This window comes from Paludisphaera sp., from assembly GCF_037189885.1.
Classification (GTDB): Bacteria; Planctomycetota; Planctomycetia; order Isosphaerales; family Isosphaeraceae; genus Paludisphaera.
Window position 1 is genome coordinate 1 of the sequence record NZ_JBBCIR010000054.1, and the last position, 57,671, is coordinate 57,671.

Consider the following 57,671-nt stretch of genomic DNA (forward strand, 5'->3'; position numbering starts at 1 on the left):
CCCCCGCCCCACGCGCGGCCGCAACCCCACGTAGCGCAACACGGCGGCCCGCGAGCCGCGCCGCGGCGACCGGCCCGCGGCCGGGGCCCCGGGCCAGGGGCCGGGCCAGGCCGGCGCCGAGGGCGCCCCCGCCGGCTGGACCGCGGCCACGGCCCGCGAGGCCCGCGCGGCGCGGAACAAGGCGCGCCGCGAGGCCGCCGCCCGCGGCGAGGGGGGCGCCGCCAAGGCCGTCAACCGCAACGCCAAGCGGCTGCTGGTCTACGTCCTGGACGTCGCGGCCAGCCTGGCGCACAACCAGATCGTCATCGACCTGGCCCGCCGCCAGCGCAAGCCGACCGGCGAGTGGGGCCCGCTGCGCCCCTGGTGGTACGCCCCGAAGGCGGTCCACGTCAAGTACGACCCCGAGGACCGCCTGCTGCTGGCCCTGCTGGACGAGGCCCACCACGGCGTCCCCACCCTCACCGCGGGCGTCGCCGCCGAGACCGGCGAGGCCCCCGCGGCGGCCAACGGCCGCCCCCCCGACCTCGCCCCGCGCGCCCGGCCGGGGCGCCAGCGCGGCTCCGGCTCGGAGCTCCGCGGCACCCGCCGCTTCATCCTGCGCAAGGACCACGCCGCGCTGGTCGAGCGCCTCGCCCGCGCCGGCCGCCTCCGCCTCCGCCGCGCCGACGGCGAGGAAGACCCGCCGACCATGCGCTGGGACGACGGCCAGCCCTGGCGGTTCTCGCTGGACATCCGCGCCGAGTCCGGCGGCAAGCGCTGGTCCTGGCGCGGCGGCCTCCGCCGCGGCGACGTCCGCATGGACCTCGCCGAGCCCCTGATCCTCGTCCCCGGCCTGCTCGTCCTGGGCGTCGGCCGCGCCGCGCGGTTCGACGACCTCGGCGTCATGGATTGGATCGAGCGGCTCCGGAAGGAGAAGGAGATCAGCTTCGTCGAGCCCGAGCAGGACCTGAAGCTCGGCCGGATCCTCGCCCAGGCCCGCGTGCCGGCCGCCGAGCTGGTCGACACGCTCCCCCTGGACGAGATCGTCGTCAAGCCCCGGCCGTCCCTCACCCTGCGCTCGCCGCGGCAGAACTGGGGGCTCGCCGCCGACAAGCTCCTGGCCGACCTGGAGTTCGACTACGACGGCGCCCTGATCCCCGCCGGCCGCACCACCCCCCTGGCCGTCTCCACGGAGCTGGGCCTGGTGATCCGCCGCGACCCCAAGACCGAGAGCGCCGCCGACATCAAGCTGTTCGAGCTGGGCTTCCGCCTCGCCAAGGATCCCCGGCTGGATCCCAACACGCTGGAGATCCCCGTCAAGGTGATGGACGCCGTCACCAAGGAGCTGGTCGAGGCCGGCTGGCGCGTCGAGGCCGAGGGGAAGCTGATCCGCCCCGCCGGCGAGTTCAAGCTGGCCCTGTCCACCGGCATCGACTGGTTCGACCTCGACGGCGGCATGGACTACGGCGGCCAGAACGTCAGCCTGCCGGACCTCCTCTCCGCCGCCCGCCGCGGCGAGACCATGATCGAGCTGGGCGACGGCTCCATGGGCATGCTCCCGGACGACTGGCTCAAGAGGTACGGCCTGCTCGCCGACCTCGGGTCGGCCGAGAACGGCGGCCTGCGGTTCAACGCCTCCCAGGCCGGGCTCCTCGACGCGCTCCTGGAGAACCAGCCCGAGATCCAGATCGACGAGGCATTCGCCAAGGTCCGCCAGAACCTCCGCCAGTTCCAGGGCGTCGTCCCGCTCGACGCCCCGCCCGGCTTCCACGGCGAGCTGCGCCCCTACCAGCGCGAGGGGCTCGGCTGGCTGGACTACCTCCAGCGCTTCGGGTTCGGCGGCGTCCTCGCCGACGACATGGGCCTGGGCAAGACGATCCAGGTCCTCGCCCTGCTCCAGCGCCGGCGGTTCCGACGCCAGGCCAAGGGGCCCAGCCTGGCCGTCGTCCCCCGCTCCCTGGTCTTCAACTGGCTCTCCGAGGCCGAGAAGTTCACCCCCCGGCTCCGCGTGCTGGACTACACCGGCCCCGGCCGCCACCCCCTCCGCGCCGACTTCGACCGGTACGACCTCATCGTCACCACCTACGGCACCCTCCGCACCGACATCGCCGAGCTGGTGGACATGGAGTTCGACTACGTCATCCTCGACGAGGCCCAGGCGATCAAGAACGCCGAGAGCCAGTCGTCCAAGGCCGTCCGCCTGCTCAAGAGCGGCCACCGGCTGGCCATCAGCGGCACGCCGATCGAGAACCACATCGGCGAGCTGTGGTCGCTGCTGGAGTTCCTCAACCCCGGCATGCTCGGCACCGACACCGTCTTCAAGCGCTACGCCTCCGCCTCCAACGCCGAGGGCGAGGACCGCGGCATGCTCGCCAAGGCCCTCAAGCCGTTCATCCTCCGCCGCACCAAGTCCGAGGTCGTCAAGGACCTCCCCGACAAGACCGAGGCCACCCTCTACTGCGACATGGAGTCCGAGCAGCGGCGCGCCTACGAGGAGCTGCGGGCCCACTACCGCGACGCGCTCCTGAAGAAGGACCCCACCGAGCTGAACCGCTCCAAGATCGAGGTGCTGGAGGCCCTGCTCCGGCTCCGCCAGGCCGCCTGCCACCCCGGCCTGGTCAACCCCGAGCTGTCCGACAGCCCCAGCGCCAAGCTCGACATGCTCCTCCCCTCGCTGGCCGAGGTCGTCGCCGAGGGGCACAAGGTCCTGGTCTTCTCCCAGTTCACGACGTTCCTGGGGATCGTCCGCGACCGGCTCGACCAGGAGAAGCTGACCTACGAGTACCTCGACGGCCGCACCCGCAACCGCGCCGCCAAGGTCGACCGCTTCCAGAACGATCCCGACTGCCCGATCTTCCTCATCAGCCTGAAGGCCGGCGGCCTGGGCCTCAACCTGACCGCCGCCGAGTACGTCTACCTGCTGGACCCCTGGTGGAACCCGGCCGTCGAGGCCCAGGCCATCGACCGCTCGCACCGCATCGGACAGACCCAGCACGTCTTCGCCTACCGCCTCATCTGCCGCGACACCGTCGAGGAGAAGATCCTCGACCTCCAGCAGAAGAAGCGCGACCTGGCCGACGCCATCCTCAACGCCGACAACCGCGTGATCTCCACCCTCACCCGCGAGGACCTGGAGTTCCTCCTCTCCTGACCCCCTGACACTTTTCCGGATGCCGACGTCGAGGAGGGGGCGGTCCCGACTGGCGCGGGTCTCCGACGGTCTTCCCCCCCGGTGGGGGAAGACAGACCGCGAAGCGGTCAGATGAGGGGGAGCCTGCCCGCGGAGCCTCGGTGTTCGGATCAAGGCCCAGGCCGTCGGATGGGAAACCCCCTCGGACTCCAGGGGCCGTCTCGCTCGTCCCCCCCTCATCCGGCCCTCCGGGCCACCTTCCCCCTCCAGGGGGGAAGGCCGTTAGGATGGCCGCTCGGGCAATCATCGGGGAGGCCCCGGGGCGGACGCCGCGGGGACCGTGCCCACCTGCGGTTCGATAAGTGTCGGGTCGTCGGCCTGACGACCCGGGGGCGCGGGCCCCTGGCGTGTTGCGATGCCGCGCGGGCCGGGTTAACCTGACCGTCCCACGAATGTGCGAAGCCGCAACACCGCAGGGAGCCCCGCCATGTCGTCGCCCCGACGCCCCGCCCCCACAGCCCTCCTCCTCATGCTCGCCCTCGCCCTGGCCTTCAACGCCCCGGCCTTCGCCCAGGAAGCCAAGACGGAGGAGCCCGCGCCGGCCCCCGCCGACGCCCCGGCCGACGAGATGGCCCAGCTCAAGGAGCGGTTCGCCGCCCTGCAGAAGGAGGCCGGCGAGCTGAAGGGCAAGATCGCCGAGCTGGAGAAGGCCCGCGACGGCGAGGCCGAGCCCAAGGCCGAGGAGCCCAAGACGGAGGAGGCCAAGGCCGAGGAGCCCAAGGCCGAGGAGGCCAAGCCCGCCGAGGCCCCCCCCGCCCCGGCCGACGACCCGGCCAAGCTCAAGGAGCAGATCGCCGCGCTCGAGAAGGAGATCGGCGAGTCGAAGGGCAAGATCCTCGCCCTGGAACTGGGCGCGCGCGGGCTCTCGCTGACGATCGACAAGGGGAAGGACGGCGCGGAGGTCGCGACGGTCAACATCCTCAAGGGGTGGCCCGGCGACAAGGAGTCCCTGGACCTGCTGAAGACGGTGCCGAACCTCCAGGTCGTCTACATCGACAACCCGAAGTTCGACGACGCCGCCCTGCCCGTCCTGAAGGAGATCCCCGGGCTCACCGCCCTGACCCTGATGAGCCCCGCCGTCACCGACGCCGGGCTGGAGCAGGTGAAGGAGCTGAAGGGCCTGACGATGCTGTTCCTGACCGGCAGCAAGGTCGGCGACAAGGGCCTCGAACACCTGAAGGGGCTGGCCAACCTCCAGGTCCTCGCCCTCAGCCGCACCGACGTCACCGACGCCGGCCTCGACGCCCTCAAGGACATGAAGACGCTCAAATCCGTCTACGTGATCGGCGCCAAGGTCTCCCCCGAGGGCGTCGAGAAGCTCAAGGAAGCCGTCCCGGGCGTCTCCGTCTACAAGTAAGGCGCGGCGGCGGGGGCCCGGCCCGGATCGCCCGGCCCCTCTCCCACGGCGGCCCTCCATGATCTCGCCCGGCGCGGGATCCGGGACCATGATCGCTCACGAGGTCGAACATGCGGATCGCGTCGTTCACGAGACGAGCGGGCCTGGGCATGATCGGGCTGTCCTTCATCATCGCGCTCTTCGAGCGGCCGAGCCCCGGACAGACGGCGACGCCTCGGCCGGTCGAGGCCTTCACCGCGGAGGACCTCGGGCGGAAGCCGCTGAACGACTACGGGTCGCTGGAGGGACCCATCCGGGCGATGCGGGCGCATCGCCCGCTCGACCTCAACGCCGAGGCCTGGCGCAAGGCCAATCCCGGCGGCGACTACAAGGAATGGGCCGAGCAGGCGCGGGAATGCCTCCGTCTCGGCCTCAACTACGACCTGCCCCCCGTCGACCTGAAGGCCGCGACGCTCGCGCGCGAGGAGACCGACGACTTCGTCCGCGAGACGATCGAGTTCAACACGACCCCGTGGTTCCGGGTGCCCGGCTACTTCTACACCCCCAAGAACGTCCCCCTCCCCGCCCCCGCGCTGCTCGTCCTGCACGAGTGGGGCGGCCCGATGCTCTTCGGGGCGGATCGCGTCAGCGGCGAGCCCGCGCATCCGGCGATCGCCAGGCACCGCGAAGAGTACTCGGGCGGGAGGGCGCTGGCCGACTGGTACGCCTCCAAGGGGTACGCGGTCATCGTCATCGACGCCTACCACTTCGGCCGGCGAGCCCCGCGAGGGCTCGGGGGCCTGCCCGCCGGCTACGACCCGGCCAGGCTCGATGAAGCGACCCTCGCCAAGTACGACGACCTCGCCCGGCAGTCCCTCTTCCTGGGCGTCCGCGAGCTGAACTGGGCGGGCGTCACCTGGGCGGGCGTCAACTTCGGCGACGACAGCCGCTGCGTCGACTACCTGCTGTCCCGCGAGGAAGTCGACCCGGCCCGGATCGGCTGCACGGGCCTCTCCGGGGGGGGCTGGCGGACGAACATGATCGCCGCGCTGGAGCCGCGCGTGAAGGCGGTCGTCTCCGTCGGATGGATGACGACCGGCGATACGCAGCAGGCCTACAACGTCGGCGGCGCGATCGGCACCTTCAACCTGCTCCCCGGGGTCTGGAATCGTCTGGACGTGCCCGACCTCATCGCGATGGCCGCGCCCAGGGCCTGCATGGTCGTCGGCGGGACCGAGGACATCCTCTTCCCCCCCCTCGGCCAGAGGGAGGCCGCGCGCCAGATCGCCGAGGCGTTCGACTGGGCCGGGTCGCCGGACCTGTTCCGCCACCACGCCCCGGCCAAGCCCCACTGCTACGACCGGGACATCCAGGAGGAAGCCCTGGCCTGGTTCGACAGGCACCTGAAGGCCGCGAAGGACTGACCCGCCGCGACCGTTAGTTACCGCGAATCCGCCAGCGCCTTCGCGACGGCCTCCCTGATCCCCTCCCCGCGCATCCCGCGGGCGAGGATCTTGCCGTCCGGGCCGATGAGGAACAGCGCCGGGATGGAGCGCAATTCGTAGGCCGCGTTGGGGACCGAGCGGACTCCGCCCTCCAGCCGGCCGATGGTCCAGGGGAGCTTGCGCTCGGCCTGAAACCTGCGGAGGGCGTCGATCGAATCGTCGAGGCTCAGGCCGACGATCGCCAGGCGGTCGTCCTCGCCGAATTCGTCGTGGACGGCCCGGATGTGGGGCATCTCCTTGACGCAGGGGCCGCACCACGTCGCCCAGAAGTCCAGCAGGACGTACTTGCCGGCGAAGTCCCCCAGCGCCAGCGGCTTCTCGTCCAGCGTCGTCGCCTCGAACGCCGGGGCGACGGCCCCGACGGCCGGCGCGACGTCGCCGAATACGGAGGCTTCCTCGTCCCGGCCGGCCCCGACCCGCAGCGTCCCCAGCTCGACCGCGCCGGGCCGCTCGGGGCGGACGAAGCCGGCCGACGGGAATCGGTTTTCGCGCCGCACGCCGATGTCGTACTTCTGGCCGACGACCAGCGACGGCAGCGTGAATCGGCCGTCGTCGTCGGTGACGACCTCGGGCGCGAAGGCGCTGTAGTGGGGGCCGTCCGGGTCGTCGTTGCACGGGATGCGACGCCCCCAATGGAGCTTCTCGCGCCGCGCCGGCTCTCCCTTTTCGTCGAGCAGGCGTCCGGCGGCCGTCGCCGTGGGGGCCAGGACCAGGGCGAGTTCGGCGTCGTCGGGGTCGATCTCCACCAGCGCCCCCTGCCCCCCATCGGGGCTCATGGCGCGGACGAACGTCCGGACTAGCCGCCGTTCGGTGGCGAACTGGCCGTCGGCGTCGGTCGTCGCCGAGACGCGAACGCCGTCGATAGCGACCGGCGCGAACTCCACCGAGGCGTCCGCGACCGGCTTGCCGGCCGGGTCGACGACGCGGCCGGCGACCGGCCCCAGATTCGGTCGGGGCAGGTGGAAGTCGCGGACCAACTCGGGCTCGTCCGCGACCTCGATCTCCACCCGTTCCCTGTAGCTCGGCGAGAGCAGCGTGTACTTCCCGGGCGCCAGGCGCGCCTCGTATCGGCCCAGGTGATCGGTCATGGCGAAGATCGACCAACTGACCTCGCGGGCGGCCCAATCGCCCAGCCCGCGATGTTCATCCGGGTCGAGTCGTCCCGCCTGCTCGACCCGGACGTTGACCCCATCCGCCGGGTGATGGTCCGGGCCGATGGTCACCCGGCCCTTCACCAGCGTCCCTCCCATGAGGCGGAAGTCGACGTCGCCGACGGGCCGGCCCGGCCGGACGACGACGTCCATCCTCGCCGTCGCGGCCCGGCCTGGAGCCTCGACATGCACGGCGTAGACCTCGTCCGGAGGCACGGCCATCTCGTAGCGGCCGTCCGCGGCCGTGACGGCCGACCCCCGGCCGTGGTCCATGGCGCCCGAGCCGTCCGCCTCGACCTTCACCCCCCCGGCGGGCGAGCCGTCGGGCAGGGTAACCCGGCCCCGGATGGGAACGTTCCGGATCAGCCGGGCGACGGCCTCGGCCTGGCCCGGCTCGACGCTCACCCGGCGATGGGCGATGCCGTCGCCATTCGGCCAGAAGGTCAGCGTGCCCTTCGACCGGCCGGGGAGCCAGTCGAACACGGCGACCCCGTCCGGACCCGTCCGCCCCTCATGGAGCCGACTCCAGTAGTTGACTTCACCCCGCCTCCCGTCCTTCTTGAGCAGCCAGAGGTAGAAGGGGAAGTCCGCGACCGGCGCGCCCTCCTCGTCCACGGCACGGATCTTCACGGTCCGGGGCTCGCCGAGCGTGAGGGCGACGAACGGCGGCAACGCGGCGGGCCGGACGCCCTCGCTCCGATCGGGGTACTTGTCGAAGTTGCCGAACTCCGCGTAGTCGCAGCCGACGGCCGACTTCCTCGCCACGATCCACTGGACGCGGCGATCGGCCGGGACGGCGATCCGGGCTTCTCCGGCGGCGTCGCTCGTCGCGCTCGCCAGGGCGTAATGGTCGCCCGCCGCCTCGACCATCGCGCCCGCGACGGGCTTGCCGGCCGCGTCGGCCACGCGGACGAGGACCTCCCTCGCGGGCCCCACGACGATCCGGATCGGGGCCTCGGCCTCGGCCGGGCTCAGTTTGTAGCCGTAGGTGAAGGTCCCGAGTCGTCGGCCGTCGCCAGCTCGGGCGAGGATCATCCGGCCCTCGACGTCCGGGCCCGGCGCCGTCATCGCATAGGAGCCGTCCGCGCCGGTCGTCGTGAGGACCTCCCGCGGGGTGAAGGGATCGAGCCGCACCTCCGCGCCCGCGAGCGGCCGGCCGTCCTCGTCGACCACCACGCCGCGAATCCGCGGGTCGCCCGGCTTCGCCCCGGCTTCGGGCCTTTCGGCCCGCGCGGCGGCATCCGGGTCGTGCGCGCTCCCGGTCAGGCCCCGGGCGAGGCCGGCGGTGAGGACCAGCAGCCCGAGCGCGGCGGCGGTGGTGGCGAGGGCTTGGAACTTGGCGGCGGCGAGCATGGCGAGGACTCCTTCGGCGACGGCCGCGGCCGCCGAGGCCGTCTCGGGCGCGCCGGGCGGGGATGGTGAAGCGATCGCGAGCCGGATGGCGGCGTCGGCCAGCGCGGCGGCCCCGGAGGCCGGGGGCGCGAGCGCGGCGCCGAGGGCCCCCACGGCCAGGCCGCGACGCGCCAGGCGCTCGCGCAGCAGCGACCTCCCGCGGGCGAGGCGGCTGGAGAGCGTCCCCTCGGCCAGGCCCAGGCGCTCGGCGGCGTCGCGGCGCGAGGCGCCCTCCAGCTCGCACAGCAGGATCGGCTCGCGATACCGCGTCGGCAACCGCTCCAGCTCCTCGTCGATCGCCGCGCGGAGGTCGAACAGGTCGGCGTCGGCCCCGGGCGCGGGGAGGTCGTCGAGCGTCCCCCCTTCCCGGGCGTGGATCCGCGCGGCGCGGCGGCGGGCCTCCTTGCCGGCCTTCACCGCGACGCCGTAGAGCCAGGGCCGCAGGTCGTCGGGCCGCCGCAGCGAGCCGGCCTTGCGGGCGAGGACCAGGAACACGGCCTGGAAGGCGTCGTCGGCCGTCGCGCGGTCGCCCCCCAGCATGCGCCGGCAGGTCGACAGGACCATCGGCCCGTGCCGGCGCGCCAGGACCGCGAAGGCGTCCTCGCGTTCGAGCCCCTCGCCCGTCGCGAACCGCCTCAGCAGCTCCGAGTCCCCCAGCGCCCCCAGCGGACCCGTCGCGTATAGCGCCCGGATCCGCCGATGCGTCGCGTCCGTCGGCCTCCCGCCCATCCCCGACCCCCGCCGGCCTCGATCTCGTCCCCTCCACAATCTACCGGTCGCGAACCGCCCGGCGCGTCCGGAAATCTCACCGGCGGGCGCGGGTTTCCGGCCGGGCGCGGCGCTTCACATCCGCCGGCCCGGCGGGCATGATGGGGGGCGGATCGGAGTCGGAGGAGGATGGCATGAGACGAAGTCTGGGGATGCTGCTCGTCGCCGCGACGGTGCTCGTCGCGCGAGCCGGCGCGGAGGAAGTCGGCGATTTCTACAACGTCGTCGCCCCGAACGGGGCCGACCCGTGGGTCCACAGGCACTCCGACGGCTGGTACTACGCCGTCTACACCACCGGCGGCGACGTGACGCTGCGGCGGTCGCGGACGATCTCGGCGCTGGGGGGGGGCGAGGCGATCGTCGCCTGGCGGCCCCTGGCCGGCACGCCGTTCAGCCGCAACCTCTGGGCGCCGGAACTCCACTTCCTGAAGGGCAAGTGGTACATCCACGTCGCGGCCGACGACGGCGACAACGCCAGGCATCGCATGTACGTCCTGGAGAACCCCTCCCCCGACCCGTTCGAGGGCAAGTTCCTCCTGAAAGGGAAGGTCGCCGATCGCGAGGCCGACCGCTGGGCCATCGACGGCACCGTCCTCGTCATGGGCGAGGGGGACGACGAACGCCTCTACTACGTCTGGTCGGGCTGGGAAGGCTTCGAGAACGTCGACCAGCGGATCTACATCGCGCCGATGAGCGACCCGCGGACGATCTCCGGCCCGCGCGTGGAGCTGTCGCGGCCGACGCTCGACTGGGAGAAGGCCGCCGGCCCGCCGACCATCAACGAGGGCCCCCAGGCGCTCCAGCGCGACGGCAAGACGTTCCTGGTCTACTCCGCCGCCGGGAGCTGGAGCGACTTCTATTGCCTGGGCCTGCTGTCGCTGGAGCCCGGCGCGGACCCGCTGGACCCGAAGTCGTGGACGAAGTCCCCCCGCCCGGTGTTCGAGAGCGGCGACGGCGTCGTCGCGCCGGGGCATTGTTCGTTCACGAAGTCGCCCGACGGCTCGCAGGATTGGATCGTCTTCCACGCGGCCAAGAAGCCCGGCTCGGGCTGGTCGCGGTCGATCCGCGCGCAGCCGTTCTCCTGGGGCGAGGACGGCGCCCCCGCGTTCGGGCGGCCGATCCCGCCCGACCGGCCCATCCCCCTCCCCGCCGGCGAGCCCGGGCGGCTGCGGCTGGAGGCCGAGGCGGCGGGGCTCGAAGGCCGCGCGCGCGGGTTCGACGATCCCGCCTGCTCGGGCGGCTTCAAGGTGAACCTGCCCGACTCGAAGGCCGTCGTCAGCTTCCAGGTCGAGGTCGACGATCCCGGCGTGTACGTCGCCTCGATCCGGTACCACGCCGACCCCGCCCCGGGCGGGGGGCCGCGGCTGAGCGTGACGGTCGACGGCCGCCCCGCCGCGCCTGTCTCCCTGCCCGACTCGGGCGAGCGATGGTCCAACGCCTTCGCCCGCCTACCCCTCAAGGCCGGGTCGAACGTCGTCTCCCTCGCCGCGGAGGTCGGCCTCGCCGACGTGGATTGCCTCGACATCGTCCTCGACCCGCTGGAAAGGCGCCGACCCCGGCGGTGACGCGACACGCGCGTTCCACGCTCGATTCGGATGGCGCGCCGGTCATGAGCCGTCGCGATCCCCCAACTCCGAGGGCCGTCCCCCGGCCGCGGACGCGCGCCACGCCCGACGCGCGGGCCGCCGCGTTGAGAGATCGCCGCGCGCCTGCGCCCGCCCGATCGCCGGCCTAAGGTTTCTTCAGGAACATCCGCGAGCTGATCCGCCGACGACGACGGGTTCGCGGAGCCATCGACGCCCATCGGGGGCGTCACCATGTCCGAGGGAACCAAACATGCCTTCCGGATCGATCGGGAAGTCCGCGCTCGCGGCCGCGCTCGCCTGCCTCCTCATCCCCTCGACGGCCAGGGCCGGGCCCCTGGGGGCCGCCGGGGGGTATGGCGAGTTCGTATTCGGGAATCTGACGCGCAACAACGCCAGCTCGAACGGCGCGATCGCCGCCGGCGGATCCGCGACCATCAACAACATGTCGATCCGGGGCTCCGACGCGGCGGGCCTGGTGGTCGGCGGCGACCTCTCCTGGCATGGCGGGAGCCTGGGGAGCGGGACGGCCTACGTCGGCGGCAAGGCCTCGACCAGGAACGTCTGGGCGCCGGGCGGGGTCAAGGGGGACGTGGACGTCCTGCCGGTCGACTTCACGTCGGCCCAGGCTTACCTTGAGGGCTTCTCCCTGGCGCAGTACGGCGACGCCAACGCGAAGGCGTCCTACGACGGCTACTACTGGTACAGCCTCGGCGCGACGGACGGCAAGGGTCTCCAGGTCGTGGACGTCGACGCGTCGGCCCTGCGCGGCAAGGGGGTGCGGGTCGCCGGCCAGTCCGGCTCGACGGTGATCGTCAACGTGCTGGGCGATTCGGCGTCGTTCAGCAACATGCAGGTGCAGCTCGCCGGCGGGATCACGGCGTCGAACGTCCTGTGGAACTTCGTCGACGCGACCTCGCTGAAGCTCGCCAACGTGGGCTGGGCGGGCACGATCCTGGCGCCCCACGCGGCCGTCGCCTTCGACAACGGCCAGCTCAGCGGCGCCCTGATCGCGGCCGCCCTGAAGGGGACCGGGACGATCGACATCGGCGCCGGGGGCGCGTCCCTGTTCGCCGGCGACGCCCGCGCGTTCGCCCCGGCCAGCCCGACGCCCGAGCCGGCCGGGATCGTGATGCTGGGCGTCGCGGCGGCGGCCGGCCTGGCGGCGTCCGTCGCGCGACGCCGGTGGGTCAGGGGGAGACGGGCCGGCCGTTGAAGGTGACGGCCTGGCCGGCCGTCTCCGGGTTGCGGGCGAAGGTGAGCGCCACCCCCTCGGGGGCCGTCGCCTCGATCGCCAGCGTCCCGTCCTCGTCCACCTTCCACGACACGGAGACCTTCCCCTTCGGCGTGACGACCGCCCCCCGCGCCCAGGTCAGGCCGGACGGGCGGGGGTTGATCTCGAAGGCCGACGACCCCGCGGCCGTCGGCCGGATCCCCAGGATGATCCGCGGCAGGTAGAGGTTGGGGGCGGACGACCAGGCGTGCGCGTGGCTGCGGGTCGGGAAGCCCCCGCCGCCGGTCGTCCCGCTGGCGAAGCTCTCCCAGACCGTCGTGGCCCCGGCCTCCAGCATGGGGAGGTAGTTCTTGTAGATCTCCGCGATGATCGCGTCGTCGCGGCCCAGGGCCTCCATCGCCCCGTAGTGGTAGAGCGCCGCGAACGGCGAGCCGACGTGCACCATCCCCTCCGGCGGCGTCAGGACGTTCCGCGCCGCAGCCTCCCGGTTCGCCGGGTCGATCGCGTCGAAGAGGATCGCCAGGAAGCTGGTGTGCTGGCTGGTCGAGTCGCTGACCTTGCCGTCGTCATGCACCGAGTCCGGGTAGGCGCCCTTCCGTTGGTCCCACAGGGCGTTCACCCCCTTCACCAGCCGGGCGCGGGTCGCCTTCAGCCAGTCGTCGCGCGAATGGTCGCCCAGCGCCTCGGCCGACTTCAACGCCGCGTCGATCGCGCCGATGAAGAACAGGCTGTTGTGGACGACCGTCCGGCGGTTCTGGTCGATGCCCGACCAGTCGAAGAAGTTCCAGAACGGGGCGCTCATCAGGCCGTCGGCGTTGATGAACTTCTCGGCCCCCTCCAGGTTCCTGATCGCGGCCGGGTGGAACTCGCGGAGGGCCTCCAGGTCGCCGGTGTACCAGTAGTAGTCCCAGATGGAGAGCCCCCACAGGAAGCTCCACGCGGGGATCAGCGCGTCCCAAGACGACGGCGTCTGGCTGCCGACGATCGGGTACCGCCCCAGCGACTCCGCCGAGATCCGGATGCAGCGCCGGGCCAGATCCGCCGCGCCGAAGACCTGGAAGGCCAGGAGCGACTCGTTGCGCGCGTCGCCGACCCAGTGCGTCTGCTCGTACAGCGGGCAGTCGGTGAACGTGTCCTCCATGCAGAGCTTGAGCGTCCGCGTGGAGATGAACCAGATGCGGTCCAGCCGCGAGTCGCTGCACGCGAAGCTCCCCCCCTGATCCACCGGGTAGGTCGACTCGATCAGCCGGAAGTTGCGGATGGCCGCCGGCGTCTTCTGGTTGCGCAGGGTGATGAAGATGTATCGGCCCGACCGCCGCTTCAGCGAGGTGAACCGGTTCACGCCCCGCTTGGTGATGTAGCGCATGCCGTTGCGGTTGCCGCCGGGGAACTGGACCCGGCCGTCGGGCGCGATGTACTCCACGCCGTGGACGTCCACGACCACCCCGGCGTCGGCCGTCAGCTCGAAGTCGTAGTAGCCGACGTTCTGCAGGCCGAGGTCGTACAGCAGTTCCACGTCGCCGTCGGGGCTGGGGCGGACGACGGTCGCCTCGGGGGACTCGTGGGTCAGGGCGAACGGCCGGACGATCAATTCCTCGGGCGCCTTGGCGACGACCTTCCGGCCGGTGAACTGCCAGTACGAGTCCTGCACGAACATCTCGTCGAACGGCAGTCGCCTGATCCGGTCGCCGAACTCGGCCTTCAGGTCGTCGGCCGACTTGATCGCGGCGAGCAGCCGGGCCCGGTCGGCGTCGTAGCCCTTCCTGGCCTTCGCGGCGTCGGGACGCAGCTCCAGGTCGGGCCAGACCAGGTCGTCCTGGACGATGTCATATTCGGGGAAGGCGAGGTAGCAGAACGGGTTCGACGGGTCGTCGCCGGCCGGGTTCGCCAGCCGGAAGCCCTTCGGTCCGAGGAACCGGACGGCCTTCTCCTTCTCGTGGCCGTAGATGTCGCGGACCAGGCCCAGCAGCAGGTGCTCGCCGGCCGCCAGCTTGAAGACGCCGTCGGCCGCGCGGGCGCCGTCGATCGCCACGTCGACCCCCTCGTCCTGGACGCGGACCTCGCACGGGGCGTCGTTGACGATCAGGGTCGCCACGCCCCCCGCCATGCTCACGACGCGGTTGGCCTCGATCAGCCCGGGGTGGGCCAGCCGCGCGGCGGGGAAGCAGAAGTTCCAGCCGTCGGCCCGGACGACGTTCGCCCCCAGGAAGGTGCGGAAGGCGAACGGCTGGCGGGTCATCAGCGCCACGTCTCGGGGGTTCAGCCCCTTCCACGGGCCGCCGTCGACGGCCGCGATCACCTTCGCCGGCGCGTACCTGGGCTCGGCCTCCTGGGTGGCGTCGTACCACTCGGCCGGCTCCATCTGGATGCTGACCTTGGGCGTGTTGCGGATCCAGCCCTCGGCCGGGGCGACCCGCCACGTCTCGTCGCTCGCGACGGTCACCGTCCGCTCGTCGGCCTGGCGCAGGTCGAGCTGGACGAGCAGCCCCGGGCGCTTCGGCACCAGGTGGAAGTCCCCCACGCCGTAGTAGCGGGCGACGACGGAGATCTCGTTGACGCCGTCGCGCAGGTAGGCGGTGACGTCGAAGTCGTCGTACTGGAAGTGTTCCGGCCAGGCCCGGCCGGGGCCGTCGTTGACCCAACGGCCGTTGATGGAGAGCCGGTAGAAGCTGTCGGCGGTGACGCGGATGCGCCCGCGCATCGGCAGGTCGGCGGTGAACTCCTTCCTCGCCAGGATCGTCTGGTTGTAGGGGTTCTCGGCCTCCTGGTCGAGCCAGATCCAGCTCGCCGTCAGGGGCCGATCCGGCGCGGTCCAGTCGCCGCCCTTCGCCCCGACCACCCCGGCCGAGGCGACCAGCCCCAGCCACAACGCCGCTCGCCAAGTTCTCATCGCGACACCTTCCGCGTCCGGTTCCTCCCGAGGCGACTCCCGCGCCCCTCGCCGTGGCGATGATACACGCTCGGCCGGGCCGATCCCAGGCGTCGTCGGGCCGCGCCGGCGTCAGTCGGCCCGCGTCTCCTCCCGCCTCCGCCATTCGTCGAAGTTGATGCCGGGGTCGGAGATCAGCCAGTACGCGTAGTCCGAGCGCTGTTCGGGAGGTTTGGCCAGGAAGCCGGCCCACCATTCATCCCAGGTGCCGGCGAACCCCCGGGTTTCCCAGACCATGAGAGCTTCGACGACGTTGCGAGCGTGGTCGACGCCGCGTTCGTCGGCCCGACCTTCGCGAGGCCTCGCGGCGGCGAGGCCCTCGAACAGCCGCTTGGCTTCGAGCGGATCCTCGAAGTGTTGATAGACCCGCATCTGGCTGCGTGACGGCAGCGTATGGATCGGATGACCGAAACCGCAGCCGAATCCCATCCGCCCGCCGAGCAGGTTCATTACCCGCTCGCATGGCCATCGTGCCCAGGCGTGCGCGTGCGACGGTTCGACGTGCTCCGCGTACCATCGGCTGCATTCGGTCGGGTGGTAGGCGGATCGGGTGAAGTAGGAGAGCTTCGAATCCACCCGGTTCAGGCGACAGATGACGCAACTATGGCCGAGTTCGCTTCGAACCGGGAGATTCAACGCCGCCAGCAGCGCGAGGAAGCCCGCGACCGACCAACCGCCGATCTTCGACCATGTCGGCATCGCGGCCTCCCGGCCCCGAGTGGGGCGGTCGACGCGGAGGAAACGCATCACGGGGGCCCCCGCCGGCCGCGCCCCCAGGGACGTGGCGACAGGATGCCCCCCGACGGTATTTTCCAGGTCGCGTCGGCCCGCGTCAAACGCCGGGCGGATCAGCCGCGGGCCCGACGGCGGCCGTACAGCCCGGCGGCGGCCAGGCCGATCAGCGACAGCGCGATCGACGACGGCTCCGGAACGGCCGAGACCGCCACGTTGTCGATGGCCCAGAACTCGTCGCCCACGCCCTGGAGGTTCAGGCCCTGGAACGTCAGCGTCTCGGTCGCGCCCGACGCGATGAAGGTCAGGTAGGGATTGCCCGCCCCGTGGCCGAAATAATAGATGGAGTAATTTTCGAAGATGGTGTTGGGGGAGAAATAGTCGACGTCCGCGCCGGTCCTGCCGGGATAGGCGGCGGCGTACGCGGGGCCGCCGAGCGGGGTCGCGTCGGAATAGCTCTGCAGCAAGAGCGGGTCGCCGGGGGCCGGGCTGTGGCCGAAGGTCGCGTCGACCAGGGGGGTGGCCCCGGCCGTCAGCCTGAAGACGTCGGGGCCGCCCCAGCCCGGGTAGTTGCCGTCCCAGGTCGCCCCGATGAACAGGTCGAACCGGACCTCGTAGGCCCGCCCGGCCGTCAGCCCGGACAGGCTCAGCGTGGCGGTGTCGTTGCCGAACCGGCCGAGGAACGTCGACAGCGGCGTCGCGGGGTTGCCGGTGGACGGCAGGGCGAACGTCTCGGTCCTGTCGAACCCGTTCGTGTTGGTCTCGAAGTCGTTGCTATAGACGACCCCCGCCGCGCGGGCCGCCCCGCCGGCCATCACGACACCCATCAACAAAATCGCCGGACCACGAATCATGACGTCCTTGAGGCGCATATCCAAGGTCTCCTGTCAATGTTGACGGAGCCTGGCCCCGCGCGACCGCCGGGACCGCGAATCCGCCCGCCGAGTGCCGGGTGTGGAATATACATGAATCCTTGTGGTCAATGTTGAACGTTGAGTATTTGCAACGCCGCGCCGCCCGGACGTCACAAGAAGGGCGACGGTGTCTCTCCGGATCACCCTCCGCGGGTGCCGCCGGCTCCGGAGGTGGGGCGATGGGCGCGCGACGACGCCGGGGCCGAACCGCGAACTTGGCGGATCGGCCCCGGCGGGGGGCTTGGTCGCGAGAGTATCGGGGCCGCTCGGATCAGCCGCGGGCGCGGCGGCGGCCGTAGAGGCCGGCGGCGGCCAGGCCGATCAGCGACAGCGCGATCGACGACGGCTCGGGGACGGCGGTGACCGACACGTTGTCGATGGCCCAGAACTCGTCGCTCGAGCTCTGGAGGCTCAGCCCCGAGAACGTCAGCGTCTCGGTCGCGCCGTTCGCGATGAAGGTCAGGATGGGATTGCCCGCGCCGTGGCCGAAATAGTAGATGGAGTAATTGTCGCGCAGGGTGCTGGAGAAATAATTGACGTCCGCGCCCGTCCGCCCGTAAAACGCGGCGGTGTACGGATCGCCGTTGACCGGGGTCTCGTCCGAGTAGCTCTGCCGCAGGGGCTGCACGCCGTTGATCTCGCTCGTCGCGTAGCCGAACGACGCGTCGACCAGGGTGTTGCTCCCGGCCGTCAGCCTGAAGACGTCGGGGCCGGCGCTGTTGCCGAAGGAGCCGTCCCAGGTCGCCCCGAGGAACAGGTCGAAACGGACCGCGTACATCTGCCCGGCCGTCAGCCCGGTCAGGCCCAGCGTGACGTTGCCGGTGCCGAACCGTCCGAGGTATCGCGACGTCGGCGCCGTGGGGTCGGCCGTGGTCGGGAGGGTCGTCCGGCTCGAGCTGCTGAAGCCCGCGGTGTTGGTCTGGAAATCGTTGCTATAGACGACGGCGCCCGCGCGGGCCGACCCGCCGGCCATCGCGACACCCATCAACAAAAGCGCCGAACCACGAATCACGACGTCCTTGAAACGCATTCTATTGTCCTCTATTGCCATTGACGGGGACCGGATCCGCGCGACTGTCGGAGCCGCGACCCCCGCCGCCATTGAGCGAGCGTGCAAGATACATGAATTCTCGATGCTGACCGTGGATGATGCATAAATGCGACATCGCGCGCCCCGGACGCCACGGCAAGGCGGGCCGGAGGTGGCCCAGCGGATACCTTGGGCCTATCCATCCATCGTTAGGTCGTGGCAATCGTGGGCGGGCCGGGTTAGGATCGGCGTGATCGAGAACCTTGACGCCGACCTCTCCCCGGATGCGAGCGATGCCAACCCTGGCCGCGGACGAGCTTGATCGGCTGGCCCTCCCTCCCACGGGGGCCGCGCGGGCGGTGTTCGTCGGCGACGGCCCCGGCGTCGTGCTCGCGGCGCTGGAGGAGCGGGCCACGGCCGAGAACTTCCGGGTCGTGTCGATCCGGTACGATCGCCTGCCGCGGCTGACCTCGCTGATCGACGACGTGCTGGGGAGGCTCGCCGAGCTGGCCCTGGCGACGTGGCCGGACTGGCCCGACGACGACGGGGCGGCCTCGGCCTGGCGGAAGTCGGCCGCGGCGCTCTGCGAGCGGGGTCGGCCCCCCCTGCCCCGCGGCTGGACGGCCTCGGATTCCGCGCGACGCCTGGCGCGGGCGATCGACGCCGCGCCGCTGGCCGTGGCCCTGGCCGCCGACGACGCCGCGCCGCCCTCCGGCGCGCTCCTGGGCCTGGCGAGGGCCGCGGAGTGGCTCGCCCGCGAGGCCCCGGCGCGGGTGCTGGTCGTGGCCCCCGACTCGCTGGCGGGCTCGGCCGAGCTGGACGCCGTCGCCTTCGACGCGACCTATGTTCGAACGGCGGCGCCCGCGAAGGCCGAGGAGCCCCCGGCCCCGCGCCCGGGCGCCCGGATCTCGCCGCTGATCGGCCGGCCGAACCCGATGAGCGGCGGCGAGAAGCTGCTGGCCGAGCGCCTGGGGCGCGACGCCGACCTCGCCGGGCTGTTCCGATACAACGTCCGCGTCGAGACCGCGAGGAGGACGCGTCCGCTCGTCGACCTCGTCTGGGAGGAGGGGAAGGTGGTCGTCGAGGTCGACGGCTACTACTTCCACCGCGACGAGCGGGCCTTCTCCGGCGACCGCAACCGCGACTACGAATTGACGATCAGCGGCTACCTGGTGCTCCGCCTGCCCGAGGACGAGGTCGTCGCCGACGTCGGCCTCGCCGTCGAGAAGATCCGCGACGTGGTCGCGGTGCGACGGGCCGCCCCCCCGCGATGAGGACGCGACGATGACGACCATCACGCTCACCCCGTCCGAGACCCTGGCCCTCTGGCGACTCGCGGTCGACGGCGGCGAGGCCTGGAGCAAGGACGTCAGGCCGGAACTCAAGCGCGATTCCCGCGACCGCCTGGCCGCCGCCGGGCTGATCGAGGCATCCAAGCGCAGGAATCCGGAGGGTAGAGGCGCGCCGATCCACCTGACGCTGGCCGACGCCGGCTGGGCCTGGATCGCGGCGAACCTGGACGCCGACCTGACCTCGCGCTCCCCCGCCGCCGCCGGGATCCTCGCCCGCCTCCTCCGCGCCCTGAAGCGCTACATGGACCGCGCCGACGTCCCGCTCGCCGACCTCCTCGCCCCCGCCCCCAGGTCGGCCCCCGCGCCGGCCGCCGCCGCCGACTCCGCCCCCTCGTCCGACGGCGACATCGCCGCCCGCGTCGCCTCCGCCTACTTCGCCATCTCCGGCGGCCAGCCCAACGTCCGCGTCCGCCTCGCCGACCTCCGCCGCCGCCTTGAGGACGTCCCCCGCGAGGCGCTCGACCGCGAGCTCATGGACATCCAGGTCCGGGGCGAGGCGGCGCTTTATCGCCTGAACGATCCCCGCGAGATCAACGACGAGGATCGAGAGGCGGTCTTCCGCACCCCCACGGGCGAGGAGCGGTACATCATCTACATGGGAGGTCGCGGGTCGTGAACGAACTCGAGGCGCTGCGGAAAGCCGACTTCGACTGGATCCATGGGCTCGACGACGTCTGGACCGAGCCGGCGTCCGATGTTGCCGATCTCCACGCCGAGATCCGGTCGGAGTTCGCCCGGAAGCTCGACGACATGGAGCGATCCAGGGGGGGGCGGTCTCCCCTGGGCTGGGTCGTTGTGGGCGACGGAGGCACGGGGAAGACACACCTCCTCGGTGCGTTTCGGCGCGAGGCCGCGCGCCGGAAGCACCCTTTCATCATGGTCGACCTGACCGACGCGCGGAACTTCTGGGCGAACGTCCTGCAAGGCTATGTCCACTCCCTCCAGCAGGAGATCCGGGGCGACACGCCGCAGTATCGGTGGATCCTCGGCAACATCATCGAGAGGTTCGGCCCGAGCAAGCCGGTGGCCGACGTCCTCAGGATGCTCGCCGAGCGCAAGAGCACCGACCTGCTGGGCGACATCAACAAGATACTCGCGGCCATGAAGAAGGCGTGGCCGGACAAGACGATGAAGTATCAGAACGTCATCCGATCCATCATCTGCATGAACTCGGACGACTTCTCGACGTCGAACCAGGGCCAGACCTGGCTCCAGGGTCAGGCGCTGGAGCCGGAGGAGAAGAGGGTCTACGGATTCACCACGGAGAAGGAGACGCCGAAATCGATCGTCGAGGCTCTCTCCTGGTTCCTGAGCCTCAGCGGGCCCGCCGTCCTGGCCTTCGACCAGCTCGACCCGATCGTCGCCGAATTGAACTCCAAGCGGCAGGGCGGCCCCTTGGCGGAAGAGACGGCCACGGCCGAGGGGATCATCGCCGAGATCGGCGGCGGCCTCGGCGCGCTCCGCGACGTCACGACCTCGACGCTCACGATCATCTCCTGCTACGAACCGACCTGGAGGATCCTCGGCTGCAATTTCCTGCGGTCGTCCCTCGATCGGTTCGAGGAGCCTCGTCGGTTGAACGTCCTGAGGACGCCCCAGATCGCCGGTGCCATGGCGGCCGGGCGGCTCGTCCCCGCATTTGGCTCGGCGGGCATCCCCCATCCGTTCCCGACCTATCCCTTCCGGCCCGATGCCTTCCAGTCGCTGGTGACCAACAGCCCTCGCGAATTGTTGATGGCTTGCGATCGGCATGTGAAAAGATGCATCAAGTCGGGCAGGATCGCGGTCCTCGAGGACTTCGGAACCCCCGCCGGACCTGAAGAGGCGCCGACTTCGGCTCAGCCGGCGTTGGATCGGCTGGACCGCGAGTTCGCATCGCTCCGCGGCCAGGCGGATCCGGCGTGGATCCTGGATGAAGAGCACGACGATGACCGGCTGGCGCCGCTGCTGCGGTCGGGGCTGGCCTGCCTGGCTCATGAATCGGGCGAGTCGGACGACGTGGACGCCACCGTCGACGCGCGGTTCACCGGGGGGGCGAAGACGGCGCCGCTGCACGCCCGGTTGCGGCGGATCTTCCGCAAGGAGAACGATCGCGAGGACCATTATTGCGTCCGCGGCATCCAGCACTCGAACGCCAAGGCCTATCAGAATCGCCTGACCGCAGCGCTGACGACCTCGGGCATCGACCGTCGCCTGAAGTTCCGGCGGCTGGCGATCGTGCGGTCGATCCCCGCCCCGGGCGGGGCGAAGACGGCCGAGCTGACGACGCAATTCGAGTCGCTCGGCGGCGTCTTCGTGGAACCGGCCGCGGACGACCTGCGCGCGCTGCATGCCCTGAACGTGCTGCGCGGTCGCAACGACCCCGACTTCCTCCCCTGGCTCCGCGCCCGGAGGCCCGCGTCCGGCCTGCCGCTGATCCGCGGGATCGTCGGGCCGGATTTCACGGCCGCCGCCCCCACGTCCACGCCGGAGCCGAAGGCCCCACCCTCCCCCGTCCCGACGCCCTCGACGAATGGGAACATGCTCGTCACGCCGCCCCCGCCCGCGCCCCCGGAGGCGGGGGTCGAGCCCGTCGTCCCGCTCGGCCGTCGGTTGACGGGCGGGACGGCGCATGGGCCGGTGACACTGCCGGTCCGGTTCTTGAAGAGGCATACGTTGGTGATGGCGGGGGCCGGGTCGGGCAAGACGATGTTCCTGCGGCGGCTGGTGGAGGAGGCCGCGCTGGTGGGGGTGCCGTCGATCGTGGTCGATTGCGCCAACGACCTGGCGACGCTGGGCGATCGCTGGGAGTCGCCGCCGGACAGGTGGGGGGACGGCGACGCGGAGAAGGCCGATCGCTACCACGTCCCGGGCCGCGTCGTCGTCTGGACCCCCAACCGCGCCGAGGGCAACCCGCTCTGGTTCGAGCCGTTGCCGGACCTCGCCGCGCTGGTCGGCGACCGCGAGGAACTGGATGCCGCGGTCGACGCCGCCTGCGAGGCCCTCGCCCCGATCGTCGTGAAGTCGAAGGGGCAGGCCGCGGACATGAAGCGCGCGATCCTCTCGGGGACGCTCCGCTACATGGCCTCGCGCGGCGGCCGGGGGATGGACGACCTGATCGAGGTCCTGGGCGACCTCCCCCCGGAGGCGAGTCTGGGGGTGACGAAGGCGGCGAAGTACGCCGAGGATATGGCCAACCTCCTACGCGCGGCGCGCGAGATCGATCCGCTGCTGAGGTCGCGCGGCACGCCGTTCGACCCCGCCCTGCTATTCGGCCCGTCGTCGCCCGACCTTCCGGCGCGGGTGTCGGTGATCAGCCTGGTCGGCCTGGGGTCGCTGGACGCGCAACGGGCGTTCCTGAACCAGCTCGCGATGACGCTGTTCTCCTGGATCAAGAAGAACCCCGACCCCGGCGGCCGGCCGCTGCGGGGCCTCCTGGTGATCGACGAGGCCAAGGACTTCATCCCCTCCCAGCAGGCCTCGACATGCCGCGAGAGCCTCCTGCGCCTCGGCGCGCAGGCGAGGAAGTACCACCTGGGCCTGGTCTTCGCCACCCAGAACCCCAAGGACGTCGACCACCGGCTGGCGAGCAACTGCTCCACGCACGTCTACGGCAAGATGAACTCCCCCAGCGCCATCGAGACGGTGAAGAACATGATCCGCCTGAAAGGGGGATCGGGCGAGGACGTCGCCAGGCTCCGGACCGGCCAATTCTACTTCCACAACGCCGACGCCGGCATGGGTGCCCCGATCCGCGTCGAGGCCGCGTATAGCCTCTCCCAGCATCCCGCCAACCCCCTCGACGAGCCCGGCGTGATCGCCCGCGCGGGGGCCTTCCGGCCGGGGTGATCGGGGCTCGCGGCTTTTTCTTTCGAAAGTCGCCCGGATTCCTGAAATCCCCCGCCCCGCTCCGGTGACCATGCCAGTGATCGTATCGTTCTTTGACAAGTCGCGAGGATCGAGGAAGCCGATCGAAGGCCGGTCGGATTGGGAGGAGACCCCCCAACACGCGTGACCCGTGGCGTCCGCGCGCTTGCTCATCGAGCGTGAAACGCGCGTCCCCTCTCCCGCCGGGAGAGGGTGGCCCGAAGGGCCGGGTGAGGGCCGCTGGATTTCGGGGATCGCGCCGGTGCATGGTCCACGCGGCCGGCGAGATTCTCGAAGCGCGCCGGCCCTCACCCGCCGCTGGCGCGGCGGGCCCTCCCTGACGGGAGAGGTGACGTCTTTCCGCCTCCCAGTTTCAGTCCGGGGCGGATAACCACATCGATTTCGACGAACGAAGCCAAGACTGTTCGGCTTAAAACGTTAATCACGAATGAGATGTGTCATATGTTCCGGCCGAGGCGCGCGCGAACGAAGCCAACTCGGGGGTTGTCGCTCGGCGACGTCATCGCCGGGAATCATCGGTGGGATGGGAGGGAATCTGTCAAGGATAGGGGTTCGTCCGCCGATGGTGATTGGGACAGGCTTGGGCGCGGATTTGCCGATGGAGTCGGTCGGAAGGGTCGCGACGTCGGCCCGACGGGGTTCGCGCCCGGGGACGCTGGGAGCCGAGAGGGCGAGGAAGTCATGTCGCACGAAGAACTTGCGGGCGGCCACGCCCGCAAAGCCAAGCGTCGCAAGGTCGAGTTCCTGACGTCCCTGGAAGACCTGGAGGGTCGGCTCCTGCTGTCGACGGCCCGGGCGTTCCGGCCCAGGCAGGCGGTCCCGCTGGTCCGCCAGCAGGGCCCGGGGATGGCGGAACGCTTCGAGGCGCAGGCCCAGCGCCGCGCCGCCATGATGGCCGCCCGCCAGGAGCAGGCCGCCGCGCGGCTCGCCTCCATGGGCGCCATGCGCATGCGCGGCGGGTTCCGGGTGAACATCAACCCCGTCATCAACGTCACCCCGACCTTCAACGTCGGCGGCCCGGCCTCCCACTCCAACAGCAACCCGACCGTCACCGTCCCGGCGGCCAACCCGCCGGCCGCGCAGGCGCCCCCGCAGTCGACCGCGCCGACGACGCCGCCCCAGGCGTCGACGCCCCCCGCCGCGGCCAACCCCACGCCCGCCAACCCGGCGACGCCGAACCAGCCCGCCACCCCGGCCCAGCCGACGAAGCCGACCCAACCCGGCCGGCCCAACAACCCCGGCCAGTGGACCGACATCACCCGCCCCGGCGGCCCCACCCCCCAGACGCCGAAGCCCGGCGCGCCGACGAAGCCCACGACGCCGACCACGCCGTCGAAGCCCACGACGCCGACCCCGACCACGCCTTCGAAGCCGACCACGCCGGCCGAGCCTTCGAAGCCCACGACGCCGGCCGAGCCGACGAAGCCCACGACGCCGTCGAAGCCCGCCCCGACGTTCCCGGACGGGACCGTGCTGCGGGACGAGCAGACGGGCGAGCTGGGGTATTACAGCCAGGGCAAGCGCGGGCTGATCTCGCCGCCGGTCGCCGAGAAGATGGGGCTGACGGTCGAGAAGACCAAGGCCGTGTCGACCGACGACTTCCAGGCCGTGCCGAAGGGGCCGGACTACTACCCCGAGGGGATCTTCGTCCGCAGCGACCAGACGGGGGAGATCAGCCGGTTCTCCGCCGGCAAGTTCCACGTCGTCTCGACTCCCGTGTCGACGTACCTGGGGATCGGCGTGGACGCCGTGGCCACCATCCCGGCGGCGCAGTACGGCAACACCCCCAAGGGAGACGACTACTTCCCCGAGAACCTGCTGATCCAGAACCAGCGGACCGGCGAGATCAACATCTATCAGGCGGGCGAAAGGCACTGGATCTCCGTGCCGGTCGCCGCCCGGATGAAGCTCCAGCCGAGCCAGATCGTCGTCATCAGCCCGTCCCAGTTCGACGGCGTGGCCCGGGGGAAGGACTACTTCCCGGAGGGGGTCTACCTCCAGGACCAGGAATCGGGCGAGATGGCCCGCTATGAGGGGAGCAAGCTCCGCGTCGTGTCGTCGCCGGTCGCCGCCCGGCTCGGCATCTCGGCGGAGGACCTGATCGCCGTCTCCTCGGCGCAGTACAAGGCCGTCGAGAAGGGGGCCGACTACTTCGTGGACGGGATGTTCCTGAAGAACAACCAGACCGGCGAGCTGGCCCACTACGCCGGCGGCCAGCGGCACTGGGTGTCGTCGCCCGTCGCCGCCGAGATCAACCTGGTCGACGCCATGATCACGATCATCGGCGCCGACCAGTTCAACGCCATCCCCCGCGGCGGCGACTACGCCCCGCCCCCGCCGGTCACCGGCGGCCCGACCCCGCCCGCCCAGGCGTGATCGACCGGAGCGAGCCCCGGCGGGCGGACCTCAGCGAAGGCCGAGGACCGCCCGCCGCAGGAGCCTGGACTTCGCGATCAACGGCTCCACGAGGATCGGCATCCCGACCCCCGCCGCGACCCCGACGACGAAGATGATCGGGTGGTAATCGATCCCGGCCCGGTACAGCGCGATCCGCGAGCCCGCCGTGAAGAAGACGTGGAGCAGGTAGGCGGTGTAGGCGTGGGCGCCCACGAAGGCCAGCGCCGGGACGACCGGGAAGTAGCGGAACAGCAGCAGGTTCCCCGTCAGCCCCACGAGCGCGGGGACCATCCAGGCCCGGATCTCGGAGACCGACAGCCAGGAGAACCACGCCGCCTGCTGGGCGGCGATCCCGACCGCCAGGCACGCGGCGGCGAAGGCCAGCGTCGCCGGGTGGAACAGCTTCTCGGGGAATCGCTTGACCCCGCAGCCCAGGAGGAAGAACGGCAGCAGCCAGACCGCCCCGTTCAGCGAGAACACGTGCGGCACGGGGATCGGCAGGCGATACAACGCCAGCGAGAACAGCAGGGCCGCCGCCCACCGGGGGAACGTCCGGAGCCCCCCCACGCAGTCCAGCGCCCCGACCACCAGGAAGATCGCGAAGATCGACTGGAGGAACCAGAACTGGTCGATCCCGTAGAGGTAGGCCGCCGGCAGGTCGGACAGCGAGGGCCGCATGTTCACGCCAGGCGTCGCCATCCTCATCAGGAACTGGGCCGTCAGCACCGTCGCGAACGGCAGGAGGATCCGCCGCGCCTTGCCGACGACGAAGCGGCCCGCCGCGTCCCGCGACGCCGGCGCCAGCGAGTACACGAACCCCGAGATCGCCGTGAACAGCGGCATCCGCAGGTAGGACAGCGAGAAGTAGAAGTAGCGGTAGCCCGAGTCGTCGGCCACCTTCATCCCCGACTCGGGCGAGTCCCCGATCACGTGCCCCGCGACCATCAGGATCAGCGCCAGGCCCCTGAGGCTCTCGATCCTCATGTCCTTGGGACGCGCCGGCCGGCTCGCCGCCTTCGCGGCGGTCGAGGGGCGAGGATCGGCGACGGGGGTGACATCCATACGGACGAATCTCCACATCAAGGTGCGTTGGGGCCGCGCGGCGATTCGAGGGAGGTTAGCGAATCCGGCCGAAACAAGTCAACACGTCCGAAGCGTAGGCCCATCCTCAACGGCGCGAGAGCCCGTGGCGGATCCGCAGGAGGAGGCGGTCGACCGGGTCCAGGCGGGCGACCTCGTCGAGGCGGGCGCGGACTCCGGGGACGTCGTCGGTGATGATGTCGGCCACGCCGTCGTCCACCAGCGGGCCGACGCGGTCGATGTCGTTGACGGTCCAGGCGTGGACCTCCTTGCCGCGCGACCGGGCGCGGTCGACGAACGAGCCGACGGCCAGCCGCGCCTCCATCATCAGGAAGTCCACGTCCAGCCGGGTCGGGTCGCCGATCACCGCGCCGGAGATGAAGCCGATCTCCAGCCCGGGCGCCAGCCGGCGGACCTCGGCCAGCCCCTTGAACGACTGGCCGCAGACGCGCGCCCGGCCCGTCGCCCCGGCCTCCCGGATCGCCGCGACCGTCCGCCCCGCCAGCGCCACGGCCCCGGCGTCGTCCTTCGCCTTCAACTCCACGTTCAGGCCGATCCGCAGCCCCCCGGCGAGCGCCAGGAACTCCTCCAGCGTGGCGATCCGCTCGCCGGCGAACTCGGGACCGGACGGCGCGCCGAGGTCCACCTCGCGCAGTTGTTCGAGGGTCGACCCGGCGACCCTGAGCGGCGACCCGGCCACGCGCAGGAGGTCGTCGTCGTGGAACACGACGAGCCGGCCGTCGGCCGTGAGTTGCACGTCGATCTCGGCCCAGTCGGCCCCGTCGGCGGCGGCGACCCGCAGTGCGGCGAGCGTGTTCTCCGGCCCTCGGAAGGCCCCGGCGCGGTGGGCCGTGACCTCGACGTGCTCGGCGACGCGGGCGTCGGAGATGATGCCGCGGACGGCCAGCGCCGCCAGCGCGACCGACCCGACGGAGATCAGCACGGCCGCCGTGGTCCACCACCGGGCCCTCGGCTCGGGGACGGCGTCCTCGCGGATCGCGCCGCCGGCCCGCTTGTACGCCACCATGACCAGCGCCGCGAAGGCCGCCGCCGACGCCGCCGAGAACGCCGCCAGCGCCGCGGCGTCGAGCGCCAGCAGCGCGGCCGTCGCCGCCACGGCGACCCGGGGCCGATGGCCCACCTGGTCGAGGTCGAGGATGTAGGCGTTGATCGCCCCCAGCGCCCAGGTCAGCGCGGACGACGCCGCCAGGAAGGCCAGCCCCGCCCCGACGACCGGCGCGGCCAGTCGGAGCAGCCGGCCCCGGGCCCGCTCCTCGCTGACGCGCAGGGCCGTGAAGGGGTTGCGGACCCCCTCGAACAGCACCGCCGGGACCGCGAACAGCCACCGCAGGTACATCCGCCCGGCGTCGATCCCGTAGAGGACCGCCAGCGCCCCGACGGCCGCCGCCCCTTGCCAGAACTCGGCCGGCCGGTCGACCACCAGCCGGTTCAGGTCGTGCGGCCCCCAGAGCTTGATGTAGGCGACCGACCCGATCGCCAGGTACGGCGCGGCGCGGAGGAGGTAGCGGACGGCCTGGAGGAGGTCGACCTTCAGGAGCGTCGGCAGCCGCTTGACGACGTCGAAGGCGTGCCAGACGCCGGGGCCCTCGCCGGCCAGCACGCCCATCACGCCGGCCAGCCGGAGGTGGAACGTGGTGAGCTGGATCGCCGCCAGGACCGCGAGCCCGGCGATCCCCTGGGGGGACAGGAAGAAGGCGGCGATCTCGAAGTTGCCGACCGAGCAACGCCCCCACGACTCGAGCGCCAGCCGCAGCACCCCGGCCGCCGCCGGCGCCAGCGCCGCGGCCTCCAGCAGCGAGAACGCCGCGGAGAACGTCAGCAGCGGCCCCCACCGCCGCCGGATCCGCCCGAGCATCCTCCGGGTGACGTCGTCATCGATCGGCTCGCTCACGGCGACCTTCATCGCGTCGCTCATGGGGGAATACCTCGTCCACAGCCCAGATCCGCTTCAACAGGGATACCGGCGCGGGGGTCGCGGCCTCGGACCCCGCGGCTCGGATCGTCGCGCTGCCACCGCCGAGTAGGTACCGCAGCGAGGAAGGCCCCTGGACGTCTTCCGGCGCCAGGCGCCACGTCACCCATTCTCCCGTCTCGCGGCGGGCGAGGATCCCATACCAGTCGCCTGAGACCCACTGGACGTTGCCCCTCCGTTCGCCGGTCGGGGAATTCCAGGACCACTCTCCGCCCATCGGAACGTCGGTGAATACGAAGAGCTTGGCGTGATACACGTTCAAAGGGTAAGGCTCGACGCCCTCGCCTCGGAGGACGACGATACGGTCCAGGTCGTCTGGAACTTCCATCACGCGGAGTTCGACCCAGTCGTGCGGGCTGACGCACTCGCGGATCGGGATCAGGACCGCGATCGCGACGGCGGCGAGGAGCAAGCGCTGGATCCAGCGACGGCGGGTCATCGGCGTGGGCTCCTCGCGTGGTGGGGCGGCCGGCCTCCCGCCCGGCGTCGGGCGAGTGGAGGCCGGCCGTATGCCTCAGCCCTTCCTCAGCAGGTCTTGCAGCGCGTAGACCTCGATGTCGCTCTCCCGCAGCCGCTCCATCGCCGCGACGGCGGCGCGGGCGCCGGCCAGGGTGGTGATGCACGGGACGCCGTGGCTGACGGCGCTGGCGCGGATGCGGCCCTCGTCGGTGCGGGCGCCCTTGCCGCTGGGGGTGTTGACGACCAGGGCGATGTCGCCGTTGGTCAGGTGGTCCAGCAGGTTCGGCCGCCCCTCCTGGATCTTGCGGACGGTCTCCACCTCGATGCCGTCGGCCGCCAGCGCCGCCGCGGTGCCCGAGGTGCACATGAGCTTGAAGCCCAGGTCGGCCAGCCTGCGGGCGATCGGCACGATCCCCTGGCGGTCGCGCTGGGCGACGCTCACGAAGATCGTCCCCCCCGAGGGGAGCCGGGAGCTGGCGCCGAGCTGGCTCTTGGCGAAGGCCATCGGGAAGTCCGGGGCGATCCCCATCACCTCGCCAGTCGACCGCATCTCCGGGCCCAGCACGATGTCCACGCCCGGGAACTTGGCGAACGGGAAGACCGACTCCTTCACCGACGTGTACGCCGGCACCGGCTCCTCCGTCACCCCCTGCTCCGCCAGCGTCCGCCCCGCCATCACCCGCGCGGCGACCTGGGCCAGGTTCAGGCCCGTCGCCTTGGAGACGAACGGCACGGTCCGCGACGCCCGCGGGTTGACCTCCAGGACGTAGATCTCCCCCCCCTTGACGGCGAACTGGATGTTCATCAGGCCGCGCACGCCCAGCGCCTCGGCCAGCGCGTAGGTCTGCTTCTTCAGCTCGGCCACGATCTCGTCGGGCAGCGAGTACGGCGGGATGACGCAGGCCGAGTCCCCCGAGTGGACCCCCGCCTCCTCGATGTGCTGCATCACGCCGCCGACGATCGTCCGCTCGCCGTCGCAGACCGCGTCCACGTCGACCTCGACGGCGTCCTCCAGGAACTTGTCGATGAGGATCGGCCGGTCCGGGCTGGCGTCGACGGCCTCGGCCATGTAGCGCACCAGGCTGGGCTCGTCGTAGACGATCTCCATCGCCCGGCCGCCCAGGACGAAGCTCGGCCGCACGACCACCGGGTAGCCGATCCGGTCGGCGATCCGACGCGCCTCGTCGAACCGCGTGGCCGAGGCGTTCGGCGGCTGCCGCAGCCCCAGCCGCTCGATCACCAGGCGGAACCGCTCGCGGTCCTCGGCGACGTCGATGTTCTCCGGGCTCGTCCCGATGATCGGCACGCCGGCCGCCTCCAGGGCCTTCGCCAGGTTCAGCGGCGTCTGGCCGCCGAACTGGACGATCACCCCCGTCGGCTTCACGCGGTCGCAGATGTCCAGCACGTCCTCGACCGTCAACGGCTCGAAGAACAGCCGGTCGGAGGTGTCGTAGTCGGTGCTGACGGTCTCCGGGTTCGAGTTGACCATGACGACCTCGTAGCCGTCGGCCCGCAGCGCGAACGCCGCCTGGCAGCAGCAGTAGTCGAACTCGATCCCCTGCCCGATCCGGTTCGGCCCGCCCCCCAGGATCATGATCCGCGGCCGGTCGCCCACCCGGGCCTCGTCCTCCTGCTCGTACGACGAGTAGTAGTACGGCGTCGCCGCCTCGAACTCGGCGGCGCAGGTGTCCACCAGCTTGTAGACCGGGCCGATCCCGCGGCGGTGCCGCTCGCGGCGGATCTCCCCCTCGTTGGTGCCCCACAGGTGCGCCAGCTGGCGGTCGGAGAACCCGGCCCGCTTGGCCTCGCGGATCAGGTCGTCCGACGCCTCCGCCGGCGCGCCGACCTCGCGCAGGCGGCCCTCGACCTCGCAAAGCTCCTGGATGTTCGCCAGGAACCAAGGGTCGATGCCCGTCAGCTCGTGGATCCGCTCGATGCTCATGCCGGCCAGCAGCGCGTAGCGCACGTGCCACAGCCGGTCGACGTTCGGCGTGGCCAGCTTGGCGATGATCTCGTCCTCGGTCGGCTGCTGGGGCGTCCCCCAGAGGTCCTTGGCGTCGCAGCCGATGCCGAACCGCCCCACCTCCAGCCCCCGCAGGGCCTTCTGGAGCGACTCCTTGAACGTCCGGCCGATCGCCATCACCTCGCCCACCGACTTCATCTGGGTGGTCAGGACCGCGTTGGCGTCGGGGAACTTCTCGAACGCCCAGCGCGGGACCTTGGTGACGACGTAGTCGATCGCCGGCTCGAAGCAGGCGGGCGTCTCGCGGGTGATGTCGTTGCGCAGCTCGTCCAGCCGGTAGCCCACCGCGAGCTTGGCGGCGATCTTGGCGATCGGGAACCCCGTCGCCTTGCTCGCCAGGGCGCTGGAGCGGCTGACCCGCGGGTTCATCTCGATCACGATCAGCCGGCCGTCGCGCGGGTTGATCGCGAACTGCACGTTCGACCCGCCGGTCTCCACGCCGATCTTGCGGAGGATCGCCAGCGAGGCGTCCCGCAGCCGCTGGTACTCCTTGTCGGTCAGCGTCTGCGCCGGGGCGATGGTGATGCTGTCCCCGGTGTGGACCCCCATCGGGTCGAAGTTCTCGATGGAGCAGATGATGACGGCGTTGTCGGCGCCGTCCCGCATCACCTCCATCTCCAGCTCCTTCCAGCCGATCAGGCTCTCCTCGATCAGGCAGGAGTGGGTCGGGCTGATCTCCAGCGCGTAGTTGACCATGCGGTCGAACTCTTCGCGGTTGTACGCGATCCCGCCGCCGGAGCCCCCGAGGGTGAAGCTGGGCCGCAGCACGCACGGCAGGCCGACGACCTCGTCGCGGATCCGGCGGGCCTCCTCGAGGCTCTCGGCCATGCCGGACCGGGCGCTCTCCAGGCCGATCTCCTCCATGGCCTTCTTGAACAGGTCGCGGTCCTCGGCCGTGCGGATCGCCGGGGCGGTGATGCCGATCAGGGTGCAGCCGTACTTCGCCAGCACCCCGGACTCCGCCAGCGCCATGCCGACGTTCAGCCCGGTCTGGCCGCCGAGCGTCGGCAGCACCGCGTCGGGCCGCTCGGCGGCGATGATCCGCTCGACGATCTCCGGGATCACCGGCTCGATGTAGGTCCGGTCGGCCATCTCCGGGGCGGTCATGATGGTCGCCGGGTTCGAGTTGACCAGGACGACCTCGTAGCCTTCCTCCCGCAGCGCCTTGCACGCCTGGGTGCCCGAGTAGTCGAACTCGCAGGCCTGGCCGATGACGATCGGCCCGGCGCCGAGGATCAGGATCTTCTTGATGTCGGTTCGCTTGGGCACTGTAGGTCGCTCTCGCGTCGTTCCGGGGGTGTGGGCGGGCTCGGTCGGTCTACTGTCGCGCTGTCCGTCGGGTCGAACGGGCCTCGCGTCGCGCGCAACTTCTCCCGGGAGCCGCCGCGCGGCCCCGGGTGACTCGCGAAACGCGCCTCGGGCCCCGCCCGTTTCGTGAGAGATCCGACGGCGGCGCGACCCGGAAAATTTCCCGATTTTAGCAATCCCCGACGCTCGTCGACAAGGGCGACGACGGATCCGGGGGTCCAATCTTCGCCCCGACGACCCCTCGAACTATCCCTCGGGGCTCGCGACGCGCGATGGACCGTCTCCCGTCGACGGCCGCTCACCCGACGATCCGCGCCTCCTCGAAGTCGTCCGGGTTGACGCCGTGGGTCCGCCGCAGGTCCTCCCGATCGGTCGCGGCCCCGACGCCGATGTAAGTGTTGTCGCGCTTGTTGACGAAGTACCGCTCGTGATGGATGTCGACCTGGTGGGTCCGGCCCTCGGAATCCATCACGGTATGCTCCTCGCGGATCGCGTTGATCCGCGACCGTTGCACGGCGTCGCCCGCGGCCTGGCCGTCCATCCAGGCGCGGTGGGAGCCTTCGTTCGCGGCCTGGGCGGCCATCCACGATTGATGGGCGGCGTCGTGGCCGGCCATCCTCTGCTCGTGCATCCGCGTGTTGGCCGCCCCGAAGTCCTGGATGTCCCGCATGCGCTGATGATGGGCCTGGGTCTGCAGGTCGGTCATGGCGTTGATGTGCTGGACCTGCCGACGGCCCATCGCCAGGCGTTGCTCGTGGAGCCGCTGGTTGGCCGCGACCCAGGCGGGGTTGGAGGTCCGGGAGGTCATGATCCGCAGCGCCAGGGAGTCGAGGGCGTCCACGTCCTCGACGGTGCTCGCGACGATCAGCTCCACGATCCACATCCAGCCGACGCGAACGGTCGAGCCGTGGACGCGGCAGGTCATCGGCCTCCCCGCGCCGGAGTGCTCGAACGTGACGGCCGCCGCGGTGACGTCGGCCGACGGGTCGTGCCGACGGACCTCGGTCGCGAGCCGGAGGAACCCCGGGCTGGGGGCGGCGCCCAGGAGCCGGAAGCCGGGCGCCGCGCCGAAGAAGCGATGGGCGTAGTCGACGAGGAATTGGTCGGCCGGCGTGTACGGCTGGACCCGGATGTGCGGCGAGAACGCCAGGACTTGCGGGGCGATGTGAGGCCCCGGGGCCATGAACAGCGGCAGCCTCGGGTCGCCGACGTGGAACATCGCCCCGCCGTCCGGCCGGATCGACGAGACGATCGCGCGGTTCAGGTCGTGCTCGCGTTGCAGGTGGACGCCGTGGGTCCAGCCCTCGGGGAGCAGGATCGTGAACGCCGCTTCCGTCGGCTCCGAGACGAGGACCAGCCCGCCCGTGCCCAGGGGGGTCGGCTTGAGTGGATCGGTCGTCATGGAATCGGCCCCGCTCGCCGCGGCTGGAAGGTGAGACGTCATGAGGTGTATCGGCGTCGGCGGGCCTCGGCCGCTAGCCGATCGCCCCGCGTCCCCGCCCAACTGGGGTTGAGGCTCCTCGCCGATTCCCGCATAAGGGACGCGTGTCCCGTCCCCGCACCCGGAGTCTCGGCGACCTCTCGCCGAAAGCCCAGGGAGATCGGTTTGAGGTACGCGCTTTCATCGTCGCTGATCGTCTGGTTGGCCCTCGCCGCGGCTTCGTCGTGCCCGGGGGGATCTCAGCCCCTCCCGGTCGCGGAGCCCCTCGCGACCCCCGCGCCGGGGCCGGAGGGGGAGTCCGTCGCCGAGCAGATCACGCGCCTCCAGCGCATGATCGCGGAGGACGAGGACCGCCTCGCCCACCTGAAGGCCGAGCGCGACGACCCCGAGGGGGAGTACGCCAAGGCCGAGGCCACGTTCGCCGAGGTCGACCGGTCCCTCAAGACGGCCAGGGAGGCCCTGGAGCAGCTCCCCCCGGGGGACGGCCCGGAGCGGGCGGACGCCGAGGCCCGCGTCGCGCGGCTGACCAGGGCCCGCGAACTCACGAAGGAACGCTTCGACCTCGCCATCGAGGGTCGCAAGACCACCGGCGAGCAGATCGCCAACCTCACCCAGAAGATCGAGCGTGGGCGCCAGGCCCTGAAGAGGCTCGAGGGGAACGGCCCCGAGGAGCCCGCCCCCGCCGACCCCGCGCCAAAGGCGGCCGACACGCCCACGGCGGACGGCCCCGCGACCGCCGCCCCGGCCACCGCCCCCTCCGCCCCGGCCATCGCCCCCCCCGCCCCTGCCATCGCGCACCCCGCCCAGGCCCTATCGGGGGCGCTCGCGGGGGGCGAGTCGACGCCTCCCGCGTCGGCGCCGGCGCCGGCGTCGGGCACCGAAGCCGGCGCGGGCGAGCCCGCCGACGAGGGTCTCGCGAAGGCGCATCGGGACGCCCAGGCCAAGGCCGAGGCGTCCCGCGAGGCCGAGGCCGAGGCCCGCTCGGCCACCGACCGGCTGGAGAGCGTCGACAAGGACATCGCCCTGGAGCAGAGGCTCCTCGCCACCGCCAACAGGCGCCGCGACAACGCCTCGGAGAGCCGGGCGGCCCTGACCGCCGCCTTCCGCGAGCGCTCGCTCGCCGGCGCGCCCCGCGAGGAGCTCGACCGGCTGCTCGCCCGGGTGAACGAGGTCGAGGAGCGGCTCAGGGCGGCGAACCTCGACGTCCGCGAGTGTAGCGACCGCCTCCAGGGCCTGCACGTCGCCCGCGCCGAACTCCAGGCCGAGCAGATCGACTCGCTCAAGAAGGCCCAGGCCGCCAAGGACCAGGTGGAGGTCGCGGAGAAGGAGATCCGCCGCCTGGAGAACCCCTTCAGCGCGCACAACGTCCTGTCCTGGCTCGTCGACCACGGCCCGAGGATCCTCGCCATCCTCGCGGCGATGGCACTCGTCCACGTCCTCTCCCGCTTCTTCACCGAGCGCGTCATCCGCCTGGTCGCCCACGACGGGGCGCGCGGATCCAGCGTCGAGCGCGAGGCGCGCGCCCGGACGTTGGTCGGCGTCTTCCAGAACGCCGTGACGGTGGCCGTCTTCATCGGCGGCGGCATGATGGTCCTGCAGGAGGCCGGCATCCCCATCGCCCCCCTGCTCGGCGGCGCCGCGGTCTTCGGCCTGGCCGTCGCCTTCGGCGCCCAGAACCTCATCCGCGACTACTTCTACGGCTTCGTGATCCTGCTGGAGAACCAGTACAAGATCAACGACGTCGTCGAGATCGGCGGGCTCTCCGGCCAGGTCGAGAAGATCACCCTGCGGATGACCGTGCTCCGCGACCTGGAGGGGCGCGTCCACTTCCTCCCCAACGGCCAGGTGACGGCCGTCACCAACTTCACCCACGGCTGGTCCCGGGCCCTGTTCGAGATCCGGGTCGACTATCGCGAGGACGTCGACCGCGCCATCGCCGTGATCACGGGCCTCTGCCAGCAGATGCGCGACGACCCGACCTACAGCCTCATGATCCTCGAGGACGTGACGATGCTCGGCGTCGACGCGCTCGACGAGTGGTGCGTGGTCATCAAGTTCTTCATCAAGACCCGGCCGATCCAGCAGTGGAACGTCAAGCGCGAGCTGCTCCGCCGGATCAAGAACCGCTTCGACGAGCTGGGCATCCGCATCCCCGTGCCCCAGCAGGCCGTCCGCTACCACGCCGAGGAGGGCGGCCGGGCACCCTTCGCCGAGGCGCCCGACGGCCAGCCTCGCATCCTGCAAGCGTAGCGGCCGAGGGCCGCGCGGGGGGCGGCGCGACGGCCGCCCCCCGGCGCCTTCAGGAGGACTCGGCCACCTTCCGCTCGTAGACGTTCGCCCACGCCAGGAAGTCGTAGAACGACAGCAGCGCGCAGAAGACCAGGCCGGGCTTGCCGTCGAGGAAGCCGCGGCGGAGGACGTAGGAGTAGAGGAACCGGACGGCCGGTCGCATCGGCAGGCGCAGATAAATCTTCTTGAGCATCCGCTTGAACCGCTTGCCGCGGCCGATGCCCTTCGGGATCGGCTCCTTGAGGAAGCGCTCGTACTGGGCGGCCTCCCAGACGGCGTAGCGGTTGTGCTTCTCCACCCAGGCGGCGATCGTCGGGTACGCGTGGTGGTCCAGCTCGCGGGTCAGCCGGCCGACGCGGCCTTGCAGCTCGACGTGCTCGTGCGCCTCGTTGTCGCCCGAGCGCCCGCCGGAATGGTCGGGCATGCGCTCGTAGCGGCCGAGCTTGTGCTTGAACAGGCGCAGGTTCCAGCACTCGGAATATCCGCAGTGCTTGATGCGTCGTCCGAGGAAGTAGTACTTGCTGTTCAGGTAGTAGCCGTCGGCCTCGTCGGCCTCGATCCGGGCGCGGATCTCCGCGGCCAGCTCGGGGACGACCACCTCGTCGGCGTCGACGATCAGGACCCATTCGTTGCGGAACGGGAGGTTGTCCAGCGACCAGTTCTTCTTCTTCGGGTAGACGCCGTTGAACGCGAACTGGACGACGCTCGCGCCGTGCTCGACGGCCACGTCGCAGGTGTCGTCCGTGCTCTGGCTGTCGATCACGAAAATCTCGTCGGCCCAGTCGAGCGCCGGCAGGCAGCGGCGGAGGTTCTCGGCCTCGTTCTTGACCGGGACGATCACGCTCACCCGCGCCTTCGCGACGTTGGCGAGCGGCGCGGCGGGGCGCGGTGGGGCGTCGATCCGGGGTTCATCCAGGGCGGGCATGGGTATCGGCTCCTCGATACGATCAGGGGATGACGCATTCGGGCGGGGCGCCGCCGCCGGACAGCCACTCGTAGACGGAGGCCAGCCGCGCGGCCTGCTGGTCCCAGGTATAGTCGGACTCGACCAGCCGGCGGCCGTTGGCGCCGAGCGCCCGGCGCTCCTCGGGCGAGCGTTCCATCAGCTCGCGGAGGGCCTTCGTGAGCGGCTCGACCCGGGGCTCGACGACGACGGCGGCGTCGGCCGCGGCGGCCTCGGGGAAGTGGCAGGCGGTGGTGAAGACGGCCGGCAGGCGGTTCGCCATGGCCTCCAGGATCGCCATGCTGAAGCCTTCGCTGTAGCTGGGGAGCGTGAAGGCGTCGGCCGCCGCCCAGACCCGCCGGGCCCCCTCGCCCGAGACGTGGCCGACGTACGTCGCGCGCCGGGACAGCCCCAGCTCGGCGACCCGCGCCTCGAACGGCGCCAGCGCCCCGTCGTCCTTGCCGGCGATCAGCAGGTGGAGCCGGGGGAACTCCGCGGCCAGCGCGCCCATCGCCTCGGCCAGCAGGTCCAGGCCCTTCTTGGCGTGGACCCGGCCGAAGAACAGCAGGACGAACTTGCCCTTCAGCTCGGGATGCTCGGCCTCCAGCGCGGCGCGCGGGGGCATGTCGTCGAACGCGGCGAGGTCGACGCCGTTGGGGACGAAGCAGACCGGCGCCCACGGCGCGAGGTCGCGCAGGTGGCCGATCTCCGGCCGCGACAGCGCGTGCAGGCACGACGCCCGCCGCAGGTTCCTGGACTCCACGAGCGCCAGGTACAGCCGCTTCTTCCAGCGCTTGTGGCGGAGGGCCCAGGGCTCGGCCATGCCGTGCGCGGCCATGACGTAGGGGACCTTCGCCGCGCGGGCGACGGCCGCCCCGCGTCGCGAGTGGTATTGCCAGAGGCCGTGCATGTGGACGACCTCGGCGGAGCGGACGGCCGCGTCGAGGTCGACGTCGGGCCCGTCGATCGCCAGCCCCGCCGGGAGGGCCAACTGGTCCAGCCGCGAGGCGGTGGGCGTGACGATCCGCACGTCCCCCCCGGCCCGCTTCATCGCGCCGGTCATCCCCAGGATGCTCGGGACCATGCCGCCGTCGCGGACGGGGTCCAGCCCGTTGCACAGGTGCAGCCAGCGCGCGGAGGCCGCGCGCGGCGTGCGCGACGCCCTCGTCTCGGTCGCGGTCGTCATGATGTCACCTCCGTGTTGTCCGTTCGTGCGTCCTGGTTCATGCTCGCCGGTTATGATCCGCGCCGCCCCGGCGGCCATCGCGGATATCCCTTCTCCCCCTGGTGGGAGAAGGTGGCCGAAGGCCGGATGAGGGGGGATTCGCCGGCCGTCGGTCGCGCGCCCCTCATCCGCCCCTCCGGGGCACCTTCTCCCACCAGGGGAGAAGGGAGGGATTTATGCTCGCCCTCCGATGTATTCGGCGAGGCGTCGCGAATTTCGCCGCCGCCCCGCCATCTCCCACGCCTCGATCGCCCCGCGGGCGAAGCGGTCCGGCCCCCACTCGGCGGCGACCGCGCGGGCGCGGCGGCCGATGGCCAGGCGGTCGGCCTCGGGGAGCGAGGCGATCCAGCCGAGCATGAGGGCCATGTCGCTGGGGTCGAGCGGGTCGAACTGGGCGCCGGTCGCGCCTCGCGGCTTGGGGACGAGCGTCCCGGCGCAGCCGCACCGCGAGGAGAGCAGCAGCGGCAGAGCCGCGGCGGCGGCCTCGTTCGCGACCAGGCCCCATGGCTCCGACGCGCTGGCGAGCACGAACGCGCCGGCGTGGGCGTACCACCGCGACAGGGCGTCGGCCTGGAGGAAGCCCGGCCGGTGGACCGCCGCGTCGCATCCCGACCGCGCGATCGCCCCGGCGACCTCGATCGCCTGCGGGCCGTCGCCGCAGAGGACCAGATCCCACGTCCCCCCCGCGGCGCGGTAGCGCGCGAACGCCTCCACCAGCCGGATCAGGTTCTTCTCGGGCGCGAACCGGCAGACGGATAGGAAGAACGGCCCCGCCGGCATCCCCTCGCGCGAGCCGGGCCGATCGCGCCAGGCGTCGGCCGAGGCGGCGTAGAAATCGTGGTCGACGGCGTTGTACCCCAGCGCGATCCGGTCGGCCGGGAGCCCCAGCTCGACGAGGTAGTCGCGGTGCGACTCCCCGCCGCAGAGCGCCGCGTCGAACCGCCGGACCCGACGACTCTTGACGACCTCCTTGTACCACGAGCGCGGCCGGTCGACGGCCTGGCTCTCGGACATCAGGATCGTCGGCACGCGGTTCCGCCGGCCCCACTTCAGGATCGCCAGCGACTCCGGCCGGACGTAGCCGACGGCCGCCACGGCGTCCGGGCGATCGCGTTCCAGCGCCTCGGCCATCGCCTCGGCGCACGCGCCGGCGGTGAGATCCTCCAGCGCGCGGCCCTGGAACAGGACGACGCGATCGAACGGCTCGTCGACCTCCGTCCGCTCCCACGGGTAGAGCCGCTCGCCGTCGGCGACCTCGTAGGCGATGAGGCGGTCGCCCCGCGCGGCCAGCCGCGTCGCCAGGGCGCGCAGGCGGGCCAGGTGGTAGGGGCCGAAGTTGGTGAAGCAGACGGCGTATTTCATGGGGTCCCTTCCGTGGTGTGGGCCGTCCTGATCAGCGCGAGGCGCCGAGCGTGGCGGTCGTCGGCGCGGCGGCGGGTCGGCTCGGATCCCTCAAGCGTCGGAGCATCCCGGCCCGCCAGGCCATCAGCGGGCGCTCGGCGACGAAGCCCAGGACCACGCCCGAGCCGATCCCCGCGGCGCTCAAGATCAGCCAGGTCGCGCGCCAGTCGGCGGGCAGGATCCCGGCGCGGGCCATCGTGGAGGCCAGCCAGACGATCAGCGGGCCGTGGAACAGGTACGTCGGGTAGCTCGCGAGGCCGAGGCCCCGGATCGCCGCGCCGAGCCGACCGCGGTCGGGAGTCGCCGCCGCGCCGGGGACGTCGGTCGCCACGAACCGCGCCAGCATCATCGTGAACGCGACCCCCAGCAGGAGGTACAAGACCTGGAGGTGGACCGCGCGGGTGTACCACAGGCCGATCGCCAGCGCCAGCGCCAGGGGCCAGGCCGCGGAGATCCCCCGCGCCGACCGGCTCTCCCGGATGGCGTCGCGATGCACGGCCACCAGCGCCCCCTGGAACCAGATGGTCCCCAGGCCGAACAGCAGGCCCAGGCCCCTCGCCAGCGGGTCGCGGCGGAACCAGGCGAAGTAGGCGACCTCCAGCGCGACGGCCAGCGTCGCGCAGACGACCATGCCGAGCGTCGCCGGCCGGATGCCGCGCCGCGTCGCGACCCAGGCCAGCAGGCCGAAGAAGACGTAGTAGAACATCTCGTTGGTGATGCTCCACGACGGCGCGAACGAGCCGAACGTCTGCGCGAAGTTCTGCGCGACGAACAGCTGCGCGATCAGCGTCGATCGGTCGAGCCCGTTGGGCCAGACCGACGGCCGATGGTCCCCCATCAGCCATTCGAAGACAACCGCCGACGCTAGCGCGGTGTAATAGAGCGGCAGGATTCGGGACAGCCTCGCCGTCAGGTAGCTCCCCAGGGGGAACCGCCCGGACCGGGCCAGGCGCTCCGCGGAGAGCTGGATGCAGTAGCCGCTGATCGCGAAGAACCCGATCACCCAGAACACCCCCGCCGCCACGATGTACAGCCAGGCGTCATGCGGCGCCGGCGACATCGCCGACGGCGCCGACGGGTGGACCGCCCAGGCGACGTCCACCGCGTGCGCGGAGACCACCAGGAAGGCGAACAGGCCGCGGCAGATGTCGATCTTCTCGTGGGACGTCGGCGGCGTCCCTGGCTGGCGTCGGCTCAAGGGGTGCTCCTTCCGTGAAGCGCCGGGGGTCGTCAGGGGGTCGCGCCCAGGGCCGGGCCCTGCGCGGCGGCCGGGGTCGGGGCCGGGCGCGCCGGCTTGAGCCGCCGCAGAACGCCCGCCCGCCACGCCAGGAGCGGGGCCTCCAGCAGCGTGCCCAGGGGGAAGCAGAGGGCGACGGTCGTCGTCGCCGCCGCGAGCCACGCGACCCACCACGCCGGCGACCAACCCAGGGCGCGGACGCCCGTCCCCAGGAGGATCAGGATCGGCCCGTGGAACAGGTAGACCGGGTAGCTGGAGAGGCCCAGCAGCCGCGGGAGGCGGCGGGGAGACGGATCGACCCCCCCCGCCCCGCCCCGACGCAGCTCCAGGTCGACGAACCGGAGCATCATCAGGGCGAACGTCGCCCCCGCGCCCAGGTAGATGAACTCCTGGTGGATCCGCTGGCTCGCGTAGGTCGCCATGGTCGCCGCCAGCGCCGCCGGCCAGAACCGGGCGGCCCGCGCCAGGGTGGGGGATTGGCGCAGGAGGGCCGCGCCGTGGATCTCCACCAGCGCCCCCAGGTGCCAGACGGCGCCGAGCCCGGCCAGCAGGCCGATCTTCAGGATGATCGGGTCGCGGAAGCCCATCCGGTAGGTCGCCTGGAGGAGCAGCCCGAGCCCCGCGCAGGCCGCCATGCCCGCCGCCGCCGGCTTGCGCCCGGCCGGCACGCACATCGCCGCCAGGACCCCGAACAGCAGGTAGTACGCCGCCTCGTTCGTCAGGCTCCAGCTGGAGGAGAACGAGCCGAAGTTCTTGGTCAGGTTCTGGACCATCAGCAACTGGTAGCCGACGGCGTCGGCGTCGAGGTTGTTGTACCAGAAGTGGGGCCGGAGCGCCGTCGGGATCGACCACTCGACGGCCGCGGCGAACGCCAGGGCGATGTAGTAGAGCGGCAGGATCCGCGTCGCCCGCGCCGCCATGTAGCGGCCCAGCGAGAACCGCCGGCCCGACGACGAGCGGCCGACCGATCCCTGGATGCAGTAGCCGCTCAGGATGAAGAAGCCCATGACGTAGTAGGTGCCGACGCCGGGCCCGTAGGCGACGGCCTGTCGGACCAGCCAGGGCATGCCGTCGGCCCACGTCGGGTCGAGGGTGATCGCCAGCTCGAACGAGTGGGCCACCACGACCAGCATCGCGAACACCCCGCGGCAGACGTCGATGCGTTCGCTCAGCGAGTAGGGCCCTCGGGGAGCGGCGAGGCTCCCGACGTCGTCGTTCATCTCGGCATCCTTTCCGTGTCCGGCCCGGCGGGCGCGCGCGTCGCGAGCATCCGCTCGGCCGGGGGGAGAAATCCGTCTCTCGGGATCGCGGCGGCCGTCCTCGGCCGGGCGAACGTCGATGCGAAGGGGGGCGGGGTCGGTGTCGGAGTCGGGGGGGCGTCCGCCGCGGGGGCGGCGGCCGTCTCGGGCGTCGGGTCGAGGAACTTCGCGGCGAGCCACGAGACTACGACCACCGGGAACGCCGAGAACCCCCAGTTGTAGTAGAACCAGACCATCGGGTCGTCGCCCACGACCATGAACCAGGCGTTGAAGAAGAAGATCGTCCAGAAGAATTGCGCCCAGGTCGTCCGCTCGTGCTTCCGGAAGTACTCGTAGCCCGCCCGCAGCCCGATCGCCAGGACCGCCAGCACGATCAGCGTGCCCCGGATCCCGCCGTTGAGCTGCGTCGCCCCCAGGAGCCCGATCGCGGGCCCCGTGAACTCCTCGTCGCGCTCCAGCTCCGACCCGGCGATCCAGGCGCCGACCCATTCGGCGCGGCCGAACAGCGGCTTGTTCGTCCAGATGATCCGCGGGATGTACGTGGAGATCAGGCGCATGTAGCTGGCGCCGTAGTCGTACGGGGACTTCTCGGGAACGGTGTCCAGCATCAGGAGGTAGCCGCCGTACTCCTTCGGCTCGTAGGAGACGTCCGGGCCGGCGTCCTCGTCGTCGGCGACGTCCATGCTGACGAGGATCCGCGAGACGTCGAACTCGCCGACGAACTCCACGAAGCCGGCGAACGAGCGCTCGTAGTCCGGGTTGTTGCGCCAGCCGATCGCCACGGCGACCGCCAGCGCCCCCGTGAACGCCGTCGCCCCCAGCACGCCCCACGAGGGCCTCCGCAGCCGCGTGACGTAGATCGCGCAGACCGTCGCCAGCACGCCGATCAGCGAGTGCGAGCGCTTGCCGTTGAACATCCAGATGACGACGTAGGCCCCCGCGCAGGCCAGGCCCGCGAGGAAGAACGCCGGCCGCGGCGCCTCGATCCGCCGGCCGGTCGTGATCAGGAGGATCGCCGCGACCATCATCACGAACGGGAACGACCGCAGCAGCGCCCCCTCGGCCGAGACCTCCCCGTCGGCGGGGCGGCCGCCCAGCACGCCGGCGCACAGCAGGCCCCACGGGATCAGCACCGCGCACATCGCCGCGACCGTCGGCGCCGACCAGCCTCGCGGCGGCCCCGGCAGGCGCCGGCCGACCAGCCGGCCGGGCCCCAGGTGGTACACCGCCAGGAACCAGATCAGCACCCAGAGGGCCCGCTCGTTCGCCGCGGTCACCAGCTCCTGGCCCCGGGCGCCGATCGCCCAGTCGTGATAGGAGAGCGCCTGGATGATGTAGATCTGGGTGTAGCCGACGAAGAACAGCCACGTCGGCGCGAAGGGGTCGAACCGCTTCGTCGCGACCTGCCAGAGGAAGTACAGGCCGATGACGCCCGCCGTCGCGTAGACGTACTGATATTCGTCCATGAATCCCGGCGCCTCGCGCCCCCCTCGTCCCCGGTGCGGAGCCGATCCGTCGTCGTCAGGCGCGGGCGGCCGTGGCCGCGACCGCGGACGCGCGGCGTCCCCGGCGCTCGCCGGCCGCCTCGGCGACGGCGTCCGCCACGGCCATGTGGTAGCGCGGCCAGTCGAAGTCCATCGCCCTCGCCCGCGCCGCGGCCGACATCCGCGCCCGGAGCGCCGGGTCCTCGCCCAGCCGGGCCATCGCCGCGGCCAGGGCGTCGACGTCGCGCGACGGCGTGATCAGGCCCTCGACCCCGTCGCGGGCCACCGAGCCGGCCTCGGGCGTCGTGACGACCGGCAGCCCGCAGGCGAGCGCCTCGTAGGTCACCACGGCCGAGCCCTCGAACAGCGACGGGAAGACGAAGACGTCGGCCGCCGCCATGTGCGCCGGCATCTCCGGGCTCCCCACGCGGCCCGTCGCCTCCACGCCCTCCAGCATCCCTTCCAGCGGCCCGAGCCGGCGCGGCATCGCGCCGAGCAGTTGCAGCTTCCAGCCCGGCCGCCGGACCTTCGCCCAGGCTTCCAGCAGGTACTTGATCCCCTTGCGCTGGCTGACGCCGCCGGCGAACAGGAACGTGCAGGCGCCGTCCTCGCCCCTCGGCCGGGAGTGGGGGCGGAAGCGGCGGCAGTCGGCGGCGTAGGGGATCACGCGGATCCGCCCGGGGTCCACCCCCTCGCGCGAGAGGACCCCCGCGATGTGGTCGGACGGGACGAGGATCCGGTCGGCCTGCTCCAGGTCGCGGAGCCGCCGGGCGTGCAGCCAGGCCATCTCCTCGCGGTCGAGCGCCGAGTCCCCCAGGTAGAGCGGGAAGAACTCCGGCGCGTGGGCCTCCTCGGCCTCCAGCACGCGGGCCTCCTCGCGGACGTCGCCGTGGACCATGCTCAGAACCACTCCGATCCCCAGCCGACGGCAGAGGGGCATGGCGAAGTCCGAGGCCACGTCGCTGAACGCCAGCAACGCCTCGGGGCGCGAGGCGGCCAGCATGCCGGCCAGGCGACGGTCGAACCAGTGGGTCCGCGCCCGGGCCGCCGCGCGGCGGAGCCGGGGGCGACGCCCGCCGATGCGGGACTCCAGCCGGAGCGCCACGTCGACGCTCGGCAGCGAAGTCACGCGGTCGGCCGGGATCTCGTCGTCGTGCCGGCGGGCGAGGAACCCGCGGCAGCGGTCGTAGGCCCCGGGGGCCAGCTTGCGGGCGAGCGTCGCCCCCAGGCCGTCGGGGTCGTGGTAATACGAGGTGACGAACCGCCGCAGCATCCCCGCGCGGGCGAGGCCGACGACGGCCTGATAGGCGGGCGGCCGGGCGTCCGGGCACGCCACGACCACGGAGTCCCGGTATGTTCGCGCTGGCACGTCCATGATGCCTCCGACCTTCCCTGGCGGCTCGTCCTGGTAGTCATGCGAAGTAGACCAAAACTCGCCCCTGAGGGCAAGCCCGGCGGCGGGCGGCCTTGCCCGATCGCGGGAGATCGCATAGAAACCGCGCGATGTCAGCCCCCCACCCCGATCCGGAGACCGCCATGCGCGCCCGCCTCCCGAGCCTCGCGATCGCGGCGTCCATCCTCCTGTCCGTCCCGGCCCTCGGCGACGAGCCCCCCGGCGCGGGGCGTCGGATCCCGGTCGTCGACAGCCCCGCGATCCTCCCGCCGGGGGCGCGGTGCCGCGTCGAGCTGCACCCCGAGGCGCGAGCAGCCGCGATCGTCGAGGTGAGTTACGAAGGCAAGGTCGTCTCGGCCGACGGCGAGGGCCTGACCCTGGCCGTCGCCGAGACGCGCCGGAAGGACGTCTACCACCCCGAGGCCGCCCGCCTCCCGCTGATCGGCCGCCTGTTCACGAACGTAGGCGTCACCCGCGCGAGGCCGGGCGAGGAGAAGGACGTCCGGATTTCCGCCGAGAAGATCCGTGCGGTGGAGCTGGTCCGGGACTGAGGCGACCGTTCACGGCCTGGGCAGCGCCCGCTCGGTCGCGAGCCCCTCGTCCCCCTGCTCCGCCATCCAGGCGTCGAGACGGGCGCGGAGCTTCGCCAGCGTCGCCGCGTGGGCGGGGTCGGTCGCGAGGTTCGACAGCTCCCACGGGTCGGCTTCCAGGTCGTACAGCTCCTCCGCGGGCCGGCGGTGGTAGCGGTCGACGACGGCCCTCGCGGCCGGGTCGGTCCGCGCGGCCTCGACCCAGGAGTCCCAGTAGGATCGGCCGTCCCCGGCCCTGGCGAGATCGACGTGGGTGTGGTGCTCGGCGTCGGGGTCGAGGTTGCGGATGTACTTCCAGCGCCGGTCGCGGACGGCCCGGAGCGGGTAGCGGTTCATCTCGCCATCGCCGCTGTGGGTGACGAAGACGGCGTCGCGGTGGTCGGCCCGCTTGCCGAGCGCCACGTCCAGGAACGACCGGCCGCTGATCTCCCCGGGTGCGGCTCCTCCGGCCGCCTCCAGGCACGTCGGCAGGAGGTCGATCCAGCTCACCATGGCGTCGCTCCGCGACCCCGGGGCGACGCGGCCGGGCCAGGCGACGATCAAGGGTGTGCGGACGCCGGCGTCGTAGCCGTTCCACTTGCCGAACGGGAACTGGGCCCCGTGGTCGCCGCTGAAGACGAACAGGGCGTCGGGCCCGAGGCGCTCCCTCGCCGCGTCGTAGACCATCCCGAGGTCGCGGTCGGCGCGGGCGACGGCCGCGGCGTATCGCGCCCACGCCTTCCGGGTGGCCGGCGTGTCGACGAGGTTCGGCGGCAGCGCGCGCGCGGACGGCTCGCCCGCCCGAGGCCATGGGACATGCGGCCAGTTGGTCCCCACCAGCAGGCAGAGGGGGCGGTCGGATTCGCGCCTCGACAGCCATTCGACGGCCGCCTCGACGCAATCGTCCTCGTGGTACTTGTAATGGCTGGCGTGGTCGAACCCGTAGCCAGTCACCTGCGCGTAGTGGGCCGTCTTGCCGAAGGAGACGACCTCGTAGCCGAGGTCGCGGAAGTAGGCGGGCCAGGTCTTCACCCCGGCGCGGGGGCGGGCGTGGTTGAGCATGGCGCCGTTGCGCATCGGGTCGAGCCCGGTGAGCAGCGCCGCGCGGCTGGGGGCGCAGCTCGGCGAGGCGACGAAGGCGTGCGTGAATGTCATCCCATCCGCTGCGACCCGCGCCATGTTGGGCGTCGGGATCTCCCGGCCGCCATGCGGCGATCATTCGGCCCAGCCCAGGTCGTCCGCCAGGAAGACGACGATCGACGGCCGCGCGGGTGCGTCTCCCTGGGCGGAATCGCCGGACGCCAGGGCCGCGAGAATCGCGAGCAGATAAGACGTCGATCGCGCGGAGCATTTCGGGGTCATGCGAGTTCGGATTCCAAATCGGTTAGGCATCGATCCTGAATGCGGAACGCCGCCCGCAGGCGGCCGAGCGCCCGCCGGCCATGCCGTTCGGGCCGCAGCCCCGGCCAGTTCGGGGCCCCGCGGACGACCTGCTCCCAGATCGGGCGGAGCTCGTCCCGCCTCTCGCCGAGGGTGAGCGACGCTCGGTAGCCGATCAGGAAACGATATGACCAATTCCGCCGGACGACCGGCCACTCGGCCGAGCCGACGCGCGGGAACTCATCCGTCCATTGTAGGCCGCCGGACATGACGTCGAAGTGGCTCCGCGCGTCCGGATCGAACGGCATCCCGTCGAGAACGCGCAGCGCCTCGATCGAGAGCGAAGGGGCCGACGGGGCGTTCATGGGCGGGGCCTCCACCGTCGCGAAGGGGGAGGTTCACGCCCCCGGGAAGGCGCGGGCGTACTTCTCGCGGCGGGCGAGTTCCAGGTCGTGCTCGACCATCATGCGGATCAGGCCGTCGAAGTCGACCTCGGGCTCCCAGCCGAGGACCTCGCGGGCCTTGGTCGCGTCGCCTTGCAAAACGTCGACCTCGGAGGGGCGGACGTAGCGCTCGTCGAAGTCGACGAAGTCGCGGTAGTCCAGGTCGACGAGGCCGAACGCCTTCTCCAGCAGGTCGCGGATGGAGTAGCTCTCGCCGGTGGCGACGATGTAGTCGTCGGGCTCGGGCCGCTGGAGCATCATCCACATGGCTCGGACGTAGTCGCCCGCGAAGCCCCAGTCGCGCCTCGCCTCCAGGTTGCCCATCACCAGCCGATTCTGGAGCCCCTCCTTGATCCGGGCGGCGCCGAGCGTCACCTTGCGGGTCACGAACGACTCGCCCCGGCGCGGGCTCTCGTGGTTGAACAGGATGCCGGAGCAGGCGAACAGGCCGTAGGCCTCGCGGTAGTTGATCGTCTGCCAGTGGGCGTAGACCTTGGCGCAGGCGTACGGGCTGCGGGGGTGGAACGGCGTGCCCGGGCCCTGAGGCGCGGGGGCCGCGCCGAACATCTCGGAGCTGGACGCCTGGTAGAACTTCACCGGCCGGCGGCGGTTCAGCACGCGCACGGCCTCCAGCAGCCGCAGCGTCCCCAGGCCCACCACGTCGGCCGTGTACAGCGGCTGGTCGAACGAGACCCGGACGTGGCTCTGCGCGCCGAGGTTGTACACCTCGTCGGGCTCGATCCGCTCCACCAGGGCCGAGAGGCACGAGGCGTCGGCCAGGTCGGCGTAGTGGAGCGTCAGCCGCTCGGCCGCGACCGGGTTCTCCAGCGATAGGTGGTCGATCCGCTGGCGGTTCAGCGTGCTGGAACGCCGCACCAGGCCGTGGACCTCGTAGTCGGGCCGATCCAGGAGGAACTCGGCGAGGTAGGAGCCGTCCTGCCCGGTGATGCCGGTGATTAGGGCGCGTTTCATCGGTGTCGGTCGCCTGGGTTCCCCGGCGCGCGGGCCGGCGTCTCGCTCGCCCCGGGCCCGCGCCCGTCAGGGCACATGATACTCCGCCCGGCCGGTCGGCAGGATGGGCTCGAGCTCGACGAGGAGGCCCCGCGTGAAGTCGGCCAGCATGGAGCCGTCGGGGTCGAGCTCCCCGGCGTGGAAGACCTCGACGGTCATCGACGACCCGCGGGTGGTCCGGCCGTGGCTGCTGCGGCTGGTGATGGGGAGCTTCCGGACGTAGTTCTCCAGCCGGCCCTCGCCGAAGATGTAGTACCAGAACCCCACGTGCTTCACAAGCTCTCCCTGCGCGTAGCCCAGCCGGGTGACGGTCAGGTCTCGGCCGTCGCCGGCGGGGACGCGCAGCTCGCGGGTCTGGGACTCCACCTTCTCCCAGCCGCTGGAGGGGAGGCAGATCTCCGGCGTGTGGCGGAGGTTGGTGCCGAACTCGGAGTAGTTGATCCAGAGGGTCAGCCGACGGCCGGGGTTGCGGCGGTCGACGTACTCGCGGTTGAGGTACTCGGTCGTCTGGGCCCGCTCGACGATGTCGGGCGCGACGGCCACGTCGCGGCCGACCCAGTCCCCCAGCGTCATGGGGAGGTCCCCCAGCGGCCGCCGCAGCGGGGGCCGCTCGCGGGCGTCGATCCGCTCCAGGCCCGCGCGGGCCGCCAGGCCCACGGTCAACAGCGCGGCGCAGAGGCCGCATCGCTTCAGCATCGTCATGACAGTTCCTCGGCGGGGGAGGCGGACCGGAGCGGCAGGGACCAGCCGTTGGCGGCCAGGGCCGGGCGGCCGGCGGCGGGCCTCGGCGCGGCGGCCGGCTCGTCGCCGTCGCCGTCCCCGGGGCCCGACGGCGGGCCGGCGTCGGGGGGGCTGATCAGATCCATCAGCGAGCAGACCGAGCTGAGGAGCACCAGGCCCATGCCCATCAGCAGCAGGCCTTCCAGCGTGTGGTACGCCCCCTCGGCGTAACTCGGGTCGACGAAGTGCATGATGTACCCCGTCACCACCACCCGCGTCGTGTTCGCGAACAGGGCGATCGGCAGGGCCGACGCCAGCACCACCCCGCGATACCAGAGCGGCCGGCGCGCCAGGTACGCCACCGCCGCCGCCAGCGCGAGGAACCCGGTGAGCTGCCGCATGCCGCTGCACGCCTCGGCGACGAACATCTGCACGCCCCCGGGGAGCGTCATCCGGTTCCCCTCGCAGAGCACCGGCACCCCCGTCGAGTTCATGAACGCCGACGCCAGCCGGCTCGCCATCAATTGCAGCGGCGAGGCGATCCGCGTGTAAAGCGCGATCGGCAGCGGAACCATGAAGATCAGGAACGCGAACGGGAACCAGTACCGCCGCAGCGCCGCCGCCCCGACGACGATCGCGAACGAGCCGGCCAGGGCCGCCAGGAACGCCAGGTCGCTCAGGAACTCGATCGGCAGCGGCACCTTCAGCAGGTTGACCCCCAGCGCCGCCGTCAGCAGCGTCGCGCCCAGCAGGACGCCCCGGGCCCCCGGGGAGGGCTCTGCGGGGGCCCCCTCGCGGCGGAAGATCTGGGCGGCGAAGTAGAGGCTCAGCAGCGGCACGAGGAAGCCGTGGCTGTAGTTGTCCTCGGTGGTCCAGGCCCGGTAGAAGTGCTCCAGCGTGTCGCGGAACAGCAGCGCCAGCAGGGCCACGCAGGCCGTCGCGGCGAGCGCGGTCGGCCGGTTGGCCGGGTCGGCCGCCCAGCGCGCCAGCGCCTTGTGGAGGGCGGGCTCCGGGGGGGGAGAGGGCCGGTCGTCCGTGTGGGTCATGGCTGGTCTTCCTTGCGAGCGTGGGGAGGGGGCGGGCCCGGTCGCGTGATCCTTCACGTCAATTCGCCTTCGTCCCGTTCGATCTGAGTCGATTCGACGCCGAGTCGGCCGACGCCCGCCGCAGCTCCAGGACCCTGCGGCCGACCTCGTCGGAGGAGGTCGACGCCAGGGCCTCGTCGAGCGCGGCGCGGCGCTGGTCGTCGTCGCGGGCGTGGGCGGCGACGTCGGCGAGGTTGAACCACCACGACCGCCGCACGCGGGGGTCGTCCATGCCGTCGATGGCGGCGCGGTAGCGGCCGGCGGCGGCCTTCCAGTCGGCCCGCATGGCCGTCGCCTCGGCGGCGACCGCCAGCGCGACGGCGCGGGCGCGGGGGTCGTCTTCGGTCGCCTCGTGGCCGCCGGCCTCGGCCTTCGCGTCGGCGTCGGCCCGCTCGACGATCCGGCGGAGGATGGCGTCGGCGTCGGATCGGCCCTGCTTGCGGAGCACCCGGGCGGCGGCCAGGGCGGGGACGCCCGTCTCGGGGACGGCCTCGGCCCAGTCGCGATACGTCCACGACTCGTCGGCGACGAGGTCGGCGACCACCGCCGCGGCGACCGCCTCGCCCGGCAGCAGGTAGCGGGGGACGTCGGGGTCGTCGCTGTAGTCCAGCGGCGCGTCCCGCGGCGGCTCGGCTCGCGCGGCGACCTCCAGGGCGCGGCGGTAGGCCCGCACGGCCTCCGCGTCCTTGCCGGCGCGGTGGAGGGTCCGCCCCGTCCAGGCCAGCGCCGCGGCGTCCCGGCTCAGGCCGATCGCGGGGCTCGCGTCGCCCCGCTTGCGCGCCAGGGCGTAACGCGCCGAGGGGTCGAGCGGGCCGGCGGCGGCGGCGGCCTCGAACATCCCGACGGCGGTCGCGTCCCAGCCGTGCTCGACCTTCGTGGCGTCCAGGTAGCCGCCCCACGCCGCCAGGTGCGCCGGCGCCGCGCCCCACCACGAGGGCCTCGGCGGGACGATCCCGACCGGGAGCGGCCGGTCCTTCGCCGCGGCCCCCGCCAGCCGAAGCTCGGCCGACTTCTGGACGACCGTCGCGGCCTGGTGGGAGACCGTCGCCTGCCGCCACGAGCAGAACGCCAGCAGCCCCCCCACGGCCAGCGTGGCCGCGATCGCCGGCGGCGCGGCCAGCCAGGCCGGCGGCGACCATGCCGCGGGCGCCATCGCCGCGGTCGGCGCCGCCAGCGCCGCCCGCGACGGCGGCCGGGGGATCGTCCCGGCCTCGGCCATCGCCCGCTTCAGGCCGTTGTTCAGCACGTCCCGCACCGACGGCAGCGCCCAGGCCTCATCCCCCTTCGAGCGTCGGGCCCGCGTCGGGTCGAACCCCTCGGCGGCCTCCTCGACCTCGACGCCCCGCGCCACGGCCCCTCGCGGCTCGAACTCGACCGGCGCCGGGCCGAGGCCGAGGCCGCTGGTGTCGGCCACGAACGGGCCCGTCGGGAACGTCCACGCCGCCGCGGGCTCGTGCGCGGGGATGTCGCGCTCGTCATGCTCCTCGCGCCCGGAGGCTTCAAGGAGATCTCCCCCCTTCTCCCCTCGTGGGAGAAGGTGCCCCGAAGGGGCGGATGAGGGGGGCTCGACCGGGGGCCGTCGGACTTCCCCCTCGTCCGTGCCTCGTTCTACCTCTCCGGCGAGGGGAGAAGGACGATCGGCGTCGGCTTTCTGGATCTCGTGGAGGGCTTTGACGCTCGCCGGTGGCGCGACGGCGGTCGCCCCCTCATCCGGCCTCCGGACACCTTCTCCCACGAGGGGAGGAGGGATGATCGGAGTCGACTCCCGCGTCGCGCATTCGTCAGGGACGCTCCCCCCTCCACCTTGCGTGGGAGCAGGATGCTCGGCGTCGGTCTCGGGCTGGACGGGGGCCGGGCGGGTTGCGACGACCGCCGCGCGGCGGACGCGGCGTCGGATGTCCCGGGGCTTCTCGGGAGTGGGCTCGGGCGTCGCCTCGGGAGCGGGCTCGGGCGTCGCCACGGCCGCGGCCTGGATCGCCTCCTCGACCTCCAACGCCTCCAGCCGGGCGAGGGCGTCGGCGTCCAGGAAGTGGAAGCGACGGGTCGGCGGCTCGGGCTCGACGGTCGGAGTCGGGGCCGGCGCGGGGGCCGGGGCCGGCGTCGGGGTCGGGATCAGGGCCTCCACGACCGGCGGCGCGGGCGTGGGGACGGGCTTCGTCCAGGCTTCCGGCGCGGGGGGCCTGGGGGGGGCCGGCGGCCTGGGCGTGGGCGTGGGGGGCTTGGGCCGGGCGTAGGCGCGGGGCTCGTAGCTCCTCGGCGCGGCGGGCCGGGGTCGCGGCGGCTCGTAGCGGGCGGCGGCCGGCCTGGGGATGTCGCGCGGGGCGGGGCGTTCGGCGGCCGGGGGCGGGCTCGGCGGCGTCGGCGTCGGGGCGGGCGGCGGCGTGGCGACGGCCTCGGCGGCGCGGGCCGCCTTCAGGCGGTCGCCGGCGTCGCGCCAGCGGGCCTCCCAGGGGTTCGCCAGCGGCGCGACGGGCTCGACGGCCGGGCGAGGCCGGGCGTGGGCTTCGGGGCGAGGGGCGTCGACGGGGGGCCTCCAGTCGGCCTCGGCGAACTTGCCCGGCTTCAGCGACAGCCGGAACGGGCCCACCCGGAACGGGACGTCGAACGGCAGCGGGCGCGGGCCGTCGATCGGCTCGCCGTCGAGCGTCACGTCGGCGCCGTGCATCGGCGAGATCCGCCAGGTCCGGCCGCGGCGGTGGAGCCGGCAGGCCTCCTCGGGGAGCGACGGGTCGGCGAGCCGGACCTCGCAGAAGGCCGCCCTGCCGACTCGCGCCGATACCCAGGGGATCTCCACGATGCGGATCGGCCCGCCGTCGTGGTCCTGGATATGGAGACAGGTGGTTTCGGCCATCGTGGAATCGACTCCTCCCTGAGCGATGTCCCGGTCGTGATGGGGCGCGGCCCCGGGCCCTCCCCCGCGGGGTTCAGGCGTGTTCGACGAAGAGGTCCGTGCCGCCGGCCAGCCAGCGATTCCAGGTCCCTCCCAGGGCGCTGGCGGCGACGGCGACGGCCGACAGTTCCACCGTCCAGTGGACGGCGGCCAATAGAGTAAGCCCGGCGACGGCCCCTATCAACCCATGGGCCAGGAAACGGTCGGCCGGCGCGAGCCGGCGCAGGCCGCCGGGGACGCGGGCGATCGACCAGAGCGCTCCGGCCCCCAGGATCGCCAGGCCGACCATGCCGGCCTCGGCGGCCCATTGCAGCAGGCTGCTCATCGCGGTGTTGGACGCCGGGTCGCGGTCCTTGAAGTAGGGATGGACGGCGCCGAAGCCCCCCAGGCCGACGCCGACCAGGGGGAACTCGCGGAAGATCCGCGCGGCGTCGCGCCAGGCGGCGCGGCTCTCGGCCCAGACGGGGGCCTCCAGCGGCGGCGGCTCGCCGGCGACGTCGTCCCAGCGGGCCTGCGCGATCGCCCCGGAGGCCAGGGCCAGCATCAGCGTCGTCGCCATGCCGAGGCCCAGCAGCCGCGCCCCGGGGACCAGCAGCGCCGGCAGCCCCGCCAGCGCCAGCCCGACGGCGAACGGGAAGCAGAACGAGCCCCCCGCCCCGAGCCCGACCAGGAACGCGCCCGGGATCGACAGGAGCCCCAGCAGGATCGCCGCGCCCCCCCGCCCCGAGTCCCCCGCCCCGGCCGGCCAGGCCCCGCCCCCCCGGGCCGAGCCCAGGTGCAGGATCATGCCCAGCGACAGCGGCAAGGCCAGCGCGCCGAGGGCCAGGAACCCGCCGACCCCCCCCGGCAGCGTCCCGAACGTGAACGGCCGGACCGCGTCCAGCCGCGTCGCGGGGGCCGACCCCGGCGCGGCGCCGGCGGGCAGCTCCCGCAGCGTCGCGACGCACGGGGCGTCGAGCAGGTCGTGGGCGTCGGGGGCCCACCCCGGGGCCCCCGCGCCGGGCGAGCAGAAGCCGAACAGGCCGTCGGTGCGGGTCCCCACCTGCACGGTCGCCAGCGTGGCGTTGACCAGGAACCCGGCGATCACCGCCCCCCAGACCAGGTAGAGCCGCTGGAGCCGGTCGACCCCGTGCGAGGCGCACCAGAAGACCCCCAGGCAGGCCGCCAGCAGGGCCATCTTGCGGACGGTCGCCGCGCGGTCGAGGCTGGCCGGCGAGCGGACGCCCATCGGCTCGGGGATCGCCGCGGCGGGGTCGTCCTCCAGCGCCGCGGCCGGCAGCACGCCCCGCGCGTAGACGTCGCGGGCCGTCGGCGACAGCCGCGCCGCCAGCGCCCCCGGCAGGGGCGCCACCTGCGCGACCCCCAGCGCCAGGGCCATCAGCCCCAGCGCCCCCAGCGGGCTCTTGAGGATCGTCGCGCGGCCTTCCAGGAGGCGCCGCGCCAGCAGCAGGGCCGTCAGGGCGCACGCCCCGGCCACCAGCGCCGGGCGCGACCACCACGCGACCCCGCCGAAGCCGAGGATCGCGGCCAGGACGAGGCCCGCGACCAGCCAGCCGAACGAGCGGTCGAACGTCGCCAGGAGTCGGTGTCGGAGGGTGTGCATCGGGGAGGGCTCCGGGGCGTTCGGGTCAGGCGTCGGCCAGCGCGGCCTCGGGGGCGGCGGCGGGCAACGCCCGGTCGCGGCGGTAGGCGGCGACGGCCGCGGCGCCGTAGGCGTGGCTCGACCAGTGCTGGGCGCCGTCGCTCAGCCCGTTGACGATCACCCCGGCGATCTCCACGCGCGACTGCTCCAGGACGGCCTTGGCCCGCTGGAGCGTCACCGTCCGGTGCGCCCCGGCGCGGACGACCAGCACGGCCGCGTCGACCATCCGGCCCAGCACGCGGCAGTCGGCCATGCCCAGGATGGCCGGGCCGTCCAGGATCACGCGGTCGTAGTGGTGCGTCAGGGCCGTCAGCAATTGCCGCAGCTCCAGCGTGCCGAGGATCTCGATCGGCACGTCGCGGGGGTCGCCGGCGGGGATGAAGTCCAGGTTGTGCAGCTCGGTGCGCCTCAGCGTCGCCTGCCAGGGGACCGCCCCCTTCAGCACGTCGACCAGGCCGAGGCCGTCGTCGTCGCCCGCGTCGGCCGGGAAGGCCGCGTCGAGCGTCGGGCGGCGGAGGTCGACGTCCAGCAGCAGCGTCCGCTCGCCGGCCCGGGCGCAGGCGGCGGCCAGGTTCAGCGCCGTCGTCGACTTCCCCTCCCCCGCCTTGGCGCTGGAGACCAGCAGGCTGACGATCGGCCCTCCGAGGTCGGCCGAGCCCAGCAGGCCGGCGCGGATGTTCCGGAAGGCGTCGGCCGCGGCGGAGTCGGGCGCGCCGGCGGTCCACAGGTGGCCGCCGCGATGCGTGAGCGCCGTGCGGGGGGTCCGCGGCACCACGCCCAAGAGCGGCAGGTTCAGGCCGTGGCTGACGTGCTCCGGCACCTTCGCCGAGTGGTCCAGGTGCTCCAGCAGGACGACCAGCCCGACCCCCGCCCCCAGGCTGACGACCAGCCCCATGACGATGAGCGTCGTCTTCGACTTCATCGGCCTCGACGGCTCCTTGATCACCCCGAGGACCTTCACCGGCGGGTTGGCCTCCTGCGACTTCGCCAGGATCTCGAACGCTTGGAGCTTGCTGGTCATGTCGTCGATCTGCTTGCGGATCGACGCGTGGTCTTCCAGCAGGTACAGGTACTTCTGCTGGTCCGGCATGGCCTTCTGGATCCGGGTCAGCATCTCCTGCTGCTGCGCCTGCCGCGTCTCCACGTCGCGCTGGAGCGACTCGTGGATCAGCTCGGTGGGGTCGGCGGCCATCTCGGTCTTGGCGGCGAACGAGTCGTCGATCTCCTCGATGTCGGTCATCACCTTGTGGAGCTGCCGCGCGACCAGCCTGGCCGCCGGGTCGGAGTCGAAGTGGCGGGTCTTCCGCCTCAGGTCGTCCAGGCGGTCCACCAGGTTCTGCTTCAGCTCCTCCAGCCGCTCGCGCTGCGCCCTCGCCGCGGCCTCGCGGGGGGAGACGACCTCGTCCCTGGGGAAGTACTGGGAGAACATCATCTTCTGGTGCAACTCGCCGAGGCGCGCCTGCTGGGCCTCGATCGACTGGCCGAGCTTGGCGTACTGCTCCTCCAGGATGTTCCGGCCGCCGGGGCCGATGGTCCCCAGGGCCTCCATCTGGCCGAGCATCTCGCGCTGGCGGTCGTCGCGCGCCGCGATCAGGGTCCGCAGGGCCCGGCGGGCGTTCTCCACCGTGTCGCCCACGCGCATCGCCTGCTCGTCCTTGGCGGCCTTGACCATCTCGTCCAGCACGGCCTCGAGCAGCCGCTTGGTCAGCGCCGGGTCGCGGCCGTTGAGCGTCACGTTGTAGGTGTTCGACTTGAGGACCGGCTTGACGGCGATGTGGTCGACGATCAGCTCCGCGGCCGGGTCGTCCATCTGGGCGACCTCCGGGCCGAACTGGTTGCGGGCGATGACCCGCTCGGCCAGGGCGCGGCCGTATTGCAGGTCCGTCACCCTGTCGGCGGCGTAGGACGCCTGCGACGACGCGTCCCCCTGGCCCATGTCCCGCGCCACCAGCGCCGAGAGGGCCGAATCGAAGTGGGGCGCCTCGATGCGGATCTGGCCCATGGCCTGGTAGATCTTCGGCTGTCGCAGCGCGTAGATGGAGGCCAGCGTCCCCAGCGGGACGGCGACGATCAGCGCGAGCCAGGCCCGGCGCCTCAGAGCCCCCAGGTAGTCCGCCGGGCTCTTCACCGCCGCCAGGTCCGGCCCGTAGGGCGTCCCGACGCCGGCCGGGGCCGCCGCCGGAAACCCGCCCGGCGCGACCGCGCCGCGCGTGGCCGAGGCGATCGGGGCGGGGGCTCCGCGATAGGGGGCGAGTTCGTCCATGAAGGCCTCCGTCGTGTCCATTCCCTGGATGTCGTCGTCGTCGCGTCGGCTTCGATCGGGTCGATCAGCGGCGGGCGAGGCCCGGGTCGACCTGGCGCAGGGCCAGCGACCGGCCCAGGCCGGGCGTCGGGGCCGGCGTCGGCTCGGCCGCCCGCTCGAGGGCCCGCGCGGCCTCCTCGGCGGCGAGGGCCGCTTCCTCGGCGCGTCGCGCCTCCTCCTCGGCGGCGAGGGCCGCCAGGCGGTCGGCCAGGCTCCGCGTCAGGCGCTGGAGGTAGCGGAAGGCGATGTCCGGCGCCAGGCCCCCGGCCGCGTCGGCCGACAGCCGCATGACGGCGGTGATCCGCAGCCCGCCGGCCGTCGTCCGGACGATCGCCCCGGGCGACGCCTCGTCCCCGTCCTCGATCGCGTCCAGCGTCGCCGCCGACCCCTCGGGCGGGAAGCTCGCGTCGGCGCAGGCGACGTGGAACCGGGGGCAGCCTAGCGCCTCGGCCGTCTTCTCCAGGATCTCGAACGCGGCCAGCGGCGACCGGCACAGCTCCACCCGCTGGATCGCCTCCCACGTCAGCTTGGCCGCCTGCCGCTCCTGGCGGCCCCGCGTCATCCGCGCCTGGAAGTCGTCCATCAGGTTGTGCAACTCGTCCCGACGGCTCGTCACCACCACCAGGAACGCCAGGCACCCGGAGATCCCCAGCACCAGCGCCAGGAACTCGCTCCGCAGCGAGACCCCCAGCAGCACCGCCCCGCACAGGAAGCCCGAGAAGCAATACAGCAAGA

39 protein-coding genes (1 of these 39 running past the window's edge) are annotated in these 57,671 nt (G+C 72.3%); 11 read left to right on the forward strand and 28 right to left on the reverse strand.

The window, feature by feature from the left end; genetic code table 11:
• Nucleotides 1–258: 258 nt before the first annotated feature.
• The gene (locus tag WG209_RS15625) at nucleotides 259–582 is read right to left on the reverse strand and encodes a hypothetical protein (RefSeq protein WP_337175996.1); all 324 of its coding nucleotides are present in this window, start codon (nucleotides 580–582) and stop codon (nucleotides 259–261) included.
• Between the two features lie 106 nt (nucleotides 583–688).
• On the opposite strand from WG209_RS15625, the gene WG209_RS15630 reads away from it, so the two are divergent.
• The 3 genes from WG209_RS15630 to WG209_RS15640 all read left to right on the forward strand — a co-directional run bounded on the left by WG209_RS15630 (nucleotide 689) and on the right by WG209_RS15640 (nucleotide 5,929).
• On the forward strand, nucleotides 689–3,130 hold the full coding sequence (locus WG209_RS15630) for an SNF2-related protein (RefSeq protein WP_337175997.1): 2,442 nt from the start codon (nucleotides 689–691) through the stop codon (nucleotides 3,128–3,130).
• A 466-nt stretch (nucleotides 3,131–3,596) separates the two neighbouring features.
• Nucleotides 3,597–4,526, forward strand: coding sequence for a hypothetical protein (locus WG209_RS15635; protein WP_337175998.1), 930 nt, complete (start codon nucleotides 3,597–3,599; stop codon nucleotides 4,524–4,526).
• A gap of 110 nt (nucleotides 4,527–4,636) precedes the next feature.
• On the forward strand, nucleotides 4,637–5,929 hold the full coding sequence (locus tag WG209_RS15640; RefSeq protein WP_337175999.1) for an alpha/beta hydrolase family protein: 1,293 nt from the start codon (nucleotides 4,637–4,639) through the stop codon (nucleotides 5,927–5,929).
• A gap of 17 nt (nucleotides 5,930–5,946) precedes the next feature.
• Here WG209_RS15640 and WG209_RS15645 read toward each other — a convergent pair whose 3' ends face one another.
• A complete protein-coding gene (locus WG209_RS15645) occupies nucleotides 5,947–9,282 on the reverse strand; it encodes a sigma-70 family RNA polymerase sigma factor (RefSeq protein WP_337176000.1) in 3,336 nt (1,111 codons plus the stop codon).
• Between the two features lie 173 nt (nucleotides 9,283–9,455).
• Here WG209_RS15645 and WG209_RS15650 point away from each other — a divergent pair, with 173 nt between their 5' ends.
• Together WG209_RS15650 and WG209_RS15655 are read left to right on the forward strand one after the other, a co-directional pair.
• Nucleotides 9,456–10,886, forward strand: a complete 1,431-nt coding sequence (locus WG209_RS15650) for a family 43 glycosylhydrolase (protein WP_337176001.1) — start codon at nucleotides 9,456–9,458, stop codon at nucleotides 10,884–10,886.
• Nucleotides 10,887–11,157: 271 nt separating this feature from the next.
• Nucleotides 11,158–12,120, forward strand: a complete 963-nt coding sequence (locus WG209_RS15655) for a choice-of-anchor A family protein (RefSeq protein ID WP_337176002.1) — start codon at nucleotides 11,158–11,160, stop codon at nucleotides 12,118–12,120.
• Here WG209_RS15655 and WG209_RS15660 read toward each other — a convergent pair.
• From WG209_RS15660 to WG209_RS15675, 4 genes are all read right to left on the reverse strand, one after another.
• Nucleotides 12,095–15,028, reverse strand: a complete 2,934-nt coding sequence (locus tag WG209_RS15660) for an alpha-L-rhamnosidase N-terminal domain-containing protein (protein WP_337176003.1) — start codon at nucleotides 15,026–15,028, stop codon at nucleotides 12,095–12,097. The two genes, WG209_RS15655 and WG209_RS15660, sit on opposite strands and share 26 nt — an antisense overlap.
• Before the next feature lie 111 nt (nucleotides 15,029–15,139).
• A complete protein-coding gene (locus WG209_RS15665) occupies nucleotides 15,140–15,766 on the reverse strand; it encodes a hypothetical protein (RefSeq protein ID WP_337176004.1) in 627 nt (208 codons plus the stop codon).
• Nucleotides 15,767–15,915: 149 nt separating this feature from the next.
• The gene (locus tag WG209_RS15670) at nucleotides 15,916–16,626 is read right to left on the reverse strand and encodes a PEP-CTERM sorting domain-containing protein (protein ID WP_337176005.1); all 711 of its coding nucleotides are present in this window, start codon (nucleotides 16,624–16,626) and stop codon (nucleotides 15,916–15,918) included.
• A gap of 358 nt (nucleotides 16,627–16,984) precedes the next feature.
• Entirely contained in the window at nucleotides 16,985–17,743 is a 759-nt protein-coding gene (locus WG209_RS15675; RefSeq protein WP_337176006.1) for a PEP-CTERM sorting domain-containing protein, read from the reverse strand.
• 293 nt (nucleotides 17,744–18,036) lie between these two features.
• Between WG209_RS15675 and WG209_RS15680 the strand changes: the two genes are divergently transcribed.
• From WG209_RS15680 to WG209_RS15695, 4 genes are all read left to right on the forward strand, one after another.
• A complete protein-coding gene (locus WG209_RS15680) occupies nucleotides 18,037–19,017 on the forward strand; it encodes a DUF559 domain-containing protein (RefSeq protein WP_337176007.1) in 981 nt (326 codons plus the stop codon).
• Between the two features lie 10 nt (nucleotides 19,018–19,027).
• The gene (locus tag WG209_RS15685) at nucleotides 19,028–19,711 is read left to right on the forward strand and encodes a hypothetical protein (protein WP_337176008.1); all 684 of its coding nucleotides are present in this window, start codon (nucleotides 19,028–19,030) and stop codon (nucleotides 19,709–19,711) included.
• Nucleotides 19,708–22,923 carry a DUF87 domain-containing protein gene (locus WG209_RS15690; RefSeq protein ID WP_337176009.1) on the forward strand — a complete coding sequence of 1,072 codons (3,216 nt, stop codon included), beginning with the start codon at nucleotides 19,708–19,710 and terminating at the stop codon, nucleotides 22,921–22,923. Before WG209_RS15685 ends, WG209_RS15690 begins: the two co-directional genes overlap by 4 nt.
• A gap of 720 nt (nucleotides 22,924–23,643) precedes the next feature.
• Complete coding sequence (locus tag WG209_RS15695) at nucleotides 23,644–25,338, forward strand: hypothetical protein (RefSeq protein WP_337176010.1); 1,695 nt, start codon at nucleotides 23,644–23,646, stop codon at nucleotides 25,336–25,338.
• Between the two features lie 30 nt (nucleotides 25,339–25,368).
• Here the strand turns inward: WG209_RS15695 and WG209_RS15700 are convergent, their stop codons facing one another.
• From WG209_RS15700 to WG209_RS15720, 5 genes are all read right to left on the reverse strand, one after another.
• Nucleotides 25,369–26,421: an acyltransferase gene (locus WG209_RS15700; protein ID WP_337176011.1), complete on the reverse strand. Its 1,053-nt coding sequence runs from the start codon at nucleotides 26,419–26,421 to the stop codon at nucleotides 25,369–25,371.
• A 106-nt stretch (nucleotides 26,422–26,527) separates the two neighbouring features.
• A complete protein-coding gene (locus WG209_RS15705; protein WP_337176012.1) occupies nucleotides 26,528–28,375 on the reverse strand; it encodes a glycerophosphodiester phosphodiesterase family protein in 1,848 nt (615 codons plus the stop codon).
• The gene (locus tag WG209_RS15710; RefSeq protein WP_337176013.1) at nucleotides 28,332–28,844 is read right to left on the reverse strand and encodes a hypothetical protein; all 513 of its coding nucleotides are present in this window, start codon (nucleotides 28,842–28,844) and stop codon (nucleotides 28,332–28,334) included. The genes WG209_RS15705 and WG209_RS15710 overlap by 44 nt, the downstream gene beginning before the upstream one ends.
• 102 nt (nucleotides 28,845–28,946) lie before the next feature.
• Nucleotides 28,947–32,183 carry a carbamoyl-phosphate synthase large subunit gene (carB, locus tag WG209_RS15715; protein WP_337176014.1) on the reverse strand — a complete coding sequence of 1,079 codons (3,237 nt, stop codon included), beginning with the start codon at nucleotides 32,181–32,183 and terminating at the stop codon, nucleotides 28,947–28,949.
• Between the two features lie 337 nt (nucleotides 32,184–32,520).
• Nucleotides 32,521–33,624, reverse strand: a complete 1,104-nt coding sequence (locus WG209_RS15720) for a hypothetical protein (protein WP_337176015.1) — start codon at nucleotides 33,622–33,624, stop codon at nucleotides 32,521–32,523.
• A 204-nt stretch (nucleotides 33,625–33,828) separates the two neighbouring features.
• Here WG209_RS15720 and WG209_RS15725 point away from each other — a divergent pair, with 204 nt between their 5' ends.
• Nucleotides 33,829–35,913: a mechanosensitive ion channel domain-containing protein gene (locus WG209_RS15725; RefSeq protein WP_337176016.1), complete on the forward strand. Its 2,085-nt coding sequence runs from the start codon at nucleotides 33,829–33,831 to the stop codon at nucleotides 35,911–35,913.
• 49 nt (nucleotides 35,914–35,962) lie between these two features.
• Here the strand turns inward: WG209_RS15725 and WG209_RS15730 are convergent, their stop codons facing one another.
• The 7 genes from WG209_RS15730 to WG209_RS15760 form a co-directional block, all read right to left on the reverse strand.
• Nucleotides 35,963–36,877, reverse strand: coding sequence for a glycosyltransferase family 2 protein (locus tag WG209_RS15730; RefSeq protein WP_337176017.1), 915 nt, complete (start codon nucleotides 36,875–36,877; stop codon nucleotides 35,963–35,965).
• Between the two features lie 22 nt (nucleotides 36,878–36,899).
• Nucleotides 36,900–38,081 (reverse strand): glycosyltransferase, encoded by a 1,182-nt coding sequence (locus WG209_RS15735; RefSeq protein WP_337176018.1) that lies wholly within the window; start codon nucleotides 38,079–38,081, stop codon nucleotides 36,900–36,902.
• A 213-nt stretch (nucleotides 38,082–38,294) separates the two neighbouring features.
• Nucleotides 38,295–39,482, reverse strand: a complete 1,188-nt coding sequence (locus WG209_RS15740) for a glycosyltransferase family 4 protein (RefSeq protein ID WP_337176019.1) — start codon at nucleotides 39,480–39,482, stop codon at nucleotides 38,295–38,297.
• Nucleotides 39,483–39,513: 31 nt separating this feature from the next.
• The gene (locus tag WG209_RS15745) at nucleotides 39,514–40,719 is read right to left on the reverse strand and encodes an acyltransferase (protein ID WP_337176020.1); all 1,206 of its coding nucleotides are present in this window, start codon (nucleotides 40,717–40,719) and stop codon (nucleotides 39,514–39,516) included.
• A gap of 32 nt (nucleotides 40,720–40,751) precedes the next feature.
• Nucleotides 40,752–41,978: an acyltransferase gene (locus tag WG209_RS15750; protein ID WP_337176021.1), complete on the reverse strand. Its 1,227-nt coding sequence runs from the start codon at nucleotides 41,976–41,978 to the stop codon at nucleotides 40,752–40,754.
• Nucleotides 41,975–43,483, reverse strand: a complete 1,509-nt coding sequence (locus tag WG209_RS15755) for a hypothetical protein (protein ID WP_337176022.1) — start codon at nucleotides 43,481–43,483, stop codon at nucleotides 41,975–41,977. Before WG209_RS15755 ends, WG209_RS15750 begins: the two co-directional genes overlap by 4 nt.
• Nucleotides 43,484–43,538: 55 nt before the next feature.
• The gene (locus tag WG209_RS15760; protein WP_337176023.1) at nucleotides 43,539–44,870 is read right to left on the reverse strand and encodes a glycosyltransferase family 4 protein; all 1,332 of its coding nucleotides are present in this window, start codon (nucleotides 44,868–44,870) and stop codon (nucleotides 43,539–43,541) included.
• Between the two features lie 167 nt (nucleotides 44,871–45,037).
• Here WG209_RS15760 and WG209_RS15765 point away from each other — a divergent pair, with 167 nt between their 5' ends.
• Nucleotides 45,038–45,445, forward strand: coding sequence for a hypothetical protein (locus tag WG209_RS15765; RefSeq protein ID WP_337176024.1), 408 nt, complete (start codon nucleotides 45,038–45,040; stop codon nucleotides 45,443–45,445).
• A 9-nt stretch (nucleotides 45,446–45,454) separates the two neighbouring features.
• Here WG209_RS15765 and WG209_RS15770 read toward each other — a convergent pair whose 3' ends face one another.
• The 10 genes from WG209_RS15770 to WG209_RS15815 form a co-directional block, all read right to left on the reverse strand.
• Nucleotides 45,455–46,657, reverse strand: a complete 1,203-nt coding sequence (locus tag WG209_RS15770; RefSeq protein ID WP_337176135.1) for a sulfatase — start codon at nucleotides 46,655–46,657, stop codon at nucleotides 45,455–45,457.
• Nucleotides 46,658–46,678: 21 nt separating this feature from the next.
• Nucleotides 46,679–46,825 carry a hypothetical protein gene (locus tag WG209_RS15775; protein ID WP_337176025.1) on the reverse strand — a complete coding sequence of 49 codons (147 nt, stop codon included), beginning with the start codon at nucleotides 46,823–46,825 and terminating at the stop codon, nucleotides 46,679–46,681.
• Entirely contained in the window at nucleotides 46,822–47,208 is a 387-nt protein-coding gene (locus WG209_RS15780; RefSeq protein ID WP_337176026.1) for a hypothetical protein, read from the reverse strand. Before WG209_RS15780 ends, WG209_RS15775 begins: the two co-directional genes overlap by 4 nt.
• A 33-nt stretch (nucleotides 47,209–47,241) precedes the next feature.
• The gene (gene gmd / locus WG209_RS15785) at nucleotides 47,242–48,258 is read right to left on the reverse strand and encodes a GDP-mannose 4,6-dehydratase (RefSeq protein ID WP_337176027.1); all 1,017 of its coding nucleotides are present in this window, start codon (nucleotides 48,256–48,258) and stop codon (nucleotides 47,242–47,244) included.
• Between the two features lie 66 nt (nucleotides 48,259–48,324).
• Nucleotides 48,325–48,999: an exosortase C-terminal domain/associated protein EpsI gene (locus tag WG209_RS15790; protein ID WP_337176028.1), complete on the reverse strand. Its 675-nt coding sequence runs from the start codon at nucleotides 48,997–48,999 to the stop codon at nucleotides 48,325–48,327.
• The gene (locus WG209_RS15795; protein WP_337176029.1) at nucleotides 48,996–50,063 is read right to left on the reverse strand and encodes an exosortase/archaeosortase family protein; all 1,068 of its coding nucleotides are present in this window, start codon (nucleotides 50,061–50,063) and stop codon (nucleotides 48,996–48,998) included. The genes WG209_RS15790 and WG209_RS15795 overlap by 4 nt, the downstream gene beginning before the upstream one ends.
• A gap of 58 nt (nucleotides 50,064–50,121) precedes the next feature.
• Nucleotides 50,122–52,953: a hypothetical protein gene (locus tag WG209_RS15800; protein ID WP_337176030.1), complete on the reverse strand. Its 2,832-nt coding sequence runs from the start codon at nucleotides 52,951–52,953 to the stop codon at nucleotides 50,122–50,124.
• Between the two features lie 73 nt (nucleotides 52,954–53,026).
• Nucleotides 53,027–54,595 (reverse strand): O-antigen ligase domain-containing protein, encoded by a 1,569-nt coding sequence (locus WG209_RS15805; protein WP_337176031.1) that lies wholly within the window; start codon nucleotides 54,593–54,595, stop codon nucleotides 53,027–53,029.
• A 25-nt stretch (nucleotides 54,596–54,620) separates the two neighbouring features.
• Nucleotides 54,621–56,918: a polysaccharide biosynthesis tyrosine autokinase gene (locus WG209_RS15810; protein WP_337176032.1), complete on the reverse strand. Its 2,298-nt coding sequence runs from the start codon at nucleotides 56,916–56,918 to the stop codon at nucleotides 54,621–54,623.
• 43 nt (nucleotides 56,919–56,961) lie between these two features.
• Nucleotides 56,962–57,671: the 3' portion of an MraY family glycosyltransferase gene (locus WG209_RS15815; protein ID WP_337176033.1), read on the reverse strand. The gene runs 955 nt beyond the window's last position; only the last 710 of its 1,665 coding nucleotides appear in the window; its start codon lies off the right edge, out of view — the gene reads right to left on this strand; it ends in the stop codon at nucleotides 56,962–56,964.

What these genes read in the sequence shown, in the direction of transcription:
- WG209_RS15630 (WP_337175997.1), top strand. Translation starts at nt 689, where the DNA reads ATGCGCTGGGACGACGGCCAGCCCTGGCGGTTCTCGCTGGACATCCGC.
- WG209_RS15635 (WP_337175998.1), top strand. Translation starts at nt 3,597, where the DNA reads ATGTCGTCGCCCCGACGCCCCGCCCCCACAGCCCTCCTCCTCATGCTC.
- WG209_RS15640 (WP_337175999.1), top strand. Translation starts at nt 4,637, where the DNA reads ATGCGGATCGCGTCGTTCACGAGACGAGCGGGCCTGGGCATGATCGGG.
- WG209_RS15645 (WP_337176000.1), bottom strand. Translation starts at nt 9,282, where the DNA reads ATGGGCGGGAGGCCGACGGACGCGACGCATCGGCGGATCCGGGCGCTA.
- WG209_RS15650 (WP_337176001.1), top strand. Translation starts at nt 9,456, where the DNA reads ATGAGACGAAGTCTGGGGATGCTGCTCGTCGCCGCGACGGTGCTCGTC.
- WG209_RS15655 (WP_337176002.1), top strand. Translation starts at nt 11,158, where the DNA reads ATGCCTTCCGGATCGATCGGGAAGTCCGCGCTCGCGGCCGCGCTCGCC.
- WG209_RS15660 (WP_337176003.1), bottom strand. Translation starts at nt 15,028, where the DNA reads ATGAGAACTTGGCGAGCGGCGTTGTGGCTGGGGCTGGTCGCCTCGGCC.
- WG209_RS15665 (WP_337176004.1), bottom strand. Translation starts at nt 15,766, where the DNA reads ATGCCGACATGGTCGAAGATCGGCGGTTGGTCGGTCGCGGGCTTCCTC.
- WG209_RS15670 (WP_337176005.1), bottom strand. Translation starts at nt 16,626, where the DNA reads ATGGGTGTCGTGATGGCCGGCGGGGCGGCCCGCGCGGCGGGGGTCGTC.
- WG209_RS15675 (WP_337176006.1), bottom strand. Translation starts at nt 17,743, where the DNA reads ATGCGTTTCAAGGACGTCGTGATTCGTGGTTCGGCGCTTTTGTTGATG.
- WG209_RS15680 (WP_337176007.1), top strand. Translation starts at nt 18,037, where the DNA reads ATGCCAACCCTGGCCGCGGACGAGCTTGATCGGCTGGCCCTCCCTCCC.
- WG209_RS15685 (WP_337176008.1), top strand. Translation starts at nt 19,028, where the DNA reads ATGACGACCATCACGCTCACCCCGTCCGAGACCCTGGCCCTCTGGCGA.
- WG209_RS15695 (WP_337176010.1), top strand. Translation starts at nt 23,644, where the DNA reads ATGTCGCACGAAGAACTTGCGGGCGGCCACGCCCGCAAAGCCAAGCGT.
- WG209_RS15700 (WP_337176011.1), bottom strand. Translation starts at nt 26,421, where the DNA reads ATGGATGTCACCCCCGTCGCCGATCCTCGCCCCTCGACCGCCGCGAAG.
- WG209_RS15705 (WP_337176012.1), bottom strand. Translation starts at nt 28,375, where the DNA reads ATGAGCGACGCGATGAAGGTCGCCGTGAGCGAGCCGATCGATGACGAC.
- WG209_RS15720 (WP_337176015.1), bottom strand. Translation starts at nt 33,624, where the DNA reads ATGACGACCGATCCACTCAAGCCGACCCCCCTGGGCACGGGCGGGCTG.
- WG209_RS15730 (WP_337176017.1), bottom strand. Translation starts at nt 36,877, where the DNA reads ATGCCCGCCCTGGATGAACCCCGGATCGACGCCCCACCGCGCCCCGCC.
- WG209_RS15735 (WP_337176018.1), bottom strand. Translation starts at nt 38,081, where the DNA reads ATGACGACCGCGACCGAGACGAGGGCGTCGCGCACGCCGCGCGCGGCC.
- WG209_RS15740 (WP_337176019.1), bottom strand. Translation starts at nt 39,482, where the DNA reads ATGAAATACGCCGTCTGCTTCACCAACTTCGGCCCCTACCACCTGGCC.
- WG209_RS15750 (WP_337176021.1), bottom strand. Translation starts at nt 41,978, where the DNA reads ATGAACGACGACGTCGGGAGCCTCGCCGCTCCCCGAGGGCCCTACTCG.
- WG209_RS15755 (WP_337176022.1), bottom strand. Translation starts at nt 43,483, where the DNA reads ATGGACGAATATCAGTACGTCTACGCGACGGCGGGCGTCATCGGCCTG.
- WG209_RS15765 (WP_337176024.1), top strand. Translation starts at nt 45,038, where the DNA reads ATGCGCGCCCGCCTCCCGAGCCTCGCGATCGCGGCGTCCATCCTCCTG.
- WG209_RS15775 (WP_337176025.1), bottom strand. Translation starts at nt 46,825, where the DNA reads ATGACCCCGAAATGCTCCGCGCGATCGACGTCTTATCTGCTCGCGATT.
- WG209_RS15780 (WP_337176026.1), bottom strand. Translation starts at nt 47,208, where the DNA reads ATGAACGCCCCGTCGGCCCCTTCGCTCTCGATCGAGGCGCTGCGCGTT.
- gmd (WP_337176027.1), bottom strand. Translation starts at nt 48,258, where the DNA reads ATGAAACGCGCCCTAATCACCGGCATCACCGGGCAGGACGGCTCCTAC.
- WG209_RS15790 (WP_337176028.1), bottom strand. Translation starts at nt 48,999, where the DNA reads ATGACGATGCTGAAGCGATGCGGCCTCTGCGCCGCGCTGTTGACCGTG.
- WG209_RS15795 (WP_337176029.1), bottom strand. Translation starts at nt 50,063, where the DNA reads ATGACCCACACGGACGACCGGCCCTCTCCCCCCCCGGAGCCCGCCCTC.
- WG209_RS15800 (WP_337176030.1), bottom strand. Translation starts at nt 52,953, where the DNA reads ATGGCCGAAACCACCTGTCTCCATATCCAGGACCACGACGGCGGGCCG.
- WG209_RS15805 (WP_337176031.1), bottom strand. Translation starts at nt 54,595, where the DNA reads ATGCACACCCTCCGACACCGACTCCTGGCGACGTTCGACCGCTCGTTC.
- WG209_RS15810 (WP_337176032.1), bottom strand. Translation starts at nt 56,918, where the DNA reads ATGGACACGACGGAGGCCTTCATGGACGAACTCGCCCCCTATCGCGGA.